The organism is Nonomuraea phyllanthi (assembly GCF_006334985.2).
Lineage (GTDB): Bacteria > Actinomycetota > Actinomycetes > Streptosporangiales > Streptosporangiaceae > Nonomuraea > Nonomuraea phyllanthi.
Genome location: NZ_VDLX02000001.1, coordinates 1 through 57,671, shown reverse-complemented (window position 1 = coordinate 57,671; position 57,671 = coordinate 1). Strand labels below are relative to the sequence as shown.

The 57,671-nt window shown below is 72.1% G+C and carries 47 protein-coding genes and 1 rRNA gene (1 of these 48 running past the window's edge); 31 read left to right on the top strand and 17 right to left on the bottom strand.

The window, feature by feature from the left end; translation table 11 throughout:
• The 8 genes in view from FH608_RS00240 to FH608_RS00205 are tightly spaced (each overlapping or abutting the next) and all read left to right on the top strand, a layout consistent with a single transcriptional unit that may run on beyond the window.
• Positions 1–1,191, top strand: partial view of an extracellular solute-binding protein gene (locus FH608_RS00240; RefSeq protein WP_226898819.1) — the 3' portion only. Its footprint begins 201 nt before the window's first position; the window shows 1,191 of its 1,392 coding nt (coding positions 202–1,392); its start codon lies off the left edge, out of view; the stop codon is at positions 1,189–1,191.
• The gene (locus FH608_RS00235) at positions 1,166–2,095 is read left to right on the top strand and encodes a carbohydrate ABC transporter permease (protein ID WP_139627690.1); all 930 of its coding nucleotides are present in this window, start codon (positions 1,166–1,168) and stop codon (positions 2,093–2,095) included. Before FH608_RS00240 ends, FH608_RS00235 begins: the two co-directional genes overlap by 26 nt.
• Complete coding sequence (locus FH608_RS00230; RefSeq protein WP_139627689.1) at positions 2,092–2,910, top strand: carbohydrate ABC transporter permease; 819 nt, start codon at positions 2,092–2,094, stop codon at positions 2,908–2,910. Before FH608_RS00235 ends, FH608_RS00230 begins: the two co-directional genes overlap by 4 nt.
• A complete protein-coding gene (locus FH608_RS00225) occupies positions 2,910–3,974 on the top strand; it encodes an ABC transporter ATP-binding protein (protein ID WP_139627688.1) in 1,065 nt (354 codons plus the stop codon). The genes FH608_RS00230 and FH608_RS00225 overlap by 1 nt, the downstream gene beginning before the upstream one ends.
• Positions 3,971–5,149: a CehA/McbA family metallohydrolase gene (locus tag FH608_RS00220; protein ID WP_139627687.1), complete on the top strand. Its 1,179-nt coding sequence runs from the start codon at positions 3,971–3,973 to the stop codon at positions 5,147–5,149. Before FH608_RS00225 ends, FH608_RS00220 begins: the two co-directional genes overlap by 4 nt.
• Positions 5,140–6,015 (top strand): TIM barrel protein, encoded by an 876-nt coding sequence (locus tag FH608_RS00215; RefSeq protein ID WP_226898818.1) that lies wholly within the window; start codon positions 5,140–5,142, stop codon positions 6,013–6,015. Before FH608_RS00220 ends, FH608_RS00215 begins: the two co-directional genes overlap by 10 nt.
• Complete coding sequence (locus FH608_RS00210) at positions 6,012–7,091, top strand: Gfo/Idh/MocA family protein (protein WP_139627686.1); 1,080 nt, start codon at positions 6,012–6,014, stop codon at positions 7,089–7,091. Before FH608_RS00215 ends, FH608_RS00210 begins: the two co-directional genes overlap by 4 nt.
• The gene (locus tag FH608_RS00205) at positions 7,088–9,817 is read left to right on the top strand and encodes a glycoside hydrolase family 38 N-terminal domain-containing protein (RefSeq protein ID WP_139627685.1); all 2,730 of its coding nucleotides are present in this window, start codon (positions 7,088–7,090) and stop codon (positions 9,815–9,817) included. Before FH608_RS00210 ends, FH608_RS00205 begins: the two co-directional genes overlap by 4 nt.
• An 87-nt stretch (positions 9,818–9,904) precedes the next feature.
• Here FH608_RS00205 and FH608_RS00200 read toward each other — a convergent pair whose 3' ends face one another.
• The gene (locus tag FH608_RS00200; RefSeq protein ID WP_139627684.1) at positions 9,905–10,396 is read right to left on the bottom strand and encodes an Lrp/AsnC family transcriptional regulator; all 492 of its coding nucleotides are present in this window, start codon (positions 10,394–10,396) and stop codon (positions 9,905–9,907) included.
• Positions 10,397–10,594: 198 nt separating this feature from the next.
• Here FH608_RS00200 and FH608_RS00195 point away from each other — a divergent pair, with 198 nt between their 5' ends.
• The 6 genes from FH608_RS00195 to FH608_RS00170 are packed head-to-tail and all read left to right on the top strand — an operon-like array spanning position 10,595 to position 17,409.
• On the top strand, positions 10,595–12,028 hold the full coding sequence (locus FH608_RS00195) for a gamma-aminobutyraldehyde dehydrogenase (RefSeq protein WP_139627683.1): 1,434 nt from the start codon (positions 10,595–10,597) through the stop codon (positions 12,026–12,028).
• A 12-nt stretch (positions 12,029–12,040) separates the two neighbouring features.
• Entirely contained in the window at positions 12,041–13,108 is a 1,068-nt protein-coding gene (locus FH608_RS00190) for an ABC transporter ATP-binding protein (protein ID WP_139627682.1), read from the top strand.
• A 9-nt stretch (positions 13,109–13,117) separates the two neighbouring features.
• Positions 13,118–14,320, top strand: coding sequence for a polyamine ABC transporter substrate-binding protein (locus tag FH608_RS00185; protein WP_139627681.1), 1,203 nt, complete (start codon positions 13,118–13,120; stop codon positions 14,318–14,320).
• 3 nt (positions 14,321–14,323) lie between these two features.
• A complete protein-coding gene (locus FH608_RS00180) occupies positions 14,324–15,175 on the top strand; it encodes an ABC transporter permease (protein WP_139627680.1) in 852 nt (283 codons plus the stop codon).
• Positions 15,172–15,957: an ABC transporter permease gene (locus FH608_RS00175; protein ID WP_139627679.1), complete on the top strand. Its 786-nt coding sequence runs from the start codon at positions 15,172–15,174 to the stop codon at positions 15,955–15,957. The genes FH608_RS00180 and FH608_RS00175 overlap by 4 nt, the downstream gene beginning before the upstream one ends.
• A gap of 57 nt (positions 15,958–16,014) precedes the next feature.
• Positions 16,015–17,409, top strand: a complete 1,395-nt coding sequence (locus FH608_RS00170; protein WP_139627678.1) for an NAD(P)/FAD-dependent oxidoreductase — start codon at positions 16,015–16,017, stop codon at positions 17,407–17,409.
• Between the two features lie 77 nt (positions 17,410–17,486).
• On the opposite strand, the gene FH608_RS00165 is transcribed toward FH608_RS00170, so the two are convergent.
• The 8 genes from FH608_RS00165 to FH608_RS00130 all read right to left on the bottom strand — a co-directional run bounded on the left by FH608_RS00165 (position 17,487) and on the right by FH608_RS00130 (position 27,575).
• A complete protein-coding gene (locus FH608_RS00165) occupies positions 17,487–18,998 on the bottom strand; it encodes an MFS transporter (RefSeq protein ID WP_139627677.1) in 1,512 nt (503 codons plus the stop codon).
• Between the two features lie 35 nt (positions 18,999–19,033).
• Positions 19,034–22,357: an AfsR/SARP family transcriptional regulator gene (locus FH608_RS00160; protein WP_264372862.1), complete on the bottom strand. Its 3,324-nt coding sequence runs from the start codon at positions 22,355–22,357 to the stop codon at positions 19,034–19,036.
• A 7-nt stretch (positions 22,358–22,364) separates the two neighbouring features.
• Positions 22,365–23,114 (bottom strand): isocitrate lyase/PEP mutase family protein, encoded by a 750-nt coding sequence (locus FH608_RS51175; protein WP_193318163.1) that lies wholly within the window; start codon positions 23,112–23,114, stop codon positions 22,365–22,367.
• The gene (locus FH608_RS51170; RefSeq protein ID WP_193318162.1) at positions 23,111–23,872 is read right to left on the bottom strand and encodes a cytochrome P450 family protein; all 762 of its coding nucleotides are present in this window, start codon (positions 23,870–23,872) and stop codon (positions 23,111–23,113) included. The genes FH608_RS51175 and FH608_RS51170 overlap by 4 nt, the downstream gene beginning before the upstream one ends.
• A gap of 283 nt (positions 23,873–24,155) precedes the next feature.
• Positions 24,156–24,881: a DUF998 domain-containing protein gene (locus FH608_RS00145; RefSeq protein ID WP_139627676.1), complete on the bottom strand. Its 726-nt coding sequence runs from the start codon at positions 24,879–24,881 to the stop codon at positions 24,156–24,158.
• On the bottom strand, positions 24,878–26,083 hold the full coding sequence (locus FH608_RS00140) for a glycosyltransferase (RefSeq protein ID WP_139627675.1): 1,206 nt from the start codon (positions 26,081–26,083) through the stop codon (positions 24,878–24,880). Before FH608_RS00140 ends, FH608_RS00145 begins: the two co-directional genes overlap by 4 nt.
• A gap of 16 nt (positions 26,084–26,099) precedes the next feature.
• Entirely contained in the window at positions 26,100–26,921 is an 822-nt protein-coding gene (locus FH608_RS00135; RefSeq protein WP_226898817.1) for a DMT family transporter, read from the bottom strand.
• Between the two features lie 36 nt (positions 26,922–26,957).
• Positions 26,958–27,575 carry a DedA family protein gene (locus FH608_RS00130; RefSeq protein ID WP_139627674.1) on the bottom strand — a complete coding sequence of 206 codons (618 nt, stop codon included), beginning with the start codon at positions 27,573–27,575 and terminating at the stop codon, positions 26,958–26,960.
• Positions 27,576–27,965: 390 nt separating this feature from the next.
• Here FH608_RS00130 and FH608_RS00125 point away from each other — a divergent pair, with 390 nt between their 5' ends.
• Together FH608_RS00125 and FH608_RS00120 are read left to right on the top strand one after the other, a co-directional pair.
• Positions 27,966–29,165 (top strand): sensor histidine kinase, encoded by a 1,200-nt coding sequence (locus FH608_RS00125; protein WP_226898816.1) that lies wholly within the window; start codon positions 27,966–27,968, stop codon positions 29,163–29,165.
• Positions 29,158–30,099, top strand: a complete 942-nt coding sequence (locus FH608_RS00120; protein ID WP_139627673.1) for a hypothetical protein — start codon at positions 29,158–29,160, stop codon at positions 30,097–30,099. Before FH608_RS00125 ends, FH608_RS00120 begins: the two co-directional genes overlap by 8 nt.
• Here FH608_RS00120 and FH608_RS00115 read toward each other — a convergent pair.
• Both FH608_RS00115 and leuE read right to left on the bottom strand, forming a co-directional pair.
• Complete coding sequence (locus tag FH608_RS00115) at positions 30,007–30,648, bottom strand: VC0807 family protein (protein WP_139627672.1); 642 nt, start codon at positions 30,646–30,648, stop codon at positions 30,007–30,009. The two genes, FH608_RS00120 and FH608_RS00115, sit on opposite strands and share 93 nt — an antisense overlap.
• Positions 30,649–30,833: 185 nt before the next feature.
• A complete protein-coding gene (leuE, locus tag FH608_RS00110) occupies positions 30,834–31,472 on the bottom strand; it encodes a leucine efflux protein LeuE (protein WP_139627671.1) in 639 nt (212 codons plus the stop codon).
• Between the two features lie 96 nt (positions 31,473–31,568).
• On the opposite strand from leuE, the gene FH608_RS00105 reads away from it, so the two are divergent.
• Positions 31,569–34,640: a BTAD domain-containing putative transcriptional regulator gene (locus FH608_RS00105; RefSeq protein ID WP_139627670.1), complete on the top strand. Its 3,072-nt coding sequence runs from the start codon at positions 31,569–31,571 to the stop codon at positions 34,638–34,640.
• Here the strand turns inward: FH608_RS00105 and FH608_RS00100 are convergent.
• From FH608_RS00100 to FH608_RS00090, 3 genes are read right to left on the bottom strand one after another with little or no spacing between them, the layout of a single operon-like run.
• On the bottom strand, positions 34,613–36,199 hold the full coding sequence (locus tag FH608_RS00100) for a CocE/NonD family hydrolase (protein ID WP_139627669.1): 1,587 nt from the start codon (positions 36,197–36,199) through the stop codon (positions 34,613–34,615). The genes FH608_RS00105 and FH608_RS00100 overlap by 28 nt on opposite strands.
• The gene (locus FH608_RS00095; RefSeq protein WP_139627668.1) at positions 36,196–36,954 is read right to left on the bottom strand and encodes an ABC transporter permease; all 759 of its coding nucleotides are present in this window, start codon (positions 36,952–36,954) and stop codon (positions 36,196–36,198) included. Before FH608_RS00095 ends, FH608_RS00100 begins: the two co-directional genes overlap by 4 nt.
• Positions 36,951–37,874 (bottom strand): ATP-binding cassette domain-containing protein, encoded by a 924-nt coding sequence (locus FH608_RS00090; protein ID WP_139627667.1) that lies wholly within the window; start codon positions 37,872–37,874, stop codon positions 36,951–36,953. The genes FH608_RS00095 and FH608_RS00090 overlap by 4 nt, the downstream gene beginning before the upstream one ends.
• A 255-nt stretch (positions 37,875–38,129) precedes the next feature.
• Between FH608_RS00090 and FH608_RS00085 the strand changes: the two genes are divergently transcribed.
• Both FH608_RS00085 and FH608_RS00080 read left to right on the top strand, forming a co-directional pair.
• Entirely contained in the window at positions 38,130–39,692 is a 1,563-nt protein-coding gene (locus tag FH608_RS00085; RefSeq protein WP_226898815.1) for a chitinase, read from the top strand.
• Positions 39,689–41,104 (top strand): carbohydrate-binding protein, encoded by a 1,416-nt coding sequence (locus FH608_RS00080; protein WP_139627666.1) that lies wholly within the window; start codon positions 39,689–39,691, stop codon positions 41,102–41,104. The genes FH608_RS00085 and FH608_RS00080 overlap by 4 nt, the downstream gene beginning before the upstream one ends.
• A 39-nt stretch (positions 41,105–41,143) precedes the next feature.
• On the opposite strand, the gene FH608_RS00075 is transcribed toward FH608_RS00080, so the two are convergent.
• The gene (locus tag FH608_RS00075; protein ID WP_139627665.1) at positions 41,144–42,724 is read right to left on the bottom strand and encodes a molybdopterin-dependent oxidoreductase; all 1,581 of its coding nucleotides are present in this window, start codon (positions 42,722–42,724) and stop codon (positions 41,144–41,146) included.
• Between the two features lie 117 nt (positions 42,725–42,841).
• Here FH608_RS00075 and FH608_RS00070 point away from each other — a divergent pair, with 117 nt between their 5' ends.
• Positions 42,842–44,236 (top strand): hypothetical protein, encoded by a 1,395-nt coding sequence (locus FH608_RS00070; protein WP_139627664.1) that lies wholly within the window; start codon positions 42,842–42,844, stop codon positions 44,234–44,236.
• Here the strand turns inward: FH608_RS00070 and erm are convergent.
• The gene (gene erm, locus FH608_RS00065) at positions 44,225–44,935 is read right to left on the bottom strand and encodes a 23S ribosomal RNA methyltransferase Erm (protein WP_394367650.1); all 711 of its coding nucleotides are present in this window, start codon (positions 44,933–44,935) and stop codon (positions 44,225–44,227) included. The genes FH608_RS00070 and erm overlap by 12 nt on opposite strands.
• Before the next feature lie 388 nt (positions 44,936–45,323).
• On the opposite strand from erm, the gene FH608_RS00060 reads away from it, so the two are divergent.
• The 10 genes from FH608_RS00060 to FH608_RS52355 are packed head-to-tail and all read left to right on the top strand — an operon-like array spanning position 45,324 to position 55,879.
• A complete protein-coding gene (locus FH608_RS00060) occupies positions 45,324–46,385 on the top strand; it encodes an AAA family ATPase (RefSeq protein ID WP_139627662.1) in 1,062 nt (353 codons plus the stop codon).
• Between the two features lie 58 nt (positions 46,386–46,443).
• Positions 46,444–48,219 carry a vWA domain-containing protein gene (locus FH608_RS00055; RefSeq protein WP_226898814.1) on the top strand — a complete coding sequence of 592 codons (1,776 nt, stop codon included), beginning with the start codon at positions 46,444–46,446 and terminating at the stop codon, positions 48,217–48,219.
• A gap of 45 nt (positions 48,220–48,264) precedes the next feature.
• A complete protein-coding gene (locus FH608_RS00050; protein ID WP_139627661.1) occupies positions 48,265–48,942 on the top strand; it encodes a response regulator transcription factor in 678 nt (225 codons plus the stop codon).
• Entirely contained in the window at positions 48,939–50,354 is a 1,416-nt protein-coding gene (locus FH608_RS00045; protein ID WP_226898813.1) for a sensor histidine kinase, read from the top strand. Before FH608_RS00050 ends, FH608_RS00045 begins: the two co-directional genes overlap by 4 nt.
• Positions 50,355–50,378: 24 nt before the next feature.
• Positions 50,379–50,909 (top strand): hypothetical protein, encoded by a 531-nt coding sequence (locus tag FH608_RS00040; protein WP_139627660.1) that lies wholly within the window; start codon positions 50,379–50,381, stop codon positions 50,907–50,909.
• A 44-nt stretch (positions 50,910–50,953) separates the two neighbouring features.
• Entirely contained in the window at positions 50,954–52,030 is a 1,077-nt protein-coding gene (locus tag FH608_RS00035) for a peptidoglycan-binding protein (protein WP_226898812.1), read from the top strand.
• Positions 52,030–52,692, top strand: coding sequence for an ABC transporter ATP-binding protein (locus tag FH608_RS00030; protein WP_226898981.1), 663 nt, complete (start codon positions 52,030–52,032; stop codon positions 52,690–52,692). The genes FH608_RS00035 and FH608_RS00030 overlap by 1 nt, the downstream gene beginning before the upstream one ends.
• A gap of 31 nt (positions 52,693–52,723) precedes the next feature.
• Positions 52,724–53,920, top strand: a complete 1,197-nt coding sequence (locus tag FH608_RS00025; protein ID WP_139627659.1) for an ABC transporter permease — start codon at positions 52,724–52,726, stop codon at positions 53,918–53,920.
• A gap of 54 nt (positions 53,921–53,974) precedes the next feature.
• Positions 53,975–54,832, top strand: a complete 858-nt coding sequence (locus FH608_RS00020) for a prenyltransferase/squalene oxidase repeat-containing protein (RefSeq protein WP_139627658.1) — start codon at positions 53,975–53,977, stop codon at positions 54,830–54,832.
• A 51-nt stretch (positions 54,833–54,883) separates the two neighbouring features.
• Positions 54,884–55,879, top strand: a complete 996-nt coding sequence (locus FH608_RS52355; RefSeq protein WP_226898811.1) for a helix-turn-helix transcriptional regulator — start codon at positions 54,884–54,886, stop codon at positions 55,877–55,879.
• On the opposite strand, the gene FH608_RS00010 is transcribed toward FH608_RS52355, so the two are convergent.
• Positions 55,862–56,872: an AI-2E family transporter gene (locus FH608_RS00010; RefSeq protein ID WP_139627657.1), complete on the bottom strand. Its 1,011-nt coding sequence runs from the start codon at positions 56,870–56,872 to the stop codon at positions 55,862–55,864. The genes FH608_RS52355 and FH608_RS00010 overlap by 18 nt on opposite strands.
• A gap of 465 nt (positions 56,873–57,337) precedes the next feature.
• Between FH608_RS00010 and FH608_RS00005 the strand changes: the two genes are divergently transcribed.
• A 16S ribosomal RNA gene (locus tag FH608_RS00005) occupies positions 57,338–57,671 on the top strand; the annotation flags it as partial.

The following is a 57,671-nucleotide window of genomic DNA, read 5'->3' as shown; positions in this document are numbered from 1 at the left end:
GCCCAGAAGGCGAAGGGCAAGGACGTCAAGGTCAAGTTCGTCCCCAGCGGCGTCGACGACGAGCAGTACAAGACCAAGCTCTCCCTAGACCTCAAGTCAGGCAAGGGCGCGGACGTGATGGACATCGACGGCATCTGGGCCGGCGAGTTCGCGGACGCCGGCTACATCAAGCCGCTGGCGGAGGTGGTCGGCCCCGAAGCCGACAGCTGGGACGGCTGGGCACAGATCCCCGAGGCCGTGCAGGGCGCGGCCACGTACAAGGGCAAGAAGTACGCGCTGCCCGTCGGCACCGACGGCCGGGTGCTCTACTTCAACAAGACTCTCTTCCAGAAGGCCGGGCTGCCGGCCGACTGGCAGCCGAAGAGCTGGCAGGAGATCATCGACGCCGGCACGAAGCTGAAGTCCTCGGGCGTCCCCGTGCCGATCCAGATCAACGCCGGCGCCGCGATGGGCGAGGCCACGACCATGCAGGGCGTGCTGCCGCTGCTCGCGGGCGCGGGCGGCGAGGTGCAGCAGGACGGCAAGTGGACCGGCGCCTCGCAGGCGATGAAGGACGCGCTCGGCCTCTACCAGAAGATCTACGGCGGCGGCCTCGGCGACCCCAAGCTCCAGCAGGAGGCCAAGGGCCGCGACAAGTCGTTCCAGCAGTTCGCCGACGGCAAGATCGGCATCCTGATGGAGGGCGACTACTTCTGGCGCGGCGTCGTCAACCCCAAGACGGGTGTCGCCAAGATGGCCGACCGCGACCAGGTCGTCGGCTACGCCATGATCCCGGCCATGGAGCCCGGCAAGGGCATCCGCGGCCAGGACTTCGTGAGCATGTCCGGCGGCGCGCTGCGCACGGTCAACCCCAACAGCGAGCACCCGAAGGAGGCCTTCGAGCTGGCGACGTTCACGCTGTCGCCGGAGGCGCTGAAGGAGGAGACCAAGGACGGCAACGTGCGCATCACGCCGCGCACCGACGTCAACAAGGAGATCCTCGCCGGCGAGCCGCTGCTGTCGTACATCTCGGACAAGGTGCTGCCGCTGACGGCCTACCGGCCGCCGGTCGCGATCTACCCGCAGGTGTCGGTGGCGCTGCAGGAGGCCACCGCCGCGGTGGTGGGCGGCACGGCGCCCGACCAGGCGGCGGCCGACTACCAGAAGAAGCTTGAGGGAATCGTCGGTGGCGCAGGCAACATCGCCTCCTGAGGTAGCCGAGCAAGCCGTCCGGACCCGCCGCTACAGCTCGGACGCGGCGGGTCTGGGCAGGCTGCGGGCCGGGGCCTTCGTGGCCCCCGCCCTGCTTCTCGTCGCGGCCTTCCTGGTCTTCCCCGCGCTCTGGGTGCTCTACCTGGGCCTCACCAACTACCGCCTGACCGGCGCCGCGGCGGCCGAGCCGCAGTTCGTCGGGCTGGGCAACCTCATCGACGCGGTGGTCAACCCGGAGTTCTGGAGCTCCACCTGGCTCACCGTCGAGTTCGTGCTCGGCTCGGCCGTCATCGGGCAGGTGGGGCTCGGCTTCACCATCGCCTGGCTGCTGCGCGACCGGCGCGGGCCGCTGAAGCGGCTGGTCGAGGGCCTGGTCATCCTGGCCTGGATCCTCCCGAGCGCCATCGTGGCGTTCCTGTGGGTGGCGCTGCTCGACCGCGACGCCGGCACGCTCAACGCGCTGCTGCACACCCCCGGCTACGCCTGGCTGCTCGACCACCCCATGCTGTCGATCATCGTGTTCAACACGTGGCGCGGCACCGCCTTCTCGATGATGTTGTACGGCGCCGCGCTCGGCAACGTGCCCCCGTCGCACCTGGAGAGCGCCCGCCTGGCCGGGGCCTCCGGCTGGCAGCAGCTCAGGGACGTGGTGTTCCCGCACATCAGGGGCCACATCCTGACCAACCTGCTGCTGATCAGCCTGTGGACGTTCAACGACTTCAGCCCCTTCCTGCTCACCGCGGGCGGCCCCGACGGCAAGTCGGAGGTGCTGGCGGTGCACGTGTACAAGGTGGCGCTGCAGAGCGGCGAGCTCGGCACCGGCGCCGCGGTGTCCACGATCATCCTGCTGATCAACCTGGTCGTGGCGGTGTTCTACCTGCGGCTGCTCCGGAGCAAGAAATGACGCGGTTCGTGCTGGGCCGGATCGGCTTCTACACGCTGATCGCGGTGCTGCTGGCCTTCTTCACCATCCCGCTGCTGTGGCTCGTCACGGCGCCCTTCACCTCGGACCCCACGTACGAGGTCACGGTGCCCGACTTCACCCTGGACAACTTCCGGGCGGTCGCCGAGCACCCGTACGCGCTGCCGTCGCTCTACAACTCGCTGGTGCTGTCGGTCGGCACGGCCGTCCTGGTGGTGATCCTGGCCGCGCTGGCCGCGTACGCGCTGAGCCGGGTGCGGCTGCCCGGGCGGGACGCGCTGCTCTACGCGCTGCTGCTGCTGTCGTCCATCATCACGGGCACGGCGGCCATGGTGCCGCTGTTCCAGCTCGCGGTGGAGCTGAACCTCATCGACTCCCAGCTCGGGCTGATCCTCATCCTGACCGGCGGGCTGCTGCCGGCGGCGATCTTCATGCTCAAGGACTTCATGGACTCGACGCCGAAGTCGTACGAGGAGTCGGCGCGGGTCTTCGGCGCCACGCCGCTGCAGATCGTGCGGCACGTGGTGGTGCCCCTGGTGCGCCCCGGCCTGGCCACGATCGCGGTCTGGGCCGTGGCCAACGTGTGGGGGAACTTCCTGATGCCGTACCTGCTGCTCAGCGACGTCGAGAAGCAGCCGGCCGCCGTGATCACCTACACCCTGTACACCGAGGGCGGCCAGGCCAACCTCAGCATGCTGTCCACGTTCGGCCTGCTCTACTCGATCCCCGTGGTGCTCATGTATCTGTTCGTCAGCAAGAAGTACGGCTTCCGCTTCCACGGAGGGATCAAGCGTTAATGGCCGCAATCGAACTACGCGGGCTGACCAAGGTCTACCCCGGCGGGGTGAAGGCGCTCGACTCCCTCGACCTGACCGTTCCCGACGGTGAGTTCTTCGCCCTGCTCGGTCCCTCCGGGTGCGGCAAGACCACGCTGCTGCGCACGATCGCCGGGCTGGAGACCGCGACCGGCGGGGCCGTCGTCATCGGCGACAGGGACGTGACCGGCGTGCAGCCCGGCGGGCGGGACATCGCCATGGTCTTCCAGGACTACGCGCTCTTCCCGCACATGGACGTCACCGACAACATCGCCTACCCGCTGCGCATCAAGAAGGTCGCCAAGGCCGCCCGCCGCGACAAGGCCGCCGAGGTGGCCGCCCGGCTCGGTCTGGAGCACCTCATGGACCGGCGCCCCGGCCAGCTGTCCGGCGGGCAGCAGCAGCGCGTGGCGCTCGCCAGGGTGATGGCGACGCAGGCGCAGGCGTTCCTCTTCGACGAGCCGCTGTCCAACCTGGACGCCCGGCTGCGGCTCGAAGCGCGGACGTTCCTGAAGAAGCTCCAGCGCGAGCTGGGGGTCACGACCGTCTTCGTCACCCACGACCAGGCCGAGGCGCTGGCCATGGCCGACAGGATGGCCGTCATGGAGGCCGGGCACATCCGGCAGATCGGCACGCCGGCCGAGGTGTTCCAGCGGCCCGCCAACACGTTCGTGGCCGGGTTCATCGGCTCGACGCCCATGAACCTGCTGGACGGCACCGTGCGTGGTGACACGCTGGACGTGGCCGGGTTCGAGGTGTCGGTCCCGGTCTCGGCCGAGGGCCGGCTGTCCGACGGGGAGAAGATCGTGTACGGGGTGCGGCCCGAATACCTCGCCTACTCGGCCGAGCCCGCGAAGGGCGCGCTGAGCGGCAGGGTCGTCATCGTGGAGAACCTCGGCGCGTCCCATCTCGTGACCCTCGATGCCAATGACGTGACCGTGCAGGCGGTGGTCCCCGAGGGCAGCGAGCCCGCGATCGGCGACACCGGCCACGCGGTGCCCCGGCGCGATCGCGCGCTGGTCTACCGGGACGGAGAGCTGGTGTGAAGGGCCACTGGAGCCTGGACGACCGCCTGGAGCGGATCCTGCGCGAGGTGCCGTTCGAGGTGCCCGCGGGCACCGCGGCGGTGTCCGTGCGGCTGTCGTACGACAGGTCGCAGGGCGTCATCGACCTCGGGTGCGGCGCGCCTGACGGGTTCAGGGGCTGGTCGGGCGGCGCGCGCGACGAGTACACGATCACCACCGGCTGGGCGACCCCGGGCTACCTGCCGGGCGAGCCCGAGGCCGGCACGTGGCACGTGTGGCTGCGCCTGCACCGCATCCCGCCGCAGGGGCTCGACTACACGCTGGAGATCACCACCTCGCCCACCGCCCCCGCCGAGCCGGTCGTGGAGGAGCCGCCGCACGGCGAGCGCCCGCCCCGGCGCGACATCCCCGCCGTCGACGGTCTGCGGTGGTACGCCGGGGACTTCCACGCCCACACGCTGCACAGCGACGGCACCCTCACCATCGCGGGGCTGGCCGAGCTGGCCCACGGGCGCGGGCTCGACTTCCTGGCCGTCACCGACCACAACACCGTCAGCCACCACCCCTGGCTGGGCACGATCGACCGCGAGATCACGCTCCTCCCCGGCCAGGAGGTCACCACCGACCGGGGCCACGCGAACGTGTTCGGCGACGTCGGCTGGGTCGACTTCCGGCAGCCGGTCGACTCCTGGGTCGAGCACGCCGAGCGCGCGGGCGGGATCATCTCGATCAACCACCCGCTCGGCGGCGACTGCGCCTGGCTGCAGCCGCTCAGCCGCCGGCCGCGCGTGGCCGAGGTCTGGCACTCCGGGTGGTGGGACCGCCGCTGGGGCGCGCCGCTGGCCTGGGCGGACGCCTGGCGCGACGACGTGATCGCGATCGGCGGCAGCGACTTCCACCGCCACGGCAACGACGGCCTGCCCGGCGCGCCGACGACCTGGGTGCTGGCCGAGGACACGAGCCGCGTGCTGGACGGCGTCCGCGCCGGCCGCACCGCCGTCTCCGCCGCTCCCGACGCCCCGCTGCTGCTCAGGCTGGGTGACGAGCTGCTCGCGCTGGACGCCGACGGCCTGGTGCTGGTGCGTCCTGACGGCTCGCGGCAGGTCGTCCGCGGCGACCGCGTGTTCCTGCGCGCCATGGACGGCCGGCACCGACTGGAAACGTACGAGAACGAGGTGATCGCGCTGTGCGCGTGAAGGTTGCCAACGCCCCCGTCAGCTTCGGCGTGTTCGAGCTGAGCGACGCGCCGCCGCCGCTGAGCGCCGACGAGATGGTGCAGGCGCTGGCCGACGCCGGCTACGAGGGCATCGACCTCGGCCCGCTCGGCTACCTCGGCACCGGCCCCGAGCTGGTGGAGCGGCTGGGCGACATGGAGCTCGCCGGCGGCTGGGCCGACCTGCGCTACAGCGACGCCGAGGAGTTCAGGAAGGGCCTGCCCGCGCTGGACGCCACGCTGGACGTGTTCGCCTCCGCCCCCGGCGACCCGCGGCCCACGCTGGGCTGCTCGGGCTCGCCGGAGCGGTTCGCGCGCCCCGGCGGGAGCGTTCCAGGGCTCGCGGCGTCCGAGTGGCCGGCCTACGCCGCCCGCGTGCAGGAGGCCGCCGACCGGTGCCGCGAGCGCGGGTTCGAGCCGGCCTTCCACCACCACCTGGGCACCTACGTCGAGACCCCGGACGACGTGGAGCGGCTGCTGGAGCTGACCGACGTGCAGCTCTGCCTCGACACCGGCCACCTGCTGCTGGCAGGCGGCGACCCGGTGACGGCGCTGCGCGACTGGTCGAGCCGGATCGGGCACGTCCACATCAAGGACGGCGACACCAAGACCCTGGCCACGGCCCTGGCGGACGGCGTCGACCTGCGCGAGCTCATGGGCCGCGGCGGGTTCCCGCCGCTCGGCGAGGGCGAGCTGGACCTGCCCGCCGTCGTGCGCACGCTCGGCGAGACCGGCTACGCCGGGTGGGTGGTCATCGAGCAGGACACCCTGCCGGGCCGCCGCACCGTCGCCCAGAACATCGCCGACCAGGCCGCCAACCGCCGACAGCTGAAGGAACTGGGACTGTGAGAATCGCGCTGGTGGGATGCGGCGCCGTCACGCAGGCGGTGTACGTGCCGCTGCTGTCGCGGCGGCGCGACCTGTTCGAGGTGGCCGCGGTCTGCGACCTGTCGCGGACGCTGGCCGACGCCGTGGGCGACCGGCTGGGCGCGCCGGGCCGCTACACGGACGTGGCGGAGATGCTCTCCGCCGGGGGCTTCGAGGCCGTGCTCGTGCTGGCGTCCGGCTCGCACGGGGAGACGGTGGGCCGCGCGCTGTCCGCCGGGTACGCCGTGCTCTGCGAGAAGCCCCTCGCCCTGACCAGGGCCGAGGTGGCGGCGCTGCCCGAGGGCCCGCTGATGGTGGGCTACATGAAGCAGTACGACCCGGCCGTGCGCCGGGCCGAGGAGCTGCTGGCCGAGCTGGGCGGCCCCGAGGTGATCAGGTCGGTCGAGGTGAGCGTGCTGCACCCGAGCGGGGAGTCGCAGCTGGCGTTCGCCAACCTGACGCAGGCGCGCGACGTGGACCCCGGGCTGATCGACTCGTTGCGGGCGGCCGAGCGCGACCTGGTCTCGAAGGCGCTGGGGGAGTCGGCGCCGGAGTCGGTGCGCGGCCTGTACGGGGTGACCATGGGCTCCATCTGCCATGATCTGTCGCTCTTGCGGCGCTTCACCGGCTCTCCGACGGACATCTCGTACGTCGAGAGGTGGGGCGCCGAGCCCGGGTCCATCGAGATCAGCGGCGCCCTGCCCGTCCGGGGCAGGTTCGCGATCCGCTGGCACTACCTGGAGGACTACCCGGCCTACCGCGAGACCGTGACCATCCATCACGACAAGGGCTCGCTGGAGCTCGTCTTCCCCTCGCCCTACCTGATGAACGCCCCCACGGTCCTCACCGTGGTCTCCGGGGCCGAGAGCCGCACGGAGCACCGCGACGTCACCGAGGCGTTCGAGGTGCAGCTGTCCGCCTTCCATGCTTTCGTGAACGATGGCAAGCCGCCGCTCACCGACGCGAACGGCGGGCTGGAGGACATCGTGACGGCCCAGCGAATCGCGGCCCGCTTCGCCGTACAGCATGATCTGCCCATCGGAGGTGAGGCCGCATGAGCGCCGAGATCGTCGTCGTCCCGCACACGCACTGGGACCGCGAGTGGTACGAGCCGTTCCAGCGGTTCCGGCTGCGGCTGGTGGCGCTGATGGACGAGGTGCTCGACACCATGGAGCGCGAGCCCGCCTACCACTTCACCCTCGACGGGCAGCTGGCCTGCGTCGACGACTACCTGGAGGTGCGGCCGGAGAACCGCGACCGCGTCGCCGCGCTCGTCGAGTCGGGCCGGCTGGCGGTGGGGCCGTGGCAGATCCTGCTGGACGAGTTCCTGTGCTCGGGCGAGAACATCGTGCGCAACCTGGAGCTCGGCATGGCCAGGGCCGACAAGCTCGGCGGCGCGATGCCGGTCGGCTACCTGCCGGACATGTTCGGGCACACCGCTCAGATGCCACAGATCCTGCGCAAGGCCGGGCTGCTGCACGCCTGCGTCTACCGGGGCGTGCCCTCCTCGGTCATCACCGACGCCTTCGCCTGGGTCGCGCCCGACGGCACGGCGCTGCGCACGCAGTACCTTCCTGCGGGCGGCTACGGCAACGGCGCGCACCTGTTCTCCGACCCCGACGGGCTGGCGGAGCGGGCGGCCGCGTTCGTGACGACCATGCGGGAGTGGCACGGGCCCGAGGGGCCGCTGCTCGCGATGTACGGCACCGACCATTCGGCGCCGGTGCGAGGCCTGCCGGAGATGGTGGCCGCGATCGGTGCCCGAATGGACACCTTGTCCGGATATATCGGGACCAATTCGGGTGACACTCAGGGGCTGCCGCGCGTGGCGGGCGAGCTGCGCTCGCACGCGCGGGCCAACATCCTGCCCGGCGTCATCTCGGTCCGCGCCCACGTCAAGCAGGCCATGGGCCGCGCCGAGCGCATGGTCGAGCGCTACGCCGAGCCCCTCGCCACCCTCTGGGGCGGCGAGTGGCCGGGCCGCTTCCTCGACATGGCGTGGTGGCGGCTGGTGGACGCCAGCGGGCACGACTCGGTGACCGGCTGCGGCGTGGACGACACCGCCCAGCAGGTGGCCGCGCGCATCGCCGAGGCCGAGCATCTCGGGCAGGCCGTGCGCGACATGGTGACCGCCCGGCTGGCCGCGTCCGTGCCGAACGACGCGGTGCTCGTCGTCAACCCCACGCCCGCCCCGCGCAGCGGGGTCGTCGTCGTGGACGTGGCGGGCACGGGCCCGCTGGTGGACCCGTCGGGCGCGCCGGTGCCCGCGCAGACGCTGGAGTACGCGGGCACGCTGCTGCTCGACGAGGAGATGGACCCGGCGCTCGCGCTGACCTTCGTGCACGGCACCGAGCTCTACGGGCAGCAGATCACCGGCTGGTCGGTCGAGGGCGAGACGCTGACGTTCACGGTGGCGCGGGAGACGACCCTCGCCTTCGACGTGGACGACGTGCGCGACGCTCTCGACGGCGTCAGCCGGGTGCGCATCCTCGCCGAGCCGAGGCGCCAGGTCGCGGCCCTGGTCGAGGTCCCGCCGCTGGGCCACACGAGCCTGCGCCCCGCCCCGCACGAGCAGGTGTACGGCACGGCCGCGGACGAGCGCCGCCCCGGCGAGCACGACCCGGCCTGCCCGAACGGCCCGGGAGCGGCCGTCGCGCCGGTGCGCGGCGACGGGAACGTGCTGGACAATGGCCTGCTGCGGGTCGAGATCGCCGAGGACGGCACGCTGACGCTGACCGGCCGGGACGGCACCACGGTCACGGGCGCGGGCCGCGTCGTGGACGGCGGCGACGTGGGCGACACCTACAACTACGCGCCCCCGGCCGGCGACCTGATCGTGTCGGAGCCGTCGTCCGTCGAGACCGAGCTGATCTGCTCCGGTCCCGTGCTGGCCGCGGTGGACGTGCGGCGCGCCTACCGGTGGCCGGCGTCCGGCGAGGGCATCGACGGCGCTCCCGAGCTGCCCGCGCCCGCGCGCTCCTCGCGTACCGAGGACGCCGTCGTGACCACGCGCGTCGAGCTGCGCGCCGGTGAGCCGTACGTGCGCCTCCACGTCACGTTCGACAACCGGTGCGAGGACCACCGGGTGCGCCTGCACGTGCCCCTGCCGTCCCCGGCGTCGGAGTCGCACGCCGAGGGCCAGTTCGCGGTCGTGACCCGCGGGCTGACCTCCGAGGGCGGCTGCGGCGAGACGCCGCTGCCCACCTTCCCCGCCTCGTCGTGGGTGGCGGCCGGCGGCGTCGCGGCGCTGCTGGAGCACGTGACGGAGTACGAGCTGGTGGACGGCGAGCTGGCGCTCACGCTGCTGCGCTCGGTCGGCTACCTGTCGCGCAACCGCAACGCGCTGCGCCCCGAACCGGCCGGCCCGCAGCTGCCCACCCCCGCCGCGCAGTCGCGCGGGGTGCGCTCGGTGAGCCTGGCGCTCATGCCGTACGACGGCTCGTGGGAGCAGGTGGTCCCGCACGCCGAGACGTTCCGCCACGACCTGCTGGTGACGGCGGGGCAGGGGAAGCGCGAGCTGGCGCTGCCGTCCCCCGCGACGGGCCTGTCGGTGACGGGCGACGGCGTGACGATGACCTCGCTGCGGATGCGCGACGACTGGCGCGAGCTGCGGGTCGTGGCGCTGACCCCGGGCGGCACGGAGGCCCTGATCGAGGGCGCGTTCACCGAGGCCAGGCACGCCGACCTGCGGGGCCGGCCCGGCGAGTCGATCCCGGTCACCGGTGGCGTCGTCCGCCTTCCGCTGGGGGCCTGGGAGATCGCGACCATCCAGCTCAGGGCGTAGAGAGCCGGTTGATCCACCACCATCGGTGGCGCGGGGCGGACCCCGCGCCACCGATGTGTTCTAACGGGCCGTCCCCGGGACCGGCGGTCAGCGGGTGCCCCAGGAGTAGGTCTGCTTGCGCAGCTTGAGATAGACGAACGACTCCGTGGCGCGCACGGCCGCGATGGCGCGGATCTTGCTGAGGATGTCGAGCAGGTGCCCGTCTCCCTCGCAGACCACCTCGACGATCACGTCGAAGGAGCCCGCCGTGAGCACCACGTAGTCGATCTCGTCGATGGCGGCCAGCTCGTCGGCCACCGCCTCCAGATCGCCCTCGATGTTGATGCCGATCATCGCCTGGCGGGGGAACCCGAGCGTCAGCGGGTCGGTGACCGCGACGATCTGCATGACGCCGGCGTCCTGCAGCCGCTGGACCCGCTGGCGTACCGCGGCCTCCGAGAGCCCGACCGCCTTGCCGATCGCCGCGTACGGCATGCGCCCGTCGCGCTGGAGCTGTTCGATGATCTGCTTCGAGAGGTCGTCGAGCACCACGGTCCCGGAGCCTGCGTTGGTGCGGCGTACGCGTGGCGGCGTGGTCATCGACAGCGATCCTCCTAGCGGCACGGCGTCACGGGCGCGTTCCCGCTGGGTTGCCGTCCCGGTGCGACATGTTGTCAGTTCCTGGCGGTCTGTCAAGCGAATTCGTAGCAATTTGATATCTTCACCACGAAATCCCTTGTCGAGATGCAACTGCTCTGTCAGAGTCGCGGCATCTCAGCCACCCGCTAAGGAGGGCGAATGAGCATCCGTCTGCAGAACTACATCAACGGTGAGTTCGTGGACGCGAAGAGCGGCCGATTCTCCGACATCATCGACCCGTGCACGGGCGAGACCTATATCCAGGCGCCCGTCTCGGGCCCCGAAGACATCGACGCCGCCTACGCTGCGGCGGCCGCCGCCTTCGAGTCGTGGGGTGCGACCACCCCCGGCGAGCGGGCCGGTCTGCTGCTCAAGGTCGCCGACGCGATCGAGGCGCGAGCCGATGAGATCAACGAGGCCGAGTGCCGCAACACCGGCAAGCCGCGCGCCCGCATGGCCGAGGACGAGACCCCGGTCGCGGCCGACCACTTCCGGTTCTTCGCGGGCGCGGCGCGCACGCTGGAGGGCCCCACGGCCGGCGAGTTCCTGGCCGAGCACACCAGCGTCATCAGGCACGAGCCGATCGGCGTGATCGGGCAGGTCACGCCGTGGAACTACCCGATGATGATGGCGGTCTGGAAGATCGCCCCCGCCCTGGCGGCCGGCAACACGATCGTGCTCAAGCCGTCCGACACCACGCCCGTCTCGACGCTCAAGCTGGCCGAGATCCTCGGCGAGGTGCTGCCCGCGGGCGTCTTCAACGTCGTCACCGGCGACCGCGAGACCGGCGCGCTCGTCGTCGGCCACCCGACCGCCGCCATGGTGGCGATCACCGGCTCGGTCGGCGCGGGCATGTCGGTCGCCAAGAGCGCCGCCGACGACCTCAAGCGCGTGCACCTGGAACTGGGCGGCAAGGCCCCGGTCGTGGTGTTCGAGGACGTCAAGGACCTGCGCAAGGCCGCCGCGGACATCGCCGTGGCCGGCCTCTACAACGCCGGCCAGGACTGCACGGCCGCCTGCCGGGTGCTCGTGCAGGAGAGCGTGCACGACGAGTTCGTGGCCGCGCTGACCGAGGCCGCCGCCGGCACCGTGACCGGCGACCTGACCAACGAGGACGCCCTCTACGGGCCGCTCAACAACGAGAACCAGCTCGCCAGGGTCCAGGGCTTCGTCGAGCGGGCCCCCGCCCACGCCAAGGTCCTCACCGGCGGCCAGCGGGTCGGCGACAAGGGCTACTTCTTCGCGCCGACGATCGTGGACGGCCTCAGGCAGGACGACGAGATGGTGCAGAACGAGGTCTTCGGCCCCGTGATCACCGTCCAGACGTTCAGCGACGAGGCCGACGCGCTGGCCAAGGCCAACGACGTGAAGTACGGCCTGAGCGGCTCCGTCTGGACCTCCGACCACGGCCGCGCCATGCGCATGTCCAACCGGCTCGAGTTCGGCGTGGTCTGGGTCAACACGCACATCCCGTTCGTCTCGGAGATGCCGCACGGCGGCTTCAAGCACTCCGGGTACGGCAAGGACCTGTCGGTGTTCGGCCTGCACGACTACACCAGGGTCAAGCACGTCATGCACTACATCGGCGAATAGGACGACCCGAGGATGGCTGAGCTGAATGCGATAGAGCTTGAGGACGTCGTCAAGGAGTACGTCACGCATGGCGAGGTCGTCCAGGCGGTCAAGGGAGTCACGCTGGACATCGCCGAGGGGGAGTTCTTCTCCCTCCTCGGCCCGTCCGGGTGCGGCAAGACCACGACCATGAGGATGATCGCCGGGTTCGAGCCGCCCACGAAGGGCCTCGTGCGGCTGCACGGCCAGGACGTCACGAACGTCCCGCCCAACAAGCGCGACGTCAACATGGTCTTCCAGTCCTACGCGCTGTTCCCGCACATGAGCGTGTGGGACAACGTGGCGTTCGGGCTGAAGCAGCGCCGTACGCCGCAGGAGGAGATCAGGCGGCGGGTCGGCGAGATGCTGGAGATCGTCGACCTCACCGGCCGGGAGAGGCGCCGGCCGCGCGAGATGTCCGGTGGCCAGCAGCAGCGCGTGGCGCTGGCCCGCGCGCTGGTCAACCGGCCGCGCGCGCTGCTGCTCGACGAGCCGCTCGGCGCGCTCGACCTCAAGCTCCGCCAGGCCATGCAGATCGAGCTCAAGCGCATCCAGCGCGAGGTCGGCATCACGTTCGTGTACGTGACACACGACCAGAACGAGGCGCTGACCATGAGCGACCGGATCGCGGTCATGAACGACGGCCTGGTCGAGCAGCTGGCCGGGCCGCGCGAGGTCTACGAGCGGCCGGCGACCGCGTTCGTGGCGGGCTTCATCGGCACCTCCAACCTGCTGGCGGGCGCCGCGAAGGGCGGCGTGCTGGAGATCGGCGGGGGCCGGGTGCTGGTGCCGGGCCGCGACGGGAACGTGACGGTGACCGTACGGCCCGAGAAGATCGTCATCGGCACGGAGGAGCCGGGGCCGGACCTCAGCGCCGTGCGCGGCACCGTGGCCGAGGTGGCCTACCTCGGCACCTACAACAGCTACGCCGTAAGCCTTGCCGACAAGGCGGAGATCACGGTGTTTCAGCAGAACGCGAATGACGCCACGGTCACGGCGGAGCGGGGGGACTCCGTGTGGCTGTCGTGGCAGGCTCAGCACTCGTATGTGATGGAGAGTTGATAGCACGTCATGAACCACCCCCCTATGCCCCGCAGCAGGCGTGACGCCTTCAGGCTCGCTGGACTGTCCGCCGCCGGGCTCGCGCTGGCCGCGTGCGGCGTCCAGGGACAGAAGGCGGCGCCCCCGAAGGCCGACGCGGTCAAGGACTTCTGGTCCAAGCAGACCAAGCACGGGTCGGTCGTCTTCGCCAACTGGCCCGAGTACATGCCGGAGGACAAGGGGCCGCTGGAGAAGTTCAAGCAGGCCACCGGCATCTCGTACGAGTACAAAGAGGTCATCCAGGAGAACGCCGACTTCTTCGGCAAAGCCGACCCCGTGCTGCGGGCCGGGCAGCCGCTGGGCTACGACATCGTCGTCATGACCAACGGCATCCAGCTCCAGCACATGATCGAGCTGGGGTACGTGACGCCGCTCGACCACTCCAAGCTGCCGAACTTCGCGGCCAACGCGGGCCAGAAGTACAAGGTGCGGGCCTACGACCCGGACAACAAGTACACGGTTCCGTACATGTCGGGTGTGACGGGGATCGCGTACAACACCAAGTACGTCGACGAAGAGATCACCAGCATCGCGTCGCTGTTCGATCCCAAGTACAAGGGCCGGGTCGGGATGATGGCCGACGCCCAGGAGGTCGGGAACTTCGCGATGTTCGCGCTCGGCATCGACCCGGAGAAGTCGACCGAGGCCGACTGGAAGAAGGCCGGGGAGAAGCTCAAGGCCCAGCGCGACGCCGGAATTGTCCGGAAATATTATGATCAAAACTATATCGACGCCGTGTCCAAGGGCGACGTCTGGCTGACCATGGCCTGGTCCGGCGACATCTTCCAGCGCCAGCTCGCCGGCGAGCCCGTCGCGTTCGTGGTGCCCGACGAGGGCGGCACGATCTGGACCGACAACATGCTGATCCCCAAGGGCGCGGCCAATCCGGTGGACGCCCTCATGCTGATGGACTTCCTCTACCAGCCGGCCGTCGCCGCCGAGCTGGACGAGTACGTCCAGTACGTCAGCCCGGTCCCGGCCGTGCAGGACCTGTTGAGGGAGAAGGCGAAGACGGCCACGGGCGACGACAGGAAGTCACTCGAGGACATGGTCGACAGCCCGCTCATGTTCCCCTCCGACGCCGACTACGCCAGGCTGCGCAGCTACACCCAGCTGACCACCCAGCAGGAGCAGGTGTTCAACCCGATCTTCCAGTCCGTCACCCAGGCCTAGCGCATGCGGCGGCTCACCCCCTACCTGCTGGCGCTGCCGGGCTGGCTGTGGCTGGCGATCTTCCTGGTTGTGCCCATGGCCGCGATGGCGTCGGTCTCCCTGCAGACCGGCAACGCCTACGACGGCTACGCGATGACGTTCAGCTTCTCCAACTACGCTGACGCGATCGGCAGGTACAGCACCCAGATGGTGCGCTCGATCCTCTACGGCGGGCTCGCCACGGCGGCCATGCTGGTGATCGGCTATCCGGTGGCGTACTGGATCGCGTTCAAGGGCGGCACGCGCAAGTCCGTCTACCTGTTCCTGCTGCTGCTGCCGTTCTTCGTCTCGTTCGTGCTGCGCACGATCGCCTGGAACTTCCTGCTGTCGGACAACGGCATCCTGTTCGGCACGCTGAAGGGCTGGGGGCTGCTGCCCGCCGACTTCCACGTGCTGGCCACGACGCTCGCCGTCGTGGGCGGCCTGACCTACAACTTCCTGCCGTTCATGATCCTGCCGATCTACGTGTCGCTGGAGCGCGTCGATCCGCGGATCGTCGAGGCCGCCCAGGACCTGTACGCCACGCGGGCGGCTGCCTTCCGCCGCGTGGTGCTGCCCCTGTCGCTGCCCGGCGTGTTCGCCGGGGTGCTGATGACGTTCGTGCCGGCCACGGCCGACCCGCTCAACGCGCAGATCCTCGGCGGCACCGGCAACACGATGATCGGCAACATCATCCAGACCGAGTATCTGACCAACCTGGACTACCCGACCGCCTCGGCCCTGTCGTTCACGCTGATGGCGGTGCTGCTCGTCGGCATCTTCGCCTACGCCAGGGCGCTCGGCACCGAGAACGTGCTCGAGGCGGCGGCCCGATGAGGGGGACGCGGCTCGGCGACCGGCTCCTCCACATCTATACCTGGATCATCATCGTCTGGCTGTCGTCGCCGATCGCCGTGATGATCCTCTTCGGCTTCAACGACAAGCAGAGCAAGTCGAACACCTCCTGGCAGGGCTTCACGCTCCGCTGGTACGCCGAGCTGTTCGACATCCCCGACCTGACCGTGGCGCTGCGCAACTCGCTGGTCGTCGCCGCGGCCAGCACCGTCATCACGGTCGTGATCGGCACCATGCTGGGGCTGGCGCTCGGGCGGCACCGCTTCCGCGGCCAGGGGCTGACGAACTTCCTGGTCTTCGCCGCCCTGTCCACCCCCGAGCTGGTCATGGGCGCGTCGCTGCTGTCGCTGTTCGTCTCGGGGAACGTGCCGCGCGACGCCACCACGATCATCATCTCCCACGTGCTGTTCTCGCTCTCCTTCGTGGTCGTGACGGTGCGGGCGCGGATCGTCACGCTCGACCCGTCGCTGGAGGAGGCCGCCAGGGACCTGGGGGCGACGGCGTGGGGCACGTTCCGGCAGGTCACGCTGCCGTCGATCATGCCGGGCGTGCTGGCCGGCGCGATGCTGTCGTTCGCGCTGTCCATCGACGACTACGTGGTGACCAGCTTCGTCAACGGCTCGACCGTCACCTTCCCCCTGTGGATCGTCGGCGCGGTCAAGACCGGCATCCCGCCGCAGGTCAACGTCATGGGTACGCTGATCTTCGGCGTCGGGGTGCTGATCGCGGTCGGGAACGCGGTGGCGGCGCGCCGCCGCCGATGACAATGTCCATTTCGCAGTCCATGACGTGTCCATGAACTTCGTAGGGAAGTGGGATGTGTGGATCCGCTGAAGGCGCTGGCTGACGCGGAGCGCAAGCCGTACTGGCTGGACAGCCCGGCCAGGCCCGAGCCGCGACCGCGGCTCGCGGAGGACACGAGCGCCGACCTGGTCGTCGTCGGCGGGGGCTTCTCGGGGCTGTGGACCGCCCTGATGGCCAAGGAACGCGACCCCTCGCTGGACGTCGTCCTGCTCGAAGGGCGGCGCATCGGCTGGGCGGCCACCGGCCGCAACGGCGGGTTCTGCCTGGCGACCCTCACCCACGGCCTGGCCAACGGCGTGGAGCGGTGGCCCGACGAGATCGACCGCCTGGAGCGGATGGGCGTGGCCAACCTCGACGAGATCGAGCGCACGCTGGAGCGCCACGGCATCGACTGCTCCTTCGAGCGCACCGGCGAGCTGCACGTGGCCACCGAGCCGTGGCAGCTCGACGCCCTGCACGAGCACCTCGACCTGATCTCCGCCCACGGGCTCGACTACCTGCCGCTCGACCGGGATCAGCTGCGTGCCCAGGTGAACTCGCCCACCTACCTCGGCGGGCTCTGGGACCGCGACGGCTGCGCCATGCTCGACCCCGCGCGGCTGGCGTGGGGGCTGCGTGAGGCGTGCCTGCGGCTCGGGGTGCGGGTGCACGAGCGCAGCCCGGTCCGCTCGCTGAGCGACGACGGCACGGCGATCACGCTGCGCACGCCGCACGGATCCGTCGCCGCGCGGCAGGTGGCGCTCGGCACCGGGGTCTTCTCGCCCCTGCTGCGCCGGCTCAGGCACTTCGTGGTCCCCGTGTACGACTACGCGCTGATGACCGAGCCGCTGACCGCCGAGCAGCTGGCCGAGGTGGGCTGGCACAACCGGCAGGGCGTCGGCGACTCCGGCAACCAGTTCCACTACTACCGGCTGACCGACGACAACCGCGTCCTGTGGGGCGGCTACGACGCCGTCTACTACAACGGCGGCCTGGTCAGGCCCGAGTACGAGCAGCGCGACGAGACGTTCGTCAAGCTCGCCGAGCACTTCTACGCCACGTTCCCGCAGCTGGACGGCGTGCGGTTCACCCACAGGTGGGGCGGCGTGATCGACACCTGCAGCCGGTTCAGCGCGTTCTACGGGCAGGCGCACGGCGGGCGGCTGGTCTACGCCGCCGGCTACACCGGGATGGGCGTGGGGGCCACCCGGTTCGGCGCGAACGTCATGCTCGACCTGCTGTCGGGCGAGCCCACCGAGCGGACCGAGCTGCGGATGGTCAAGGAGAAGCCGCTCCCGTTCCCGCCGGAGCCGGTGCGCTCCGGCGTGATCCAGCTCACCCGGTGGTCGATCGCCCAGGCGGACCAGCGCCAGGGGCGGCGCAACCTGTGGCTGCGGGCGCTCGACCGGATGGGGCTCGGCTTCGACTCCTGATTCGCTGCTTGAAAGGAACGGACGGGTCAGGAGCGGGCGCCGGTCAGGAATGGGCGCCGGTCAGGAATGGGCGCCGGTCAGGAGTGGGCGCCGGTCAGCACCTCCTCCGGGATGACCTTCGGCACGCCGCGCAGCCCCGCCAGCGCCAGCACCGCCACCACGGCCAGCAGCCCGGCCGTGACCAGCGAGGTCACGTGCAGCGCCTCGATGAACGCGGCCCGCGCCGCGCTCATGAGCTGCGCGCCCTGCTCGGCGGGGAGCGCGGCGGCCACGCCCACGGCCCCGGCCAGCGACTCCCGCGCCGGATCGGCGGACGCGAGCGCGGCGGGCAGCTCCAGGCGGGCCCGGTAGGCGGAGTTCAGCACCGTGCCGAGGATCGCGATGCCGAGCGCCCCGCCCAGCTCGAACGCCGTCTCCGACACCGCGGCGGCCGCCCCCGCCCGCTGCCGCGGAGCCGTGGCCAGCACGTTGTCGTTGTTGACGGTGAAGGTGAAACCCACCCCCATGCCGCCGACGATCATGACAGGCAGCAGCACCAGGTAGTTCAGCGACGGCCCGAGCGTGGCGTAGTAGAGGAAGGAGCCCGCGTTCATGGCCAGTCCGAGGGCGACCACGCCGTTCCTGCCGAGGTGGCGGATCAGCCGGGCGGCCAGCATGCCGCCCGCCGCGCCGCTCAGCCCGCCGGGCAGCTGCGCGAGCCCCGCCTGGAGCGGCGACCAGCCCAGCACGAGCTGGAGGTACCAGGCGAACATCAGCATCATGGCCGACATGGCGAAGATCGCCAGCAGGTTGGTGAGGATGGAGGCGCTGAACGCCCTGCGCGCGAAGAGCCGCACGTCGATCAGCGGCTCGGCCAGCCGCGCCTGCCGCCACACGAAGAGCCCGACCAGCAGCACCCCCGCCACGCCCGCCGCCAGGACGTCGGCGTGCTCCACGCCCTTGTGCGCGGCCTCCTTGATCGCGTAGACGACGGTCACCACGCCGGCGAACGACAGCACCACGCTGGCCAGGTCGAGCCGGCCCGCGTTCGGGTTGCGCGACTCGGGCAGCACCACGATGCCGGCGGCCAGCACCAGCACCATGATCGGCACGTTGATCAGGAACACCGAGCCCCACCAGAAGTGGTCGAGCAGCACCCCGCCGAGCACCGGGCCGACGGCGAAGCCCGCCGCGCTCATCCCGCTCCAGATGCCGATGGCGGCGGTCCGCTCGCCCGGCTCGGTGAAAACGTTCCTGATGATCGACAGCGTGGACGGCATGATCGTGGCTCCGGCCACGCCGAGCAGCGCCCTGGCGGCGATCAGCAGCTCGGGGTCGGGCGCGTACGCGGTCACCGCCGAGGCGGCGCCGAACGCCGCCGCGCCGATCAGCAGCAGGCGCTTGCGGCCGATGCGGTCGCCCAGGTTGCCCATGGTGACGAGCAGGCCGGCCAGCGCGAAGCCGTAGATGTCGCCGATCCAGAGCAGTTGCGTGGAGGACGCGCCGAGGTCGGTCACCAGCCTGGGCAGGGCCAGGTGCAGGACCGTGAGGTCGAGCGAGAGCAGCAGGGTGGCCAGGCACGCGACGGCCAGGCAGGACCATTTGTTCATGCCGCCCACCCTGGTGAGGGCCGCTGACGGCCGACCTACCGCTCGCTGACCGCCACGCCGAGCTCGGTCAGCGCGGCGTCGATGCGGACGCGGGTCTGCTCGGTGCTGTACCAGTCCGTGGGGCACTCGTCCCGGGCCCGCTCCAGCAGGGCCCGCGCCTCGGCCCGCCTCCCGAGGGCGAGCGCCACCTCGCCCATCCCGAGGTGCGCCCAGGCCAGGGTCTCCATGGAGCCGTTCATGCGCGACTGCTCGGCCGCGAGCGCGTAGTCGTCCCGCGCCGCTTCCGGCTCGCCCAGGCATTGCAGGGCGTCGGCGCGGCGGCACAGCGACTCGGCGATCTCCGTCGCCGCGCCCAGCTCGCGTGCGATCGTCAGCGACTCGTCGGCCAGCGCGTACGCTCGCGGGTAGTCGCGCTGCTCCTGGTAGAGGGCGCCGAGCCCGGACAGCACCAGCACGGCCCCCCAATGCTCGCCGAGGTCCTTGAACGTGGCCAGGCTCCGGTGGAAGTTCTCCACCGCCTCGTCCTCGCGGCCGAGCGACTGGAGCACGAACGCCGCGCCGCTGTAGGTCAGCGCCTCCTGCCAGGGCGGGAGCTCGGCGACCCGTCCCTGGATCTCCTCGTACGCCGCCTCGAAGTCGGGGGGCGGCCCGGTGTACATGGACAGCAGCATCATCAGGAACGCCACCCGCGTCGGCAGGAAGTCCCACTTCAGCAGCCCCCGCGCCTGCCCCAGCAGGTCACGCAGCTCCTCGTCGATCGAGCCGCCCCAGCCCGAGATGATCACGCAGGTGACGTACTCCTCCTCCATGCCGGCCGGATGCCGGGAGCCGATCGCGGCCACCAGCGCGGCGGCCAGGCTCGCGCTGGTCGCGCGGTGTCCCCGCATCCACCAGTAGCAGGCGCTGTACGCCACCAGCCGCAGCGCCGTCTCCAGCCCGCCCGACTCGATCGCCCAGCGCGCCGCCGCGTTGACGTCGTCGCTCTCCCCGTCGAGCAGGGCCAGCCACTCCAGCTGCTCGCCGGTGCGCAGCAGCGGGTCGACCCTCATGACGAGGTCCTGGTAGTACGCGGCGTGCGCGTCGCGGACCGCCTCGACCTCGCCGGACTCCGCCAGCCGCTCCACGCAGAACGCCCTGATCGTCTCCAGCATGCGGAACCGGCCGTCCGCCAGCTCCACCAGCGACTTCTCCGCCAGCGAGAACAGCACCTCCTCCGGCAGCCCGCACACCCGCTCGGCCGCCTCCGGCCGCGCGCCGCCCGCGAAGACGGACAGCCGCCTGGCCAGCCGCCGCTCGTCCTCGTCCAGCAGGTCCCAGCTCCAGGCGACGACCGCGTGCAGCGTCTGGTGGCGGGGCAGCGCCGTACGGCTGCCGCGGGCCAGCAACCTGAACCGGTCGTCGAGCCGCGCCGCCACGTCGGGCACCGACAGGGTGCGCAGCCGCGCCGCGGCCAGCTCGATGGCCAGCGGCAGCCCGTCGAGCGCCCGGCAGATGCCCGCGACCTGCGCGGCGTTGCCCGCGTCCACGGCGAACCCCGGCCGGACGGCGGCGGCGCGGTCGGCGAATAGCCGGACCGCCGGATAGTCCAGCGGGTCGGCCGCGTCCGGCGGCGGCAGTCGCAGCGGCGCCACGGGCAGGATCGACTCGCCGGTGATGCCCAGCGCCTCCCGCCCGGTCACCAGCACGCGCAGGCCGGGGCAGGCGGCCAGCAGCGTGTCCGCCAGCTCGGCGGTGGCCGCGACGAGGTGCTCGCAGTTGTCCAGGACCAGCAGCAGCGTCCGCTCGGCCAGCGCGGTCACCAGCCGCGTGACCGGGGCGACGGCGGGCCGCTCGGGGCCGTGCACCAGGGGGTCGCGGATGTCGAGCGCGGCCAGCACGGCCAGCGGCACGCCGCCGACGTCGGAGACCGGCGCGAGCGGCACGAAGCACACGTCGCCGGCGGCCCGCTCCGCCGCCTCGGCCGCCAGCCGCGTCTTGCCCGCGCCGCCGGGACCGATCAGCGTCACCAGCCGGCTCGCCCGCAGCCTGGCGGCCACCTGCTCGATCTCCTCGTCCCGGCCGACGAAACTCGTCAACTGCGCCCGCAACCCTCGCCGCTGCCCCGCCCCCTGGCCCGTCCCCTGACTCGTCACCTGGCCCGCCGTGTGGCTCGCTGTATCGCCTGGTCCGTGGCCCGCTGCCTGGCCCGCCGTGTAGCCCGGCTCGTGGCCCGGCACGTGATCTGCCGTTCGACCCGGCCCGTGGTCCGGCTCATGCCCCGACATGTGGCCTGCCGTTTGGCCCGGCGCTTGGCCCGGGACACGACCGGCTGCCTGACGCGGCGCGTGGCCCGGATCTTGGCTCGGCACGTGGCTCGCTGCCTGGCGCGGCGCGTGTCCGGGCTCCTGGTTCGGCGCCCGGCTCGGCTCCTCGACCGCCGCTGGGACCGCCCGTGGGACCGTCGCCCCTGGGACCGCCCCCTGGACCGGTGCTCGGCTCGGTGCCTGGACCGGCGCGGGGTCCGGGCCTTGGATCGGCCCATGTCCCGAGTCCTGCATCGGACCATGGCCGGGCTCCTGGGCCGTGCCCTTGACCTCTCCTTGGACCGGCGCCTGGATCGGCCCCTGGGCCAGGACGGTGGTGGGGGTGCCGAGTGCCGGGTCCGCGCGCAGGACGGCGAGATGCGCGGCGGCCAGCTCGGCGCCCGGCGCGATGCCCAGCTCCTCGTCGAGAAGCTTCCTGGCCTCCTCGTACACGGCGAGCGCCTCCGCCTGGCGCCCGCTGCCGTAGAGCGCCCGCATGAGCTGGGCTCGCAGCCGCTCGCGCAGCGGGTACGAGGCCGTGAGCCGGCGCAGCTCGGCGACCAGGTCGCGGTGCCCGCCGAGGTCGAGGTCGGCCTGCACGCGATCCTCCGTGGCGGCCACCCGCAGCTCCTCCAGCGCCGCCGCGGCGGCCCCGGCGTGCGGGGCGTCGGCGAGCGGCGCGCCCTGCCACAGGCCGAGCGCCTCGCGCAGCAGCGCGGAGGCCCGTCCCGGGTCACCGCCGGCCAGGGCCTGCCTGCCCTCCTGCGCCAGCAGCTCGAACCGGAGGGCGTCCACGTCCTGCGGGCCGGCCACTAGCCGGTAACCCGCCGGGTGGAACTCCACCAGGTCCCGGCCGAGCGCCCGGCGCAGCCGGGACACCTGCGACTGCAGCGCGTTGGCCACACCCTCGGGAGGCCGCGTCCCGTACATGCCGTCCACGAGACTGTCGGCGCCGACGACCCGGCCGGCGTGCAGCGCGAGCAGGGTCAGCAGCGCCCGCACCCGGGGGCCGCCGAGCGCGACCGGCTCGCCGTCCTCGCCCAGCGCGGCGGTCGGCCCGAGGATCTGGAAGCGCATGCCTCGATTATCGTGTCCGCGGCAGCAGGGCGGCGATGTCCGCATATGTCAGTGTCGGCGGCGCGGGCCTTCCCTGTACGGCGAGCACCGTCGCCAGCGCCTCGCGCAGCGCCGCCCGGTACGGCAGCGAGCCGGTGCTCACCCGGGCCACCCCGGCCTCGGCGAGCTGGGCCGGCGTGGGACCGCCCGGCTGATGGAGCACGTTGAGCGGCAGCGGCGTGGCGGCGGCCACCGCGGCGATCTCCGCCAGGTCGGTGAGCCCCGGCACGAAGATCCCGTCGGCGTGCCCGTAGGCGGCCACCCGGTCCCGGACGTCGTCGCCGGTCCGCAGCCAGTACGTATCCGTACGGGCGTTGACGAACACCCCGTGCTCCTTGGCCGCCTCGATGATCCGCTGGTGCAGCCCGATCGGGCGCAGCGTGCCGTCGGGCCGGCCGTCCTCCAGGTTGACGCCGACGGCTCCCAGCGCGGCCAGGCTCGCCACCAGGTCGGACACCTCGGCGGGGTCGTCGCTGAACCCGCCCTCGATGTCCACGGTGATCATGACGTCCAGATCCTTGACGGCCTCGACCAGCTCGATGGTCTCGGCCTTGGTGGCGCCCGCCCCGTCGGGCTTGCCGAACGCGGCGGCCACGCCGAGGCTGGTCGTGCCGATCGCCGGGAAGCCGTGCGCGGCGAAGAGGGCGGCCGAGCCGTAGTCCCAGGCGTTGGGCAGCAGCAGCGGGTCGCCGGGGCGGTGCAGGTCGTGGAAGTTCATGGGCGCCATCCGTCGCTTTGTCCGTGTCCGCGGTCGGGGTCGAGGTCGGGGTCGAGGAGGGCGTCGAGCACGCCGGCGGCGAGGGCGAGCGCGTGGGCGGGCGCGGGGCAGGGGCGCAGGCCGTGGCCGAAGGTCAGGTGCGGTGAGTCGCCGCCGGCAGGGTCGCGGTTGGCCGCCACCAGGTCGATCGTCACCTCGTCACCGGTCCGCGTGTCCAACCTGCGGGTGAGCGTGAGCGGCGGGTCGTCCTTCAGCGTCTCGCGCAGCCGAGCCTCGACGTCGTCTCCCGGGGCGGCGTGCCTGAGCGCGTTCTCGATGAGCGCCTCCGTGGCGGCGTGTCCCTGCAGCAGCAGCGTGATCTCGGGCAGGCCGGCCTGGTCGAGCAGCCGGGCGACGGCGGCGTCGGCCTCGGGGCTCTCATCGCCGGACAGGTAGCCGGCCGCCGCCGCGGCCACCGCGCTCGTGTCCGCGACGCCCAGCGCGGCGCCGAGCACGGCCGTGGGCACGCCCCGCCAGTCTCCGCCCCGCTCCAGCGTCATGGCGCGGGCCGCCGGTCTCAGCTCGGCGGGGTCGACAGTGGCCAGCCGCCCCGTCACCCGGGCGCGCCGCTCGGCGTGCGCCGGGCCGGTGCTGAACCGCGACACCCTGGCGCGCAGCCAGGCCAGCGTCCCCGGCTCGGCGTCCTGGCGTACGGGAGGCGGCACGTACCTCGGGTCGGAGAGCACCGCCTCGGCCTGGGCTCGTCGTGTGATGCGCATGGCCCCACGCTAGGACCGCGATGTTTCGCCGCCGGCCGAACAATGCCCGCATCGACCCGCAGCCGACAGGTCTCGCCCAGCCCGGACCACGCCCGCACCAGTCCACCCCCGGTCGGACGATGCCCGCATCCGCCCGCCCCAGGTCGGAGGGTGCCCGTTCAGCCCACCTCCGGTCGGAGGATGCCCGCGTCAGCCAACCCCAGGTCGGACGATGCCGGCATCAGCCTGCGGCCGTGTCGGGAAGGCCCCCTCCAGGTTCCGCGGCCGGTCGGGCGCGCCGGTGTCAGGCGGCGAGCCGTTCCGGCCGCTCCGGGTGGCCGGGGCGTTCCGGGTGGCCGGGCCGGCCCGCACGCGCGGGCTCGGCGCCGCCGCCCGCCGGGGAGGTCGAGGTCCGTACGGCGGGTCGCCGCTCGACGGCGGCCAGCGCCATGAAGATCAGCAGCACCATCTCGGCCAGCACCACGCCCCGCTCCAGCAGCCCGTAGTAGGCCGCGCCGCCGATCAGCGGCGAGGTGATGGTGGCGGGGTGCGCCGCCAGGTAGACGGCCAGCGTGACCGCGGAGGTCACGTTCATGGCGCGCACCGCGTTCCACCGGGGCGCCGTCCGGCCGACCGTGGCGCGGCCCCTGGCCAGGGTCCAGCCGGCCACCGGCAGCGAGGTGAACACGACGGCCGCCGCCCACCGGTGGATCTCGCCGGAGAGCGAGGCGATCGCGGACGGGTCGGTGGGGAAGATCGCGCTCATCATCAGGCCGCCCGCCCCGGCCAGCAGCAGCACCCTGGTGGCCGCCGTGCGGACGGGGTCGCCGGCGGCCAGCCCGTAGGCCAGGCTCAGGCACGCCCCCGCGAGTGCCAGCATCCCGACCAGGACGGGCACGAGCCCGCCGGAGACCAGCGCGTAGTCGCTGAGCAAGGTCTGCGCGGGCAGGGCGACCTGTGCGTACGCCAGCGCGCACGCGGAGATCGTCGTGCCCGCCACGGCGCCCCAGGCGCTCTGCCGTGGGGTCATCGGGCCACCTCGTCGTAGATCTGCTCGAACCGGGCGAGTGACGACCGGTCGTCGTGGGTGAGTGCGAGCTCCCTGCTGGCCTTGCCGAGCCGGGCCCGCAGGTCGTCGTCGGTCAGGACGGCCGACAGGTGCCTGGCCAGCGCCACCACGTCGCCGGGCTGGAACAGGTAGCCGTTGCCGTCCACCAGGTGGGGCAGCGCCATCGCGTCGGCGGCCACCACGGGCAGCCCGGAGGCCATGGCCTCCAGCGTGGCGATGCTCTGCAGCTCGGCGATGCCGGGCATGGCGAACACGTCGGCGGCGGCGAACGCCTGCGGCATGGTCTCGTCGGGCACGAAGCCGAGGAAGAACACCCGCTCGCTCACGCCGATGCGCCTGGCCAGCCTCTCCAGCTCGGCCCGCTGGTTGCCCCGGCCGACGAACGCCACCTGCGCGTCGGTCTCGTTGACGACGAGCGGCAGCGCGCGGACGAGCTGGTCGAGGCACTTCTCCTCGTCCAGGCGGCCGACGAACAGCGCGGTGGGCCGGTCGGGCAGGTCGAAGAGCTTGCGCGCCCACGCCTTGGGCTCGGTGTGCGGGTGGAACCTGGTCAGGTCGATCCCGCAGGAGACCGGCTCCACCTCGCGGGCGAAGCCCTGGTCGGCCAGCAGCTTGGCGGCCAGTGGCGTCGGGGTGGTGATGTGGTCGGCCCTGCCGAAGATGCGGCGGAAGTCGCGCCAGGCCAGCCGGCCTGCCCCGGCCCGCAGCCGCTCGGGGATGTGGCCGAACTGGAAGAGGTTGTCCGGCATGAAGTGGTTGGTGGCCACGATCGGCACGTCCGCGCGGCGGGCGGCGGCGATGGCGGCCCTGCCGACCACGAAGTGGCCCTGGGCGTGCAGCACGTCCGGCCCGATGCCGGCGATCAGCCGGTCCAGCCTGGTCGGTACGGTGACCCGCATCGTGGGGTGGACCAGCAGCGGCGCGGAGCGCAGCCGGTGCACGATCACGCCGTCCACCACGTCGGCGGCAGGCGGCCCCGACTCCGACTGGCACACGACGTGCACCTCGTTGCCGCGCGCGGCCAGGCCGGTGGCCAGGCGGTGGGTGAAGTAGGCGGCGCCGTTGACGTCGGGCGGGTAGGTGTCGGTCGAGATCAGGACCCGGCGAGGCCGTTGGGGGGCGGGGACGGCGACGTCGGGGAGCGAGCGGAGGGGCATGGCCATTGAGGTGACTCCGAATTCAGGCAGAGGTGGGGGAGTTGTGGTGGGCTTCCAGCGGACTGGTCCTGGCCAGCGCGATGGTGCCGGCCGCGGTGAGGGCCGCCGCCAGGACCGGGGCGATCCCGGTCGGCAGCGGCTCGCCGAGCAGCAGCGCGCCGAAGGCCACCGCTGTCAGCGGGTCGGCGATCTGGAGCGAGGCGAACGAGACGCCGAAGTGGCCGACGGCGTAGGCGCGCTGGAGCATCATCAGCGCCAGCAGTGCGGGGACCGGCAGCGCCAGCAGGTACCACCAGTTCCAGGCGCCGTCCACCAGCACGCGCATGAGCGTGGCGGTGGCGCCGTACAGCACGCCCGAGCTGGTGGCCAGCAGCGCCGCACGGCCGGCCGGCGAGACGGCCCTGGAGCCGGCCCAGAGCAGGACCGCCGCGAGGCCGGCCACGCCGAGCAGCGTGAGGACGCCGTTGGGGCTGAGGTGGGTGGGTCCCTCGGACTCGGGCACCAGCAGCACGAGCCCGATCAGCCCGGCCGCCACCACGCCCGCCGCCGCCAGTTCCTTGCGCGCGGGCCTGCGGCCGTGCAGCGCGGCGGCGATGGGCAGGGCGAACAGCAGGCTGGCCACCCCCATGGGCTGGACGATGGTCAGCGGGCCGAGACCGAGCGCGACGATGTGCAGGCCGCCACCCGCCAGAATGGAGGCCCCGCCGAGCAGCCAGCGCGGCCTGCGCAGCAGGGCGAGCAGCCCCGGCTTGGCCGAACCGACCGCCTCGAACTGCTGGAGGGCGGCTCCGAGCGCGAAGAACAGCGAACCGACCAGGGCGATCGCCGCGGCCAGCACAGTCATGCGCACTCCTTTCAGACGGATGGTTGCCGGACAGGGTCAAACGGACGTGTCCGCGGGGAGACGTGCCGGGGAAGGCTTGATGGCGCGTCGCTTCCTGACCCATCGCACGATCTCGACGACCGCGGTGATGGACAGCGCGATGCCCAGGCCGAGAAGCAGCCCCTTGATCGGGTCGTTCTCGAACGCCATCCCGCCGAAGAAGCCGATCAGCCCGGAGTACACCGCCCACGAGCTCGCCGCGATCGCGTCGAAGAAGGTGAACGAGCGCAGCGGATGGCGTACCGCGCCCATGGTGAGCGTGGTCGCGGTCCGGCCGCCCGGGATGTACCTGGCGACGACCAGGACGAGACCGCCCCGCTCGGCCAGCGCGCCGCGCGCCCAGACGAGCGCCTTCTTCCCGCGCAGCCTGCCCGCCGACTTGTTGCCGATCAGGTAGGACACGTGGTCACCCGTGAACGCGCCCAGCGCCGCGACCACCATGACCAGGGCCAGGTTCGTCTCGCCCGTCGCGGCGAAGACCCCGGCGGTGATCACCGACGTCTCGGCCGGCACGATCGGGAAGAACCCGTCGAGCAGCGCGAGGACGAACAGCGCCAGGTACAGCCACGGCGATGACATCGCCTGCTGCACCAGATCGAGAATGGCGTGGGACATGGGTGTGTACTCCGATCGTCAGGGCACCCACACAGCGTGTCTGCGCGGGACGTCGGGGAACATCGGGGATGCCCCCGGTCGAACGCGGACCCATCCCTTAAGAAGGTCAGGGCCGGTACCTCATGACGGTAGAAAGTCCGCAGGTCACGCCACATCGGACGATCGGCACGCACCGCCCCCTACTTTCGTCAGGGGCCCGGTTCCGACCTCCCGGGTGACACCTCGATCAAACCGGTTTCCGCAGGCCGGCACAGGAGTGGAGGTATGCGCTTTCGTGGTGGGGCTAGCACCACCACGGCAGGGGACGAGGCCCTACCCTGACTTTCGTCAGGGTCGCCCGCCGCCTTCCGGGGGGAGCCCCCACCCTTGGGCGGTGGATACCGTCGGTGCGTGAGACGTCTTCGCCGGGAGAGCCGCCGCCAGGTGCTCTACGACCTGCTGCTCTGGTTCGCGCTCGGCGTGTTCGCCGCGGCCATGGGCCCCGACCCCTTCAAGGATCCCGCCGCGTTCGCCACGGTGACCCTGCCGAGGATCGGGCTCGCCTCCGTGGCGGTGCTGATCGGCCGGCGCTGGCCGCTCGCCGCGCTGGTGGTGCTGCTGCCGCTGGGACCGTGGCAGTTCGGCGAGGGGTTCGCGACCGTGGACCTGAGCTGGCTGGTGCCGAGGCGCGACGTGAAGATCCTCCCGCTGCTGGCCACCTCGCCGTTCATCATGTGGTACGCCTACCTCACCGGGCGGCGGCTGGTCGCGATCGCGCCGGCGCTGGCGGCCTTCTGCGCGATCTCCGCCGTCGGCGTGGGCGTGGTGTGGTCCAGGGGCGGCGATCTCGCCCTGTGGGTGTCCATGCTGACCGCCCTCGCCGGCACGTACCTCCTGCCGTACCTGCTGGGGCTGCTCAGGCGGCGGCTGTTGCAGCAGCGCACGCAGACCAGGCTGTCGGCCGAGGCGCAGGCGAGGCTGCGCGAGCGGGCCAGGATCGCCCGCGACATGCACGACTCGCTCGGCCACGACCTGGCACTGATCGCCGTCAGGGCCGCCGGGCTGGAGCTGGCCCAGGGCCTGGACGAGGCGCACGTCAAGGCGGCGGGCGAGCTGCGGCTGGCGGCGGCCGACGCCACCGAGCGGCTGCGCCAGATCATCGGGCTGCTGCGCGAGGACTCCGACGCGGCGCCACTGGCGCCCGTGGACGAGGACGTGGCCGAGCTGGTGCGGCGGGCCAGGAGCTCGGGCATGCCGATCACCCTGGACCTGGCGCCGGGGCCGGTGCCCGGCCTGGCGCACGCGGTGGTGCAGGAGGGGCTCACGAACGCGGCCAAGCACGCGCCGGGCGCGGATGTCGTGGTCCGGGTCGCGCCGGACGCCGTCGCGGTGCGCAACGGCCGCTCGCGGTCCCGGCCGACGGCGCTGCCGGGCGGGCTGGGCCTGGCGGGCCTGCGCGAGCGCGTACGGCTGGCGGGCGGCACGCTGACCGCGGGACCCACCGGCGACGGCTTCGAGCTGGCCGTGACCCTCCCCCGTACGGGGGAGGAGGATCCCCACAACTCGGGAGGGAACCGGCGGCCGGGCGCGCGACGCTCGGAGCATGACTGACCGGAAAGCCGGCATAGGCCGCGTCACCGCCGGGATCATCGCCGTCGCCGCGATGGTGCCGTACCTCACGCTGAAGACGCTCTGGCTCACAGGGCACCCGATCGGGATCACCGACGCCCGGTTCATGAACGACTCGACGATGGCCGGGCTCAACGCGATGACCCTCGGCATGGAGGCCGTCGGGCTGGTGCTCGCGCTCGCGTTCACCACGCGGTGGGGGCTGCGGCTGCCCGCCTGGGTCGTGCTGCTGCCGCTGTGGGTGGGCACCGGCCTGCTGTCGAAGGTGGTGGTCGTGGTGCCGCTCCAGGTGGCGGCCGGCGGGCTCGCGGTGTTCGACACCGGCGGGCCGATCAAGCCGTGGATCTTCATGATGGTCTACGGCGGGTTCATCGTGCAGGGCGTCGCGCTCATGACGGCCTTCGCGCTCTACTCGCGCGACCGGTGGCCGGGCGTCTTCACCACCCCGGTCCGCCACCCCTTCCCCAGCGCCACGCGGCCGTTCCAGACGGTCGTGGCGTGGGGCGCGCTGCTGGTGGCCGGGCCGATCGGCGTGCTGCGGCTCGCCGGGGGTCTCGACACCGCGTTCGAGGGCGTGCTCACCCTCGCCGGGGCCGCCGGGCTCGTGCTGATCGTCACCCGCCGGGGGCGGGGCCCGTTCTGGGCGCCGCTGGTGATGGCCTGGCTGGGGGCCGGCGCCCTGTTCGCCAACGGGCTCTACGTGCTGCTCATCGCCTCCGTGCAGGCGCCGCTGGGCACGCCGGCGATCGGCCTGGCCGAGCTGTTCGGCACGCTGACCGGGCTCGTCATGGGGATGTGCGGGGCGTTCCTGCTGACGGAGCGGTCAGGCGTGGGCGACGTGCAGGCGGCGCAGCACGCGCTTGAAGGCGAGGATGGAGAACACGATCGCCACCCCGCTTATCACGGCCACCGCTGAGGTCCGCAGCAGCATGAACGCGCCGAGCGTGCCCGCCAGCGACTCGTAGACGGCGAGGACGATGCTGAGCGTCGAGTTCATCAGCAGCACGAACGCCCACAGCAGGGTGATCCTGGCGAAGAACCTGCGGACCCGCTCGTGCTTGAGCACCGCCGACGGCAGGTGGATGTAGTCGAGCGTGAGCTTCTGCACGAGCGGCCGGTTGAGCCGGACCGAGGCGAGGAACGCGATGCTGATGCAGATCGTGCCCATCTCCGGCTGGATGAAGAACCACATCCACGTCCCGGTCCAGAACGCCACGAGGGCGCGGACCGTGATCGCGAACGCCGCCAGGAACATGGTGGCGGGCACCCTGACCCTCCTGATCAGCCGCCACGCCACCCCGAGGTAGACCCATGCGACGGTCGCGGCCAGCGCCCACTTGAACCCGAGGACCGTCATGGCCAGGTAGAACACCGCGAGCGGCGCCACGACACCCTCGAGCAGCCGGGGGGTCGCCTGCCGGGCGAGCGCGGTGAGGCGTGGAAGGGTGACCGGTGGGTGGCTCAAGGCTGCTCCGCAGATAGGCCGACGATCAGCGACTACCCGGGCTCCGAAGGACCAAGCTTCCAGCAGGGCCGGGCTTTCCAGAAGGACCGAGTGGCCTACCGTACCTGAGGTGTGGAGGTGCGACTGCCTCTTTTGACTCGTTCCATCTGGCGAGAAGAAAACAGCATGACCCTTGAGAGCGGCTTTCAGCCGAGTGACGCCGTGGCGAGCTTCGCGCCGAACCCCAGGAAGACGGCGCCGACGCCCGAGGTCAGCGCGGCGCTGAGCTTGCGGTGGCGGCGGAACTGGGTGGACAGGAAGGTGCCGCCGAAGATCAGCGCCGTCAGGTAGAGGAAGCTGAACACCTGGATGACCGCCCCGAGGATGAGGAACGACAGCGCGGGGGTGGCGTAGCCGGGGTCCACGAACTGGATGAAGAACGAGACGAAGAACAGGATGGCCTTCGGGTTCAGCAGGCTGATGGTCAGGGCCTTGCGGAAGGGGCGCTGCTGCCGCTCCACGACGGGGGCCCGCTCCTCGGCCTTCCTCGACCTCCAGGCACCTCTGATCATCTGGAAGCCGATCCACGCCAGGTAGGCGGCGCCCGCGTACTTGACGATCGTGAAGAGCAGCGGGTTGGAGCGGAGCAGGGACGCGGCGCCGGCGGCGGCCAGGAACATCAGCACGGTGTCGCCGACGAAGACGCCCGCCGCGGCCCGGTAGCCCTGGCGGACGCCGTGCCTGGCGGCGAAGCTCAGCACGTAGAGGGAGTTGGGGCCGGGGAGGAGGATGATCAGGAAGGCGCCGACGACGTACGTCCAGAAATGCGTGATACCGAAGAACATGCCTGCTCCTGGGGAGGGGTGACGGCATCACGATATCCCCGCCCTCCTGGCCGGCGCCTCGGGGGGCAGGCCAGGGGGTGCGGCAGGATGTGAGGTGTGCGGATATCCATCCTCGGGCCGCTGGAGGTCGAGGGCGACGGCGGCCCGATCGCGGTCGGCGGCCTGCGGCTGCGCGCGTTGCTGGCCGTGCTCGCGCTGGAGGCGGGCCGGACCGTCACGGCCGAGCGGCTGATCGACGCCCTGTGGCCGGACGAGCCGCCCGCCAACGCGGCCAACGCCCTGCAGACGCTGGTCAGGCGGCTTCGGGCGGCGCTGCGGCCGTACGAGGTGGTGGAGAGTCGGCCCGGCGGCTACGCGCTGGCCGTGGACCCCGCGGACGTGGACGCCCTGCGGTTCAGACGGGTGGCCGGCGGCGGGGAGGGGCTGGAGCTCTGGCGCGGGCCCGCGCTGGCCGACCTGACCGCGGTGCCGTTCCTGGCGAACGCGGCCACCGCCCTGGAGCAGGAGCGGCTGGCCGCCGTGGAGGCGCGCGCCGGGTCCCTGCTGGCGGCCGGGGCGCCGGTCGACCTGACGGCCGAGGTGGCCGCGCATCCGCTGCGCGAGCGGCTGGCCGCGCTGGCGATGCGGGCGCTGGCCGCCGAGGGGCGGCAGGCGGAGGCGCTGGAGCTGTACGAGCGCACCCGGCGCACGCTCGCCGAGGAGCTCGGCGTCGATCCCGGCCCCGAGCTGCGCGCCGCCCACCTGTCCGTGCTGGCGGGAGAGGTGCGGCCCCGTGCTCAGGCCGCGCCCGTCCAGGCCAGGCGGCGGGGCAACGTCCGCGCGCCGAGGACCAGCTTCATCGGGCGGGAGGCCGAGCTCGACCAGCTCGCCGCCCTGCTCGGCCGGGCCAGGATCGTCACGCTGGTCGGCCCCGGCGGCGCGGGCAAGACGCGGCTGGCCACCGAGGCGGCGCTGCGCTCCGCCGGCACCGGCTGGATGGTCGAGCTGGCCCCGGTCAGCGACCCGGCGGACGTCCCCGGCGCCGTGCGCCAGGCGCTCGGCCTGCGTGACGAACGTCCCGGGGCCCTCCTGCCGGCCGAGGAGGGCGACCCCGTGGCGCAGGTGGCCGACGCCCTGGCGGGCCGGCCCGCGCTGCTCGTGCTCGACAACTGCGAGCACCTCGTCGACGCCGCCGCAGGGCTGGCCGAGCGGCTGCTCACCGACTGCCCGGACCTGCGGGTGCTGGCCACCAGCAGGGAGCCGCTCAACCTGCCCGGCGAGCACCTCGCGCCCGTCCCGCCGCTGGAGCCGCCGCCTGTCGGGGCGGGGCCCGGGCAGGCGCGGGCGTACCCGTCGGTCCGGCTGCTGCTCGACCGGGCCGCCGCCGCCCGGCCGGGCTTCGCCATCGACGAGGCGAACGCGGCCGCTGTCGTGGCGCTCTGCCGCAGGCTGGACGGCATGCCGCTGGCCATCGAGCTGGCCGCGGCCCGGCTGCGCACGATGACGCCGCGCCAGCTCGCCGACCGCATCGACGACCGGTTCAAGCTGCTCACCGGCGGCAGCCGGACGGCGCTGCCGCGCCAGCAGACGCTTCGAGCGGTCGTGGAGTGGAGCTGGGAGCTGCTCGGCGACGAGGAGCGGGTGCTGGCCAGGAGGCTCGGCGTGTTCGCGGGCGGCGCGACGCTGGAGGCGGTGGAGTCCGTCTGCGGTGGGGCGGCCGACGTGCTGGGCGCGCTGGCCGACAAGTCGCTCGTCCAGGTCTCGTCGCAGGGCCGCTACTCGATGCTGGAGACCATCCGCGCCTACGCGCTGGAACGGCTGGCCGAGGCGGGGGAGGCGGGCGAATACCGGCGGCGGCACGCGGCGTACCTGATGGACCTGGCGGAGCGCGCGGTGCCGCACCTGCGCACCGGCGCGCAGACGGCCTGGCTGGAGCGCCTGTCGCACGAGCGGGACGACTTCGCCGCCGCGCTGCGGTGGGCGATCGACGAGCGGGACCTGACCATCGCGCTCCGGCTGTGCGGGGCGCTGAACTGGTACTGGTGGATGCGTGGCTACCGGCAGGAGAGCGCGGTCTGGGCCGAGCAGGTGATGGACCTCGCGGGGGACGAGCCGCCACCGGGGCTGGGCGGGGCGTACATGTCCTGCCTGTTCGCGCAGGGCGTGCACCTGTTCGGCACGCTCATCCACGACCGGCCCGCCATGGTGGCGATGTCACACCGGCTGGACCGGCTGGTCGGCATCGCGGAGCGCGAGGGGCCGCTGCACCCGCTGATCAGGATCAGCAAGGCCGTCATGGCCGCCGCCGCGGGGCGCGACGAGTACGCGGCCGAGCTGCTCGAAACCTACGCGCGCAGTGACGATCTCTGGCTGGCCAGCTCCGCCCTCATGATCGGCGGTCCCGCGCGCAGCGAGGAAGGGCTGGAGCGGGCGGTGGCCGGGTTCAGGCAGCTGGGGGACAGGTGGGGGCTGAGCGAGGCGCTGCTCGGTCTGGCCGAGCTGCGGGCCGCGAGGGGGGCACCGACCGGCGACCTGATCGCCGAGACGTGGTCGCTCACCCGCGACTGGGTCAACGCCGACGAGGCGATCTCCACGCTGATCAGGCTTTCGCACCTGCGCGCGCGGGCCGGCGACCTGGACGGCGCGAGCGAGGATCTGGCCAGGGCCAGGGCGAGCGTGGACGACGAGACCGCGGCGCACACGCGGCTGATGCTCGGCATGGCCGAGGCCACGCACACCTGCCGGCGCGGCGACCTGGAGCGGGGGCTGGAGATCTTCCGCGGGCTGTTCGACGTGCTGGCGCAGTTCTCGCCGGTGCCCCAGCTCGTCGCCACGGTCAGGACGGGCTACGGCCGGGCGCTGGCACTCTCCGGCGATCCGGACGCCGCGACCGAGCAGCACCGCCTGGCGCTCGAGGCGCTCGGTGACACCAGCCCGGACCGGCCGGTGTCGTCGCTGGTGCTGGCCGGGTTCGCGCTGGCGGCGCAGGCCGCGGGAGACCAGGAGCGGGCCGCCGTGCTGTTCGGCGCGTCGTCGGCGATCGAGCCGCACGACACCTCGGCCGACACCCTGGAGGGCATGGAGACGGCCAGGGCCGCGCTCGGCGACGAGCACTACGCCGAGTGCTTCGCCAAGGGCGCGGCCCTGTCGCGGCAGGAGGTCTACGGGATGGTCGGCAGCACGACGTAGGAGGGGGCGTGCAGCGTGGTGGTGCCCTTGTCCAGGTTCCGGCCGAACCGGGGGAAGTTCGAGCCCGCCACGTCGAGCCTGATCCGGTGACCGGGCAGGAAGGCGTTGGAGGTCGTGCCGAGCCGTACCGTGACCTCGCGCACCTCGCCGGGTTCCAGGCCGTCCACCCGGGCGATGCCGTCGATGAGCAGCTCGGCCCGCCCGTCGGGGTGCACGTCGATCAGCTTGGCCGTGACGTCGGCGCTCGCGGCGGTCGAGGAGACCCGGGCGACCAGCTCCACCTCGCCGGTCACCTCCACCCGCGCGGGGAGCGGCTCGCTCAGGTGGCGCAGCACGTCGTCGCGCCCGTCGAGCGGCCGCTGGTCGAGCGGCCCGAACCCCTCGAAGGTCATGACCGCGCCGCCGAGCGTCGGCACCGGGTCGCCGGGGTCGGCGACGAACTCCGCCGAGCCGCCCGTCACGGGCTCCGGGCTCAGCACCCCGTCGAAGCCCAGGTGGTACGGCACGCGCCTGGCCCGCGCGAGCGGCCAGTCCGCCTCGTCCCGCCAGGCGTCGTCGCCCATCACGAAGATCTTCACCTTGGTCCGGTCGCGCGCCGGCTCGCCGCGCAGCCAGTGGCCGAACCAGTCGAGGTGCACCCCGGTCCAGTCCACGGCGTCCTGGCTCGCGTGGTCGCCGTAGTCGCGCCCGAAGATGCCCCGGTCGTGGGTGAAGTGCGTCCACGGGCCGACGATCAGCCGGGACTCGCCGCGCAACCGCTCGTAGTGCCCGATGGAGGCGCCGAGGAAGTAGTCGTGCCAGCCGGTGCTGACCAGCGCGGGCACCTCGATCGCGGCGTGGTCCACGATCCCGTCGCGCCAGATCGGGGCGAGCGGGTCGGGGTGGTCCAGCCACGCGCCGTAGAACGGCACGAGGTCGGCCAGCAGCGGCTGGTCGCTGAGCGGCAGCCGCTCCGACAGCTCCTGGATGCGCTCGCCGAACTGTTCGGGCAGCCCGATGGCGGCCAGGTACCTGTCCTTGTCCTCCTGCGTGGCCGTGCCGAGGGAGATCCGGCGGTCCAGCTCGCCCGTGGCCAGCACCATCGCGCTGATGGTGAGGATGACGTTGAGGTTGGGGATCCCGCCCGGCTGGTAGACGCATTCGTACAGGCCGCCGGGGGAGACGTGCGGCGCGATGGCCCTGAGGCCGGCGGGCCGCTCCTGGGCCGCGAGGAGCTGGGTGATGGCCAGGTACGAGTCGCCATACATCCCGACATTTCCGTCGGACCAGGGCGCGGTGGCCGCCCAGCGGACCGCGTCGTACCCGTCGGCCGCCTCGCCGCTGATGAAGCGGAGCGCGCCCTGCGAGGCGCCCGTGCCGCGCACGTCCTGGGCGGCGACCGCGTACCCGGCGGCCACGAGGCGCGGCACGTCGAGGTGGAACCCGGGGCCCTCCAGCCCCCGGCCGTACGGGGTGCGCGACAGCAGCACGGGGAACCTTCCGGACTCCGCCGGCCGCCAGAGCGTCGACACCAGCTCGACGCCGTCGCGGGTGGTCATGGTCTCAGTGGTCTCGATCATCGGACTCTCCTGTTGTAAGCACGAAGGGCAAGAGGAGCGAAAAGGGCGAACAGTGCGGCGGTCCAGCCGAGCGTGATCCACACGTCGGAGACGCGCAGGCCGCCGCCCAGCAGCCCGCGCAGGGAGCCGGCCAGGTGGGAGACGGGGTTGACGCCCATCCACCACGTCAGCCAGCCGGGCATGTCGGTGGCGGGCACGAAGGCGCTGCTGCCGAACGTGAGCGGCAGCAGGACGGCCGTCGCCAGCCCCTGCATCGACGTGACGGACTTGGCCACCAGCCCCAGCCAGGCCGAGCCCCAGCTCAGCGCCATGGAGAGGAACAGCACCAGGCCGATCCCGGCCAGCGCGGCGAACGGGCTCGTCGTGACGCGGAAGCCGACGGCGTACCCCACGAGCAGGGACATCGCGACCGTGATCACCAGCGTGAGCAGGTCCGCCATGACGCGTCCCGCCAGCGGCGCCGACCTGGCGATCGGCATGGTCCTGAACCGGTCGAACACGCCGTTGCCGATGTCGGTGGCGAGGTTCATGCCGGTGGTGATCGTCGACATGAGCGCCACCTGGACGAGCACGCCGGGCAGCATGTACGCCACCGCGCCCGATCGGTCGCCGCCGGAGCCGCCGAACAGGTACACGAAGATGACGATCATGAAGACCGGCTGGAGCAGCATGCCCGCGAACTGCCCGGGGCTGTTCCTGAGCGGGATCAGGCTGCGCCAGGCCAGCGTCAGGCTCTGGGACAGTGCGGTGGTCATCGGTCACCTCCGGTCAGGGCGAGGAAGACGTCGTCGAGCGAGGGCAGGCGCAGGGCGTGCTCGGCGAGCACGACACCCGCGTCGTCGAGCCTCCTCAGCAGGGCCGGCGGCTCGGACAGGTCGTGGACGGGGACGCTCACGCGGCCTTCCACGGCCGTGGCGCCGAGGACGGCCTCGGTCTTCTCCAGGTCGGTGGCGAGCAGGGGCCTGACGTCGAGGCGGTGGCCGCCCGCCAGCGCCTTGAGCTCGTCCGGCGTCCCGGCGGCGGCCACCCGGCCACGGTCGATGACCAGCAGGTCGTCGGCCAGCTGGTCGGCCTCCTCCAGGTACTGGGTGGTCAGCAGCACGGTCACGCCGTCGGCGGTCAGCTCCCTGACCACGTCCCACAGGTCGCCCCTGGCATGGGGGTCGAGCCCCGTGGTCGGCTCGTCGAGGAACAGGATCCGGGGCCGGCTCACCAGGCTGACCGCCAGGTCCAGGCGGCGTCGCATGCCGCCCGAGTACCCGCTCGCGGCCCGGCCCGCCGCCTCCTCCAGGCCGAAGCGGGCCAGCAGCTCGGCGGCCCTGGCCCGGGCCGCCGCCCTGGACAGGCCGAGCAGGCGGCCCATCAGCAGCAGGTTCTGGGTGCCGGTCAGCTTCTCGTCGACGGAGGCGTACTGGCCGGTCAGCCCGATCAGCTCGCGCACCTTCCCGGCCTGGCGGGTCACGTCGTGGCCGCCGACCAGGGCGCGGCCCGCGTCGGGCGCGGTCAGCGTGGCGAGGACGCGGACCGCCGTGGTCTTGCCCGCGCCGTTCGGGCCGAGCACGCCGAGGACGGTGCCGGTCCTGGCCCTCAGGTCGACGCCGTCGAGAGCGGGCCGGCTCGCCGAGGCGTCGCCGTACCTCTTGACGAGCCCTTCGGCTTCGATCGCGTAGGTCATGCCTCGACGGTGCCGGGGGCCGCTGGCATCCACCTGGCAGCGACCTGTCAGCGGGATGGCACACCAGGTGTGGTTTGGGTCTTGTAAGCATCCCGTGTCAAGGCTACGATCACGGCACATCCTTTAGGAAAGTTTCCTAAAAGTTCATTGCGCTCACCCAGCGGCCCGCGCTCGCCCGCGGGCCACCCCCGTACGGCTTGCGCTCTCACCCCCCGGCGCAAGCCGTACGGCCCGCCGCCCCCCGAAGGAAGAACCGTGAGACCTCGCGCGATCCTCCTGGCCCTCACCACCCTCGCACTCAGCCTGTACGCCCTGCCCGCCCAGGCCGCCTCCGCCACGGCGACCTTCGTCAAGGTCTCCGACTGGGGATCGGGATTCGAGGGCAAGGTCACCGTCACCAACGCCACCACCACCCCCATGACCGGCTGGAACGTGCAGTTCGACCTCCCCGCCGGCTACAGCATCCCCTCCGCCTGGGACGCGGTCATGTCCCGCAGCGGGCAGCACTACACGTTCACCAACCCGAGCTGGGCCTCCCCGCTCGCGCCCGGCGCCGGCGCGAGCTTCGGCTTCAACGGCAGCCCCGGCAACTTCCCCGGCATCGCCGGCTGCACCGTGAACGGCGCCCCGTGCGGCGGCTCGTCGGAAGGCGCTCCGGGCACCCCGGGCGCCGTCTCGGTCACCGCCACCGACACCGCCGTCATGCTCACGTGGGGAGCCTCCTCCGGCACCGTGACCGGCTACCGCGTCTACGAGGGCACGGCTGTCAAGGCCACGGTCACGGCCACCACGGCCACGATCGGCGGGCTCGCCGCCTGCTCGACGCACGCGTACACGGTCAAGGCGTACAACGCGGCGGGCGAGTCGGCCGGCCGTGACGCCACCGCCACCACGGCCGGCTGCACCGGCGGCGACGGGAACCTGCCCAGGCACTTCCTCACGGGCTACTGGCACAACTTCGCCAACCCCGCCGTCGAGCTCAAGCTGTCGGCCGTGCCCGACGAGTACGACCTGGTCGCGATCGCGTTCGGCGAGGCCACCGCCACCCCGGGCGAGGTCGCCTTCACGCTCGACCCCGGCCTCGCCGCGGCGGTCGGCGGGTACACCGACGCCCAGTTCCGGGCCGACGTGCAGGCCCTGCACCAGCGGGGCAAGAAGGTGATCCTCTCCGTCGGCGGCGAGGCGGGACGGGTGCAGGTCGCGAGCTCCACCGCCGCCACCCGCTTCGCCGACTCGGTGTACGCCCTGATGAGCTCCTACGGCTTCGACGGCGTGGACATCGACCTGGAGAACGGCCTCAACGCCACCTACATGGCCCAGGCGCTCAGGTCGCTGCGCGCCAAGGCCGGTTCCGGGCTGATCATCACGATGGCCCCGCAGACCATCGACATGCAGTCGACCGGGATGGAGTACTTCAAGCTCGCCCTGTCCATCAAGGACATCCTCACCGTCGTCCACACGCAGTACTACAACTCCGGCTCCATGCTCGGCTGCGACCAGGCCCAGGCGTACGGCCAGGGCTCGGTGAACTTCATGACCGCGCTGGCCTGCATCCAGCTCGAGAACGGCCTGCGCCCCGACCAGGTGGCGCTGGGCCTGCCAGCCGGGCCGGGCGCCGCGGGCGGCGGCGTCGTGTCGCCCTCCCTCGTCAACCAGGCGCTCGACTGCCTGGCCAAGCGCACCGGTTGCGGGACCTTCGTGCCGCCGCGCGCCTACCCGGACATCAGGGGCGCGATGACGTGGTCCATCAACTGGGACGCGAGCAACAACTGGTCCTTCTCCAAGACCGTCAAGCCCCACCTCCAGGGAATGCCATGAGATTGCGCAGCAAAGTCCTCGCATTAGTCGCCGGGCTGGCCCTCGCCCTGACCGGCGCCGGACTCACCGCCGCGGCGCCCGCCGCGAGCGCCGCCGTCCAGCAACTGGCCGCCGCCTGGGCGCCGTGGACCTCGTACGCCACCGGCGCGGTCGTCACCTACAACGGCGTCGACTACGTGTGCCTCCAGGGCCACACGTCCCAGCCCGGCTGGGAGCCGCCGAACGTGCCCGCGCTCTGGAAGCCCACGGACGGAGGCGGCGGCAACCCGGGCGCGCCGGGGCAGCCGGGGGCGGTCAGCACGTCGGTGACGGGCTCCAGCATCTCGCTGAGCTGGGGCGCCTCGTCCGGCACCGTCAGCGGTTACCGCGTGTACGAGGGCTCGACCCAGCGGGCGCAGGTCAGCGGCACCAGCGCGACCATCTCCGGGCTCGGCTCGTGCTCGACGCACACGTACACGGTCAAGGCGTACAACTCGGCGGGCGAGTCGGCCGGCCGTGACGCCACCGCCACCACGACGGGCTGCACCGGCGGCGGCGGGGGCAAGATGGCCGGCGCCCCCTACCTCTACATGGGCTGGGGCAACCCGCCCAACCCGGGCACCGTCATGGACGCGACCGGCGTCAAGTCGTTCACGATGGCGTTCATCCTGTCCAGCGGCGGCTGCACCCCCGCGTGGGACGGCAACCGGCCGCTGACCGGCGGCGCCGACCAGCAGGCGATCAACACGATCAAGTCCAAGGGCGGCAGCGTCCAGATCTCGTTCGGCGGCTGGCAGGGCAACAAGCTCGGCCCCAACTGCTCGACGCCGCAGGCGTTCGCGGGCGCGGTGCAGCAGGTCATCAACGCCGTCGGCCCGGCCGTCGTGGACTTCGACATCGAGAACTACGACGAGTTCGAGAACTACACCGTCCAGGACCGCATCCTGAACGGCCTCAAGATCGTCAAGCAGAACAACCCGAACGTCAAGGTCGTCGTCACCTTCGGCACCACGAGGACCGGCCCCAACGCGCACGGCGTGCGGCTCATCAACCAGTCGAAGGCGCTCGGCGTGCCGATCGACAACTACACGATCATGCCGTTCGACTTCGGCGGCTCGAACATGTACCAGGACACGGTCAACGCCTCCGAGGGCCTGAAGAACGCGCTGAAGAGCGCCTTCGGGTGGAGCGACGCCCAGGCGTACGCCCACATGGGCATCTCCGGCATGAACGGCCTGTCCGACCAGCAGGAGCTGACGTCCCCGTCCACCTGGACGCAGATCCGCGACTGGGCCAGGTCGCACGGCCTGACCAGGCTCGCCTACTGGGCCGTCAACCGCGACCGCCCGTGCCCCGGCGGCGGCGTGGTCTCCAACTGCAGCGGCATCTCCCAGTCCGACTGGGAGTTCACCAGGATCACCGCCGGATTCTGACTCCCCGATCCCGCTGACGCGGCCCCCGGCCGGGCCGCGTCAGCGGACCAGCTGGGTCGGCTTGAGCGAGACGCCGAGGCCGGGCGGCCGGTACGTCGGCAGCGCCTCGCCGTACTCGTACATCCACGGATGGTCCACCAGCAACCGCATCCGGCCCCCGCCGGGACCTCCACCGGTCCCGCCGGGGGCCGCGCACGTGGCGCCCCCCAGCAGCTTCGCCACCGCGTCCGCCACCAGCCCGGCGTCGGGCGGCGACAGGTCGCAGTGGTCGTCGGGACCGACGAGCAGGTCCACGTCGGGCGGCAGCGGGTAGATCGGCCGCGGCAGGGCCAGCACCCGCGGCGGCGGCGCCATCGGCCAGCCGTCGCCCACCGCCTCCAGCAGCACCGAGCGCGACGTCCGTCGCGCGAACAGCCCGTCGGCCAGCGCCCAGCTCAGCGCCCCCACGTCCGACAGGTCCTCGCCGCAGGCGTGCAGGCACAGGTACGGCACCAGCGGGATCCCCGCCCCGCCCGCCTGCGCCCACCCGGTGCCGCACCCCGTGAGCACCAGCAGCGCCAGCATCGCCCGGTAGGCGGTGTCGGCGTGCGGCGTGTCGAGCCGCCCCGGCACGATCAGGCACCGCCCGCCCGTCTTCTCCGCCGTCACGCCCAGCTCCCGCGCCACCTTCAGCGTCCGCGACGCGGCCACCCCCGTGCACGCCTCCTGCCAGCCCGGCGTGTACGGCTCCACCTGGTCGGCGTACCCGGACGGCCACACGCCGGGCAGGCCGGGGCGCGACACGCCGTAGACGGCCAGCAGCAGGTCGAACACGGTCGTCACCAGCTCGCCGCCCTCCCGCAGCACCGGCACGCCGCGCCGCAGCACGCCGGGCCCGTCGTCGAAGCGCGGCAGCAGCACCTCCACCGCCTCGCCGCCGTACACGCTCAGCCGGTCGCACACGCCCCCCGCCGGCCCGCCCGGCACGTAGCCGTCCTGCCGCTCCCGCAGCCGCACCAGCGACGGCAGGTCGGTGCGCTCCATGGCGTGCCCCGCGAACGGCGTCCGGTCCAGGAAGAACTCCTTGAGCAGCACGTGCCCCATGGCCATCGCGAGCGCCCCGTCCGTGCCGGGGCGCACGACCAGCGTCTCGTCCGACAGCCGGGTCGGGTGCGGGCCGATCGCGACCACCTTCTGCCCCTTGTACCGCCCGGCGATCACCCAGGGCGTGTCAGGCGTGCGTACCAGCCGGTTGTTCTCACCCCACAGCAGCACGTACGCCGCGCGCGCCCAGTCGTCGGCGCCGGGCCCCTTGAACCCCGGCCCCAGCACCTGCTCGGGCGCGCACGGATGCTCGGTCAGCACGGCGCCGCCCAGCTCGCCGACCAGCCGCGCCAGCGGCGAGGTGGCCAGCGCCGCGACCCGCTCGGGCCCGTGCTCGGCCGCGGTGTGCACCATGGCCGCGGCCACCAGCTCGGCGGTCACCGCGTCGTCCAGCGGCACCCGCCGCCCGCCCCTGGCGGCCCGGTATTGCTGTGAATTCGCTGTGAGTTTCGCCCAGGTGGCGACCGGGTCGGATGTCCCCTCCCGCACCTCGTAATAGAGCCTGACCAGTGCCTGGTTGACCTGCGATCCCCCCATGGAAAAAGTTCAACACAGACAGTGATGCTCTATCGCCATACGTGTCGGCATGTCGGGGATAAGAATTGGAAGCCCTGGTGGCGACACTCACGACGGTAAGGCAGGCTAGGGGCCGCCATGGATTACGCAGTTCTCACGGGGATAGTCCTCGTCGCCGGAGTCGCGCTCGCTCTCGTCGCCCAATGGCGTGATTGGCGGCCGCCGCTCATCGTCGCCGTGCTCGTAGGCATAGCCGTGCGCGTGCTGATCATGTACACGTCGGCGATCTCGGTCAACCAGCCGGTCGACTTCGTGGAGAGCTTCAAGCCCGCCGGCGAGGCCATCCTGCGCGGCGAGGACCCGGTGCTGGCCAGCGAGGGCGGCTGGCACTTCCTGCCGACCATCCCCTACGTCTACGGCATCCTGCTGTGGCTCGGCATCCCGTGGGAGTTCGCCGGGCGCCTGGTCACCGTGGTCGCCGACATCGTGCTCATCCCGCTGGTGGCGAAGCTGGCCGGCGGCCCCAAGGCGTCGCTGCGGGCGCTGCAGTACGCGCTCAACCCGCTCGCCCTGCTGGTCGCCTCCCTGCACGGCCAGGTCGAGCCGGTCGCGCTCGTGTTCGGCGTGGCCGCGTTCGTGGTCGCCCGCGGCGCGGGCCCGCTGGAGCGCCCCGGCATCGCGACGGACGTGGTCGCCAAGGTCCGCGCCGGCGTGGCCGCGTACGGCGTGCGCGCCTCCATCCCGCGCATGGTCGGCCGGGGCGGCATGCTGCACCGCGCCCTGCTCCCGGGCCCCGACGACCGGGCCGACCTGCGGCGCGGCCTGCTGGCCGGGGTCCTGATGGGCCTCGCGCTGTGCGCGAAGAGCTGGCCGATCTGGCTGGTGCCCGGCATGCTGCTGCTCCTGCCCAACCTGCGCTCCCGGGTCGTCGGCCTGTTCGCCACGGGGTTCGTGCCGCTGTTCTTCCTGGCCACGCTGCCGATCTTCGCGGGCACGAGGCTCGACCAGATCCCGGCGGTCATCCACACGATCCAGGACATCCGGCCGATCATCGGCGAGTACGGGTGGACCCCGTGGTTCACCGGCGGCGACTGGGCGCTGGACGCCAACCTGGCATCGATCGGCACCAAGGCCATCTACCTCTGCGTCCTCGCGGCCATCCTCTACTGGCGCCGGGCCGACCCGGTCGACATGACCACGGCGATCCTGCTGGCCTTCATGGTGGTGACGCCCCGGCTGGGCGCCCAGTACCTGCTGTGGTTCATGCCGTTCCTGGTCGCGAGGCCCACCAGGTTCGCCTGGCCGGCCATCCTGGGCGCCTCGCTCTGGTCCGGATACGGCTATCTCTTCATGACGCAGTTCGACGCCAACACCTGGTGGGCGATGCACGCCGACTGGTCGCGGGCGTCGATCGTGCTGCTGCCGATCTTCGTGCTGGCCATGCCCTGGGGCCGCCGCGACGCCACGGCGGTCCCAGGGACGGCCCGCATCACCGGCCCGGCGGGCCGGGCCAGGGTCGAGTCATCGGCATAGGCGCCCCCACAGGGTGATCCACTGGTCGGGGTGGACGTGGCCCACGACGGTGTCCCGGGCGACGCCCGCGGCCTCCAGCGCGGCGTCCACCCCCTGGTAGCGCCTCCTCAGCGAGGCGCGCACCGAGCCGCCCACGCCGCCGAAGCCCAGCTCGACCAGCTCCCGGTAGGAGCGCCGGCCGTGCACGAGCGGCTCGGGCCGGCGCCGGATGCGCAGGATCGCCGAGTCGACGGACGGGACCGGGCGGAAGCTCTCCCTGCCGATCGTGTCGCCGAGCCGCCAGTCGAACCACGGCCACGACTCCACCGTGACCAGGCTCCAGCGGCCGTAGTCGCCCGACCGCTTGCGGGCGTACTCCCGCTGGGTGAGCAGCGTGGCCGAGGTCAGGGCCGACGCCCGCAGGCACCAGTCCACGATCCTCGACGTGATCGAGTACGGGATGTTGCCCACGACCGCGAACGGCTCGCGCGGCTCCCGCGCCCTCGTGAAGTCGCCCCTGACCAGCTCGATCCCGGGATGGCCGCGGGTGCGTGCCGCCAGCCGCGCGGCGAGCCTCGGATCGACCTCGTACGCGACGACCCGCGCGCCCGCCTCGGCCAGCGCGAAGGTCAGCACCCCCTCGCCGGCGCCCGGCTCCAGCACGAGCCCTTCGGGAGCGGCGGCCTTCACCATCAGATCGACGGCATGCCGGTCGGCCAGGAAGTTCTGCGAGAGCGTGCGCCTCGCCCGGTCCGCGGGCGTGCGACCGCCGCGGTTCCTGGCCTTGCGTTGCGTGTGTGAATAGTTTCCGTGCGCGTAGTTCTGCGCCACAGCACTTGCCCTTCCGGGTCCTCGAGATTGACGGGTCTCGAAGGGCCCTGGGCACGCGTGCGGACGCTCAGCTCAGTCCAGATGCGCTCAGATCAAGATGCGCTGCTCAGGTGATCGCGTCCGCTAGCGGGCCAGAGCCCGGCCGCAGCGGATGCGAATGAACACGGGGCAGGCGAACATGCATGTCATGGCGGCCACTGTAGGCAGCCGCCCTGACACCCGGCAAAACATTTAAATGGGATGCGAGGTCCGTCCGGCTTTCGCCACCCTGGAACGTGTGCAGGCGACGATCACCGTGACCCCGGCGCAGCTCCCCGAGGTGTTGCTGCACGTCGCCGTGGTCAGGCCGGTGTTCCTGTGGGGCGCGCCCGGCATCGGCAAGAGCTCGCTCGTGCGCGAGTTCGCCGCCTCGCTGGGGCTGGAGTGCGTGACGCTGCTCGGCACCCAGCTCGCCCCCGAGGACCTGATCGGCGTGCCCGAGCTGGTCGGCGGGCGCAGCCGGTTCGCGCCGCCCGAGTCGATCGCGCGGGACGAGCCGTACTGCCTGTTCCTCGACGAGCTCAACGCCTCCGCTCCCGAGGTGCAGAAGGCGTTCTACTCGCTGATCCTCGACCGCAGGATCGGCACGTACGAGCTGCCCGCCGGCTCTGTCGTGATCGGCGCGGGCAACCGCGCCACCGACAACGCGCTCGCCAGGCCCATGGCCTCCGCGCTGATCAACCGGCTGGTCCACCTGCACCTGCGGGCCTCGGCCGACGACTGGCTGAAGTGGGCGGCCGCCAACGGCATCCACCCGTGGATCGTCGACTACCTCGTGCAGCGGCCCGACCACCTGTGGAGCCCGCCGCCGAAGACCGAGGAGCCGTTCTCCTCGCCGCGCGCCTGGCACATGCTCTCCGACGTGCTCACCTCCTACGGCGACGACGTGCCCGACGAGACGATCGCCATGCTCGCGTTCGGCACGCTCACCGGCACGCACGCCTCGGCCTTCCGCGCGTACGTCAAGACCGTGCGGCACGCCTACGACCTCGACGCCGTGCTGAAGGGCGCGGCCCCCTGGCCCCGCCGCCCGGAGGAGCGCGACCTGCTCTACTTCCTGGCCGAGGCGTTCCGCGCCCGCCTGATCAAGGAGCTGCCCGCCGACAAGCGCGGCGCCTCCTCCCGGGGCCGCGACCTGGGCTTCCGCGCCAAGACGCTGCTGGTCGAGCTGGCCGAGATCTCCCTGGAGTGCGCCCAGCTCGTCATCGCCAACGACGCGGACGGCGCGCCCGCGCTGCCCACCTGGTTCCTGGTGGAGGTCGGCCGCGACGTGCCCCGGCTGATGGCGGCCCGCTCGTGAGCCGCCCGCGGCTGATGGAGGCCGCCGTGAGCCGCCCGCGGCTGATGGAGGCCCGGCCGTGAGCCGCCGCAAGCCCAAGGTCGATCCGTGGCGGGCGGAGGTGCAGAAGGGCTGGAACGCCGTGTCCCGCCAGCCGATGTTCCGGGCGTTCGGCGGCTGGCTGCGCGAGGCCGACGGCGGCGAGCTGGGCAACGACACCTGGGCGATCGTCACCGCCGACGGCGACGTGCGCTTCCACACCAAGCGGCACGCCCCGGCCGAGGAGTGGACGTGGGTCTTCGCCCACCTGCTGCTCCACCTGGGCTTCGGCCACGCCGACCCGCGCGCCTGCGCGCCGAAGGACGTCGACGGCGAGCACCCCGACCCGGCCTACCACGCCGCCTGCTGCCTGGTGGTGGAGCGGTTCCTGCGCACGCTCAAGATCGGGCGCTGCCCGTGGCCGCTGCCCGACGCGCTGCCGGAGAACGACGAGGTGACGCTGTCCGAGCAGTGGCGCAGGCTCGGCGTCCCGGCCGCGTACAGGCCGCTCGCCGGGCCCGACTTCCGCATCGGTTCGGCGAAGCTGGCCGAGGACATGGACTTCCAGCGGTCGTTCGCGGTCGGCGTCGCCGATGCCGCCACGCACGCGCTCGACCGGGCCGGCGAGCCACGCACCCCGGTCGAGGGGCACGTCAAGGGCCCGTGGGACACCGCGCTGCGCTGGTTCATGTCGTCGTACCCGCTGCTCGGCGCGCTCGCCGCGGGCATGACGATCGTCTCCGACGTGGAGCTGACCAGGGACTGGGCCATCTCGATCGCCGCGGTCAGCGCCGAGGCGGGGGAGATCTACGTCAACCCGCTGGCCCAGCTGTCGGAGGAGGAGTGGCGTTTCGTGCTGGCGCACGAGATGCTGCACGCCGCGCTGCGCCACGGGGAGCGGTGCGGCATGCGGGAGCCGTACCTGTGGAACGTCGCGTGCGACTACGTGATCAACGGGTGGCTGGTCGAGATGGGCGTCGGCGAGATGCCGGAGGGGCTGCTGTTCGACCAGTCCTTGACCGGCATGTCCGCCGAGGGCGTCTACGACCGCGTCGCGACCGACCTGCGCCGCCTGCGCAAGCTCGCCACCCTGCGCGGGCGCGGGCTCGGCGACGTGCTCGACCGGCCGCCGCGCCGCGCCGGCGGCCACGTCGACCTCGATGAGTACTACCGCAACGCGCTCTGCACCGGCCTCGCCTACCACCAGAGCAGCGGGCGCGGCCTGCTTCCCGCCGGGCTCGAACAGGAGATCCGCGCGCTCGACCAGCCGCCGCTCCCGTGGGACGCCCGGCTCGCCCGCTGGTTCGACGAGCACTTCCAGCCGGAGGAGAAGCGGCGCTCCTACGCCAGGGCGTCGCGCAGGCAGGCGTCCAGCCCGGACATCCCGCGGCCAGGGCGCGTGCGGCCGGAGGAGATCGTACGCAGGGCGACGTTCGGGGTGGTGCTGGACACCTCGGGCTCCATGGACGTGACGCTGCTCGGCAAGGCCCTCGGCGCGATCGCCTCCTACGCCACCGCCCGCGACGTGCCCCGCGCCCGCGTGGTCTTCTGCGACGCCGCCGCCTACGACGCCGGATACCTGCCGGTCGAGGACATCGCGGGCAAGGTCAGGGTGCGCGGCCGGGGCGGCACCGAGCTCCAGCCGGGCATCAGGCTGCTCGAACAGGCCGGGGACTTCCCGCCGGACGGGCCCATCCTCGTGATCACCGACGGGGAGTGTGACGTGCTGCGCATCCGCAGGGAGCACGCGTTCCTGGTGCCGCAGGGCGCGTCCCTGCCGTTCCGGCCGCGCGGTCCGGTGTTCTTCGTGAAGTGAGCCGCTTTGAGCCCGCTTTGATGTGGCTCGGGTAGACCTTTAGCCATGGACCGACCGGCCAGGGTGCTCGTCGTGGACGACGAGCCGAACATCCGCGCCCTGCTCTCGCAGACCCTGCGACTGGTGTCGTTCGAGGTGCGGACCGCGGAGACGGGAGCGGAGGCGCTGGCCGCGGCGGACGAGTTCCGGCCCGACCTCGTGGTGCTCGACGTGATGCTGGAGGACTTCGACGGGTTCGAGGTCGCCAGGCGGCTGGGCGAGCGCGTCCCGGTGCTCTTCCTGACCGCCCGCGACCAGGTCGAGGACCGCGTGCGCGGGCTCACGCTGGGCGCCGACGACTACGTGGCCAAGCCGTTCAGCCTGGAGGAGGTCGTGCTGCGCATCCGCGCCGTCCTGCGCCGCAGCCGCTCGGCGCCCAGGGACGAGGTGCTGCGCTACGCCGACCTGGAGCTGGACCCCCACGCCCACGAGGTGCGCAGGGCCGGCGTGCCCGTCGACCTGTCGCCCACCGAGTTCAACCTCCTCGAATACCTCCTCACCAACGCCGGCCGGGTGGTGAGCAAGGCCCAGATCCTCGACAGCGTGTGGCGCTACGACTTCGACGGCGACTCCAGCATCGTCGAGTCGTACGTCTACTACCTGCGCAAGAAGATCGACAAATGGCAGCCGCAGCTCATCCACACCGTGCGCGGCGTCGGCTACACGCTGCGGGAACCGCGATGAGGCCGGCCGGCTGGACCCTGCGGACCCGCCTGGTCATGGCCGTGCTCGCCCTCGCCACGATGGGGCTGGTGCTCTCCAACGTGGTCGGCGTCGCGCTGCTGCGCGACAACCTGCTCGGCCGCGTGGACCAGCAGCTCGAACAGCTGTCCAAGATCGCGGCGCTCAAGGGCACCCAGGCGGTCCCGCTCCGCAAGCCGGTCGTGGCCAACGACCTGGTCAGTGCTCTCACCAAGCGGCTGTCCGCCGTCCAGCAGGTCATGATCTACAAACCCGACGGCACGCTGCAGTTCAGGTCCGCCGACGACCGCTCCCAGCCCGGCCCGGCGATCGACGAGGTCAGGGTCGGCGAGACCTACACCGTGCCCGGCACCAACGGGGCCTCGTGGCGGGTCCGGGCCGTGCGGCTGTCCGACGGCAGCACCTGGGTCCTCGCCCAGTCGCTGGCCGAGCTGGAGCAGACCCAGACCTCGGCCATCGCCATCGCCGTCGCGGTGAGCGCGTTCGCGCTGCTCCTGCTCGGCCTGGCCGCCGACGCCGTCGTACGGCTCGGCCTGCGCCCCCTGACCAGGATGGAGGCCACGGCCGGCCACATCGCGCGCGGCGACTTCGCCCGCCGGGTGCCCGCCCACCAGCCGCACACCGAGCCGGGCCGCCTGGCCGCCGCCATGAACGTCATGCTCGACCGCCTCCAGTCCGAGATCGCCGCCAGGACCGACTCCGAGGCCCGCATGCGCCGCTTCCTCGCCGACGCCTCCCACGAGCTGCGCACCCCGCTCACCTCCGTACGCGGCTTCGCCGAGCTGCACCGCAGGGGCGGCGGCGACGCCGACGAGGCGATGCGGCGCATCGAGGACGAGGCCGCGCGGATGAGCGTGCTGGTCAACGACCTGCTCACGCTTGCCCAGCTCGACGAGGAGCGCCCGCTCGACCGACACCCCGTGGACCTGCTGGAGGTGGCCGCCGACACGATCCGCGACGCCCGCGCCCGCGTGCCCCACCGGCACGTCAGGCTGGCCGGGCTGGACGGCCGGCTCGCGCCCGTCTCGATCGTGGGCGACGAAGCCCGCCTGCGCCAGGTGGCCGCCAACCTCGTCGGCAACGCCCTCTGCCACACGCCCCCCGAGGCCGAGATCACCGTACGGGTCGGCAGGAACGGCGGCACGGCCGTAGTGGAGGTGTCCGACACCGGGCCCGGGGTGCCGCCCGAGCACGTGCCGCACCTGTTCGACCGCCTCTACCGCGTCAGCCAGGGCCGCTCCAGGGCCGGCGGCGGCGCCGGGCTCGGCCTGGCCATCGTCTCGGCCATCGTCCACGCCCACGGCGGGCGCGTCGAGGTGGACACCGCGCCCGGCCGGGGCGCGACCTTCCGCGTACTCCTACCTGACTCCGAGGCGGCTCCCAGCCCGCGTTGAGGGGCGCCCGGCACATTCGGGGCCATGAGGAGAACACTGACGAGAACACTCATCGCGGCGGCCCTGCTCGCCGTCGCCGCCGGCTGCGGCGGCACGCAGGACGGCACCGGGGTCGCCTCCGTGGCCGCGGGCTCCTCGGCGAAGCCCTCCGCGAGCGCGGCCGCGACCGCCGATCCGCAGGAGCAGGGCCGGAAGTTCGCGCAGTGCATGCGCGACCACGGCGTCCCCATGGAGGACCCCGACCCGGCGAAGAAGGGCGGCGGCCTCGCCACGCTCGGCGAGGGCGTCGACAAGGCCAAGGTCAAGGACGCCATCACCGCCTGCAGGGCCTACTCGCCCTTCGCCGACGGCAAGAACGTCAAGCCGGAGGACGTCGAGCAGTTGCGCGCGTTCGCGGCGTGCATGCGCGACAACGGTGTCGACATGCCCGACCCCAACCCGGACGGCACCTTCGCCAGCGGCACCGCGCGCAACTTCCAGCGCGACAGCGCCAAGTTCCAGAAGGCGTTCGAGGTCTGCGGCAAGAAGTTCCCCAGGTCAGGAGGGACCAAGTGACGCCGGAGCCGCCGCGCGCCCTGACACGGGCCGGGAGGGCCGAAGTGACGCGGGAGCCGTCGCGCGCCCTGCCGCCGCGCCCGCGCCGCGCGGTGCGGACCCTCGCGTGGGCGGGCGGCGCCGCCCTGCTCGCCGCCGCCGTCGCGGCCGCCGCCCTCGGCCTCGGCGGCGGGGGCGCCGACCCGGCCCTCGCGACCCGTACGCCGCCCGCCACCGCCACGGTGACCCGTACGACGCTCACCGACACCGAGACCGTCGACGGCACCCTCGGCTACGGCGACACGCTGACCATCACGGGCAAGTCCCACGGCACGATCACCTGGCTGCCTGACGAGGGCTCCACCATCACGAGGGGGCACGGCGTCTACAGCGCCGACGCCGACCGCCGCCCCCTCCTGTACGGCACCATGCCCCTCTACCGCACCCTGGAGGACGGCGCCGAGGGCGAGGACGTCCGGCTGCTCGAACGCAACCTCAAGGCGCTCGGCTACACCGGCTTCGACGTGGACCGCACCTTCACCTGGGCCACCAGGGAGGCGGTCGAGGACTGGCAGGACGACCTCGGGCTCGACGTCACCGGCCGGGTCCGGCCCGGCGACGTCGTGATCGCCGACGGCCCCCTCCGGGTCGCCCGGCTGAAGAAGACGCTCGGCGACAGCGCCACCGGGCCCGTGCTCACCGCCACCGGCACCACCCGCGAGGTGCTCGTCGACCTCGACGTCGCCCAGGAGCACCTGGTCAGGAAGGGCATGAAGGCCACCGTCGAGCTGCCCGACGGCACCACGGTGAACGGCAAGGTCACCAGCGTGGGCAAGGTCGCCACCGAGACCGGCAACGGCGCGGACGCCGCCACCACGGTCCAGGTCAAGGTGTCGGTGAGCGGGCTGAGGAAGTCCTACGACGCCGCCCCCGTGGACGTCACGATCGTGTCCGAGCGGCGCGAGAACGTCCTGGCCGTGCCGGTGGGCGCGCTGCTCGCGCTGTCCGAGGGCGGCTACGGCGTGCAGGTCGTCGAGGGCTCGGCCACCCGCTACGTCGCCGTCGAGACCGGCATGTTCGCCGACGGCCGGGTCGAGGTCACCGGCGTGCGCGAGGGCATGACCGTGGCGGTGCCCAAGTGATCGCCGAACTCCACGACGTCAGCAAGCACTACGGCGACGTGGCCGCGCTCCACGGCGTCTCCATGGGCATCGAGGAGGGGGAGCTCGTCGGCATCGTCGGGCCGTCCGGCTCCGGCAAGTCGACCATGCTGAACATGCTCGGCACCCTCGACCGCCCCTCCGGCGGCCTCGTCCGCATCGCGGGACACGACGTGGGAGCCCTGTCCGACCGGCGGCTGTCGGCGTTGCGCGCCACCGTGATCGGCTTCGTCTTCCAGCAGTTCCACCTGTCCGCCGGGGTGCCCGTGCTGGACAACGTGGCCGACGGCCTGCTGTACGCGGGGCCGCCGCTGCGGGAACGGCGGCTGCGCGCGTACGACGCCCTCGAACGCGTCGGGCTCGGACACCGGCTCCGCCACCGCCCGCACGAGCTGTCCGGCGGGGAGCGGCAGCGCGTGGCCATCGCCCGCGCCGTCGTCGGCGACCCGCGCCTGCTGCTCGCCGACGAGCCGACCGGCAACCTCGACTCGCGCTCGGGAGCCGGCGTGATGGAGCTGCTGCGCGAGCTGAACGCGGGCGGCACCACCGTGGTCATCATCACCCACGACCGCGACATCGCCGCCTCGCTGCCCCGGCAGGTGGAGATGCTCGACGGCCGCGTCGTGAACGGAGCCCTCCTATGAACCGGAGCCTTCTCGTGAAGGGGATTCGCCCATGACCGCCCTGGTGGCGGCCCGGATGCGGCCGCGTGACGTGATCAGGGTCGGCGGGGCGGGCCTGCGCGCCAGGCCGCTGCGGGTGTTCCTGTCGGCGCTCGGCATCGCCATCGGCATCGCCGCCATGCTCGGCGTCGTCGGCATCTCCGCCTCCAGCCAGGAGAACCTCAACCGGCAGCTCGAAGCCCTCGGCACGAACCTGCTCACCGTCTCGCCCGGCCAGACCCTGTTCGGCGAGGCGTCGCACCTGCCCGGGGAGGCCGAAGGCATGATCGGCCAGATCGCCCCCGTCACCGCGGTCACCGCCACCGGCACCACCCCGGCCAAGGTCTACCGCAACGACCACATCCCGGAGGCCCAGAGCGGCAGCATCTCCGTCACCGCCGCCCGCCTCGACCTGCTCAGGGACGTCGGCGCCACGATCGTCAGCGGCACCTGGCTGAACGAGGCCACCCAGCGCTACCCGGCCACCGTGCTCGGCGCGCGGGCGGCCGACCGCCTCGGCGTCGTCCACGCCGGCCCCGACCAGCGCGTGTGGCTGGGCGGGCGGTGGTTCACCGTCGTGGGCGTGCTCGCGCCCGCGCCGCTCGCCCCCGAGCTGGACACCGCCGCCCTGGTCGGCTGGCCCGTCGCGGAGGAGCGGCTCGGCTTCGACGGCTACGCGACCACGATCTACACCAGGGCGCGGGAGGAGTCCGTCGTCGCCGTACGCGGCGTGCTCGCCGCCACCGCCAACCCGGAGAAGCCCAACGAGGTCGAGGTCTCCCGGCCCTCCGACGTGCTCGCCGCCAAACAGGCCACCGACGCCACGCTGAACGCGCTCCTCCTCGGCCTCGGCGGCGTCGCGCTGCTGGTCGGCGGCGTCGGGGTGGCCAACACGATGGTCATCTCGGTGCTGGAGCGGCGCGCGGAGATCGGCCTGCGCCGCTCGCTCGGCGCCACGCGCGGCCAGATCCGCCTGCAGTTCCTCGCCGAGTCGCTGCTGCTGTCGGCCATCGGCGGCGTGGGCGGCGTGCTGCTCGGCATCGGCGTCACCTCCGCCTACGCCGGGCTGCGTGACTGGCCCGCCATCGTCCCGCTCTGGGCCATGGCCGGGGGAGTGCTGGCCACGCTCGTCATCGGCGGGATCGCGGGCTTCTACCCGGCCGTACGCGCCGCCCGCATGTCACCGACGGAGGCGCTCGCCACACCGTGACGATGTCCGATTCGGACAAGAGATCTGTCAGTGGCGACCGGTAGCTTCGCCTCCATGGACGTGTTGGACACAGCGGAGAGATACCTGCAGCTCCACGGGCGCCTGATCGACAGGTTGCGCTTCGAGGCGCTGTTCAGAGGCGGGCCCCGCGAGCGGGTGCTCGACGTGCTGCGCTCCTACCAGAACCCCGACGGCGGCTTCGGCAACGCACTCGAGCCCGACCTGCGCGGCGCGGGCAGCCAGCCGGAGCCGGTCGAGGTGGCGTTCTGGATCCTCGACGAGCTGGACGCGTTCGACTCGCCCATGGTGCCCGCCGCCTGCGACTACCTGGCCGGGGTGAGCGCACCCGACGGGGGCGTCCCGTTCGTCCTGCCGTCCGTACGCGACACGCCGCACGCGCCGTGGTGGGAGACCCCCGACGAGCCGCCGGGGAGCTTGGTGCCGACCGCGTCGATCGCGGGCCTGCTGCACAAGCACGGCATCACGCATCCCTGGCTGGCCACCGCCACCGACTTCTGCTGGTCACGCATCGCCGCCATCACCGAGACCACGCCGTACGAGGCCCGCGCGGTGGTGACGTTCCTGGAGCTCGTGTCTGACCGGCCCCGGGCGGAGGCCGAGTTCGCGCGGCTGCGCGAGGCCATCCTCGCGACCGTCTCGCTCGACCCGGACACGTCCGGTGACGCGCACTTCCCGCTCGACTTCGCCCCCGAACCGGCGCGGTTGCCGCTGTTCACCCAGGACGTCCTCGACGCCCACCTCGACGCCCTGCTCGCGGCGCAGTCCGCCGACGGGGGATGGAACGGGAACTGGCTGATGTGGACGCCGCTGGTGGCACACGAATGGGGCGGATACGTCACCGTGCTCCGGCTCCAGACCCTCCGCGCGTACGGCCGGCTGCCCCAGCCCTGACCCCGGTTGCGACTTCGGGGTTCTGTCGGTGAGGTGGCGTACGTTGGAGGCATGTACGTCGAACGGCCCCCGGGCGCCGACCTGGCCGACCTGGTCGCGTGCGTGTGGTGGCAGGTCAGCGAGGCGGGCGCCACCCAGCTCGTGGTGCCCGACGCCTGCGTCGACCTGATCTGGGGGCCGGAGGGGCTGTTCGTGGCCGGGCCCGACACGGGTCCGATGCCGGCTCGCATGGCGCCCGGCGACACGTTCACCGGGATCCGCTTCCGGCCCGGGGCGGTGGGCGACTTCTTCGGCGTCCCGCTCCAGGAGCTCCGCGACCGCCGCGTCCCGCTGTCCGACCTGCCTTTTGCGCGCGGCGACGCGTTGCTCGCCCGGCGGCCGGCCAGGGGCGGTGAGGCGTCTCACCAATGGGTTTCCTCCGGTGCTCTTGCGTCCTCGCGCCCTGAGGCCGGAGCCCCGCCCTTCCCGCACACCTCGGCCGGTCACCTGCTCAGCACGGGCGACGAGACACGGCTCGCCTCCGGTGGCGAGCCGCCGAACCGGCTCGCCACCGACGAGGAGGAGCTGTATCGGCTGGTGTCCGGCGATGAGGAGCCGTACCCGCTCATCTCCGGAGACGAGGCGTCATTTCAGATCAGCCCCGGCGGAGAGCTGCCGTTCGATCGGGCTCTACGTCTTCGGCGGCGGCTCCGGGTGATGCGCGCCGCCGTCAGGAAGCGCCTCGCTCAGGGCGTGCGGGTCGATCCCGCGACCTCGGCCATCGCCCGGGAGCTCCGGCACGGCCGCACGGTCGGGGAAGTGGCGTGGGACCTGGGCTTCAGCGAGCGCCAGCTGCATCGCCGCAGCGTGAGCTCGTTCGGCTACGCCCCCAAGACCCTCCAGCGCATCGTCCGCTTCCAGCACGCGCTGCGCCTGGCCCGCGCGGGCGTGCCGCTGGCCGAGGTGGCGGTCACGTCCGGCTACGCGGACCAGGCGCACCTGTCACACGACGTCAAGCGGCTGAGCGGGGTGTCCATGCGCGACCTCGTCTCACTTGCCTCCGGGTAGTTTCCCCGACACCAGCGCCTGCGCCCACCCGGCGCGTGGGTCGCTGTCGATGAACAGCGCCTGCGCCAGCAGGCTGAGCGGAATGGCGAGAAGCGCGCCCAGCGGTCCGAGCACGAAAGTCCACACGATCACCGAAATGAACGTCACCGTCGTCGAGAGTCCCACGGCGTCGCCCAGGAATTTGGGCAGGACGAACGACTGGGTGACGACATTGGTGATGGTGTACGCCATGATGACGAGCAGCATTTTCTGCACGCCGCCGTCCAGCAGGGCCAGCATCGCGGGCGGCAGCAGTCCGATGACGAATCCGATGTTGGGAATGTAGTTGGCGATGAGCGCCAGCAGGCCCCACAGCAGCGGGAGCGGCACGTCCAGCAGCGACAGGGCGACCACGTCGAGCGCCGCGTAGATGATCCCGAAGACGGTCGACACAATGAGATAGCGCCGCGTTTTGTGCGCGAAAACGCCGAGAGCGGTCACCAGCCGTGGCTTGGTGCCCACACCGGAGTTGAGGATTTTCGCGGTGACCGGCGCGTCGAGACTCATCGTCAGCAACAACACGACGATGAGGAACATCGCCGACAGAACACCGATCGCGCTGCCGAGCAGACTCTGCGCCAGTTCGACGATCTTTCCGGGGTCGAAAGCCTGCAGCCCCTTATTGATCATTTCGTTGCTGAGGCCATGCGTGGTGGCCCAATGCTGGGCGTCGACGAGAAGCCGGTCGAACTGGGTGGCGTACGTGGGCAGCAATGCGGCGAGTTCGGCGGCCGCGATGGTCAGGACGCCGACCATGCCCAGGATCACGAGAACGACGATGAGGAACGGCACGGTGACCTGGAGCCAGGTGGGGAGGTTCCTGGCGGCGAGCCGCCCGCGTACCGGGGAGACGGCGATGACCAGCACCAGTGCGAGCACGATGGGGCCGGCGATCGACGCGACCTCGCGGATTCCGTAGAGGACGACCATGGCGGCCGCGATGCCGACCAGCATGATGAGCGCCCTGGGCACGGGTTGATCTCGCACGTCGGGTACGTACCCCTGCGGTGTGCGGGCACCATCGATTTGACGGTTCCCGGAGGCGTACATAGAGTTCACCAGTCCCACGGGGACGGCGCTTGATCGCCGGACCACTCGGGGGCGACCTCACGACACTTCCACCACGGTTGGTGTGCGCATGCACTCCGATGGGGCTGGTAAGTTAGAGGGGTTGTCCCGGAAGCGGGGCGTGGCTTAATTCCTGCAGGTCGAGGAAGCCCGGTCAATTTGACAGGGGCCGGGGCGGCTGAAAAGATTAAGGCACAACGGAAAAACGAAAACAGAAGCACGAGAACGTAGCACTTCTCCGTTTCTTGAGAACTCAACAGTGTGTTAAAAGCCAGTGCATGAGATACATGCATGGCCCCGTCATATTGATTGACGGTTAGCTCGGATTGATGTCCAAGCAAACGTAAGCATTGTTTGGAGAGTTTGATCCTGGCTCAGGACGAACGCTGGCGGCGTGCTTAACACATGCAAGTCGAGCGGAAAGGCCCTTCGGGGTACTCGAGCGGCGAACGGGTGAGTAACACGTGAGTAACCTGCCCCTGACTCTGGGATAAGCCCGGGAAACTGGGTCTAATACCGGATACGACCATTCCACGCATGTGGTGGTGGTGGAAAGTCTTTTCGGTTGGGGATGGGCTCGCGGCCTATCAGCTTGTTGGTGGGGTAGTGGCCTACCAAGGCGACGACGGGTAGCCGGCCTGAGAGGGCGACCGGCCACACTGGGACTGAGACACGGCCCAGACTC

Bases quoted from the DNA above. Each gene is read 5' to 3' on its own strand.
- FH608_RS00025 (WP_139627659.1), top strand. From the start codon at position 52,724: ATGACCGCCCTGGTGGCGGCCCGGATGCGGCCGCGTGACGTGATCAGG.
- FH608_RS00175 (WP_139627679.1), top strand. From the start codon at position 15,172: ATGAGGGGGACGCGGCTCGGCGACCGGCTCCTCCACATCTATACCTGG.
- FH608_RS00080 (WP_139627666.1), top strand. From the start codon at position 39,689: ATGAGATTGCGCAGCAAAGTCCTCGCATTAGTCGCCGGGCTGGCCCTC.
- FH608_RS00070 (WP_139627664.1), top strand. From the start codon at position 42,842: ATGGATTACGCAGTTCTCACGGGGATAGTCCTCGTCGCCGGAGTCGCG.
- FH608_RS00135 (WP_226898817.1), bottom strand. From the start codon at position 26,921: ATGACTGTGCTGGCCGCGGCGATCGCCCTGGTCGGTTCGCTGTTCTTC.
- FH608_RS00100 (WP_139627669.1), bottom strand. From the start codon at position 36,199: ATGATCGAGACCACTGAGACCATGACCACCCGCGACGGCGTCGAGCTG.
- FH608_RS00190 (WP_139627682.1), top strand. From the start codon at position 12,041: ATGGCTGAGCTGAATGCGATAGAGCTTGAGGACGTCGTCAAGGAGTAC.
- FH608_RS00040 (WP_139627660.1), top strand. From the start codon at position 50,379: ATGAGGAGAACACTGACGAGAACACTCATCGCGGCGGCCCTGCTCGCC.
- FH608_RS00200 (WP_139627684.1), bottom strand. From the start codon at position 10,396: ATGACCACGCCGCCACGCGTACGCCGCACCAACGCAGGCTCCGGGACC.
- FH608_RS00180 (WP_139627680.1), top strand. From the start codon at position 14,324: ATGCGGCGGCTCACCCCCTACCTGCTGGCGCTGCCGGGCTGGCTGTGG.
- FH608_RS00230 (WP_139627689.1), top strand. From the start codon at position 2,092: ATGACGCGGTTCGTGCTGGGCCGGATCGGCTTCTACACGCTGATCGCG.
- FH608_RS00185 (WP_139627681.1), top strand. From the start codon at position 13,118: ATGAACCACCCCCCTATGCCCCGCAGCAGGCGTGACGCCTTCAGGCTC.
- FH608_RS00145 (WP_139627676.1), bottom strand. From the start codon at position 24,881: ATGACCCCACGGCAGAGCGCCTGGGGCGCCGTGGCGGGCACGACGATC.
- FH608_RS00160 (WP_264372862.1), bottom strand. From the start codon at position 22,357: ATGCGCTTCCAGATCCTCGGGCCGACCGCCGCGCTGGGCGAGGACGGC.
- FH608_RS51170 (WP_193318162.1), bottom strand. From the start codon at position 23,872: ATGCGCATCACACGACGAGCCCAGGCCGAGGCGGTGCTCTCCGACCCG.
- FH608_RS00165 (WP_139627677.1), bottom strand. From the start codon at position 18,998: ATGAACAAATGGTCCTGCCTGGCCGTCGCGTGCCTGGCCACCCTGCTG.
- leuE (WP_139627671.1), bottom strand. From the start codon at position 31,472: ATGTTCTTCGGTATCACGCATTTCTGGACGTACGTCGTCGGCGCCTTC.
- FH608_RS52355 (WP_226898811.1), top strand. From the start codon at position 54,884: ATGTACGTCGAACGGCCCCCGGGCGCCGACCTGGCCGACCTGGTCGCG.
- FH608_RS00075 (WP_139627665.1), bottom strand. From the start codon at position 42,724: ATGGGGGGATCGCAGGTCAACCAGGCACTGGTCAGGCTCTATTACGAG.
- FH608_RS00045 (WP_226898813.1), top strand. From the start codon at position 48,939: ATGAGGCCGGCCGGCTGGACCCTGCGGACCCGCCTGGTCATGGCCGTG.
- FH608_RS00010 (WP_139627657.1), bottom strand. From the start codon at position 56,872: ATGCTGGTCGGCATCGCGGCCGCCATGGTCGTCCTCTACGGAATCCGC.
- FH608_RS00130 (WP_139627674.1), bottom strand. From the start codon at position 27,575: ATGTCCCACGCCATTCTCGATCTGGTGCAGCAGGCGATGTCATCGCCG.
- FH608_RS00120 (WP_139627673.1), top strand. From the start codon at position 29,158: ATGACTGACCGGAAAGCCGGCATAGGCCGCGTCACCGCCGGGATCATC.
- FH608_RS00095 (WP_139627668.1), bottom strand. From the start codon at position 36,954: ATGACCACCGCACTGTCCCAGAGCCTGACGCTGGCCTGGCGCAGCCTG.
- FH608_RS00090 (WP_139627667.1), bottom strand. From the start codon at position 37,874: ATGACCTACGCGATCGAAGCCGAAGGGCTCGTCAAGAGGTACGGCGAC.
- FH608_RS00205 (WP_139627685.1), top strand. From the start codon at position 7,088: ATGAGCGCCGAGATCGTCGTCGTCCCGCACACGCACTGGGACCGCGAG.
- FH608_RS00195 (WP_139627683.1), top strand. From the start codon at position 10,595: ATGAGCATCCGTCTGCAGAACTACATCAACGGTGAGTTCGTGGACGCG.
- FH608_RS00225 (WP_139627688.1), top strand. From the start codon at position 2,910: ATGGCCGCAATCGAACTACGCGGGCTGACCAAGGTCTACCCCGGCGGG.
- FH608_RS00140 (WP_139627675.1), bottom strand. From the start codon at position 26,083: ATGGCCATGCCCCTCCGCTCGCTCCCCGACGTCGCCGTCCCCGCCCCC.
- FH608_RS51175 (WP_193318163.1), bottom strand. From the start codon at position 23,114: ATGAACTTCCACGACCTGCACCGCCCCGGCGACCCGCTGCTGCTGCCC.
- FH608_RS00020 (WP_139627658.1), top strand. From the start codon at position 53,975: ATGGACGTGTTGGACACAGCGGAGAGATACCTGCAGCTCCACGGGCGC.
- FH608_RS00050 (WP_139627661.1), top strand. From the start codon at position 48,265: ATGGACCGACCGGCCAGGGTGCTCGTCGTGGACGACGAGCCGAACATC.